Consider the following 55,719-nt stretch of genomic DNA (forward strand, 5'->3'; position numbering starts at 1 on the left):
CGCGCTGGGAGCTCAGATCGCGTTTGCGGTACGGGATGTACTCCAGGACCGCCGGCACCGGAGCGTCGTCCGAGGACGTGGGACGCCAGATGCGGGCCGACAGCCGGATGCCGTCGGACATGGGGATGACGACGTGTTCTTCTTCTTTCGTCGCGTACGGGAGATTGTCCACGTAGCGCATGGGGCCGTGCCGTCCTCTCGGTTGCTTCCCCCGCCGGGCAGGCGGGTCCGTGCCGCAGGTTTCCGTGGTCAGTCGTTGGTGAGGTGGCGTCCGCCGGGCTCGGTGGCGTCGAAGGCGAGTCCGAGGGCGGCGACGCATCGGTCGTACTTGCGGCGCAGGTCCTCTTCGCCGTCGCCGCCGGTGCTGATGTGGGCCAGCTCGAAGCTGTAGCTGTCCTGGTCGGTCGCGTCGGACAGCTTGCGGCCCTCCTCGACGCCGACCTCGATGCGGACGCCCGGGATCTCGCGCTCGATCCGGTCGATCTCGGGGCGCCCGGGCACCTGGTGCGCGACGCCGTCGGCGAACCAGCGGTAGTACCACTTGGCCGCCGCCTCGTACGGACCCTCCCGGTAGGGGAGCGCGGGGTCCTCGCCGAGGGCGAGACTGACCATGCAGTGGTGGTTGGGCACGCCGTCGACGTAGGCGAAGAGCTCCGCGTGCGCCTGGGAGTGCCGGGGGTTGATCTCCAGGAGGTTGATGGCGTCGGTGCTCGGGTCGTAGAAGTACTCGATGCTGAAGGTCGCCGCGTCCATGCCGATCTGCCGTATCACCCGCTTCGACACGTCGTGCAGGCGCTGCTGCACGGGCTCCGGCAGGGCGGAGGGGTACTGGTGGCGCAGGAAGCAGGACGAGTCGGGGTAGTTGATCGAGTCGAGGACGCCGTAGACGGTGACCTCGCCCCCGTGCACGTACCCCTCCACGGCGACCTGGATGCCCGAGAGGGCCTCCTCGGCGAGACAGACCTCGCCGCCGACGCCCTCCATCTCGGGTGGCAGGTCCACCTGCTGGAGTATGTGCTCGAAGGGACGGCCGACCCGGCTGATCCCCTCCTTGATACGGGCGCAGGCCTCGCGGAACTCGTCCTCGTCCTTGACGCCGTAGGCCAGCTCGGAGGAGTACGAGAGCGCGGGCTTGAGCCACATGGGGAACCGCATGCCCTCGGGCGGTTTCGGGTCGTCCGTGTCCAGGTCGACCCGGCCGAAGCGCGGGTGTTCGTCGATGACCTTCTGCTGCTCCAGCCTGCTCCAGTACTTGTGCTCGCACTTGACGATCGACTCGAGGCTGGTGTGGTGCGTGCCGTAGCGGTCGCCCAGGATCGCCACGAGGGTGCTGACGGGGAAGTCCCAGTAGCCGACGATCGCATCGATGGTGCCGTCGAAGGAGTCGAGGATCGCCTGCGCCTTGTCGAGGAGCTCCGGTACCGACACCTCGCCGCCCTGGAGCTCGTCGACGGTGAGCAGGGGGTGGAAGCGGTACTCCGCCGCGCGGGGGATGCTGCCCAGGGCGGGCAGGTTGGCCTCGTCCAGACCGATCACGAAGATGTTCTTGCGATGTGCAGCCACGTTTCTCCTTCAGCTCGTCGTCGCGGCCGAGTACCCGCAGGTCGGACAGGCACACGTCGGCTCGGCGCGGGGAGATCCGGTCCTGCTGGAACGGCACGCCGACCGGCCCGTCCGGCGGGCGTGTCCGGGCCGGGGCGCCGATGCTGGGGCCATGACCCCGGGCCCGGAACGCCGATGACGCGCGCAACACGCCTCGCCGCCTGGTGGACGGGGCTCACGCCCGCGGCCGGTTCCGCCGTCATAGCGACCGGCATCCTCTCCGTCGGCCTGCGCCTCCTCGGCCACGGGACTCTCTCCCGCGCGGCGCTGGTGCTCGCCTGCGTCGCCTGGCTGGGCCTCGCCGCTGACTTCGTGGTCCGGCTGGTGCGTCACCGCGCCCGCTGGGAATCGGAGGCGGACACGCCTGCCGCGCTCACCGCGGTCGCGGCGACCTGCGTCCTGGGCACCCGCCTGTCCGTTCTCGACCGCCAGTTCCCCGCCGTGACCCTGCTGGTGCTCGCGGCCGTCCTCTGGCTGTTCCTGCTGCCCGCCGTGGTCCGCCACTGGGGCCACCGCATGCCGGGCGCGGTCTTCCTGGTCTGTGTCGCGACACAGAGCATCGCGGTCCTGTCCGCCACCCTCGCCGCCGTCCTGCCCGCGCGCCCGCTCACTGCCGTGGCGCTCGCCTTCTTCTGCCTGGGCCTCGCGCTGTACGCGGTGGCCTTCGCCCGCTTCGACCTCGCGAACGTCCGCACGGGGGCGGGCGACCAGTGGGTGGCGGGCGGCGCCCTCGCGATCTCGGCGCTCGCCGGAGCCAAGCTCGTCGCCGCTCCGGCGTTCACCGGGACCGGGCACGACGTGCTGCGCGCCGTGACGCTGCTCGTCCTTGCCCTGGACCTCGCGTGGTACCTCGTCCTGCTCACCGCCGAGGTGCGCTGGCCGCGGCCACGCTACGACGTGCGGCGCTGGGCCACGGTCTTCCCGATGGGGATGACGGCGGTCGCCACTCTCTCGGTGAGCGCCGCGACAGGGGTGAACTGGCTGTTGTGGCCGGGGCGGCTGCTGCTGTGGATCGCGGTGGCGGGCTGGCTGTGCGTGTTCGCGGGGGCGGCCCGGGCGGCGGCGGGCCGCGCGAGGTGACGGCTGGTGCTCGCCCGGGCGTGGTCACACGCGCGGGCGCCGGGGGTGGCGGGCTGTGTCTTTCGGCCGGGGCGGCCGTCCCGGGCCCGCCGTCGTCGCTGATCCAGAACTGGGTTCACAGGGCCGCGAACTCGGACCGGGGTGAGAACAACACGAACGGGTGGCTTCGAACCGGTCCTGGGGAGGGAAGGGGCCGCGATCCCCTCTCCAGGTCGAGCGGTCAGCTCAGTGCCTGCAGGTCGCTCCAGGAACCGGTGTCGACTGTGCGGGCATCGCCCAGGCCCTTCGGGGTGAGCCGGGGGTGGAATCGCAGACCTGCGGCTGGGCCGACGGCGGAGGACCACAGGTCGGGTCGGCCGTCGTTGTCCGCGTCGCTTCCAGAGGTGAGCAGCGGGACGGCGGCCGGGGTCCAGCCAGTGGCCAGGCGAGTCCGCGCTACGTTGTCACCAAACCCTGCGCCGTCGGGCCCTGTTCCCTGGGCGAGGAAGAGTTCGCCGGTGGACTTCTTACGGGCCAAGAGGTCGACACGGCCGTTCCCGGTGACGTCGCCGGGGGCGGCGAGGTCGTAATCCGCCCAGTCGTCTTCGCCGATGAGGACGGGCTCGGCGTACTCGTCCAAGTAGCCGTACGGGTGGCCGTAGTAGAGCCAGAGGTGCTTGCCCTCCTTGACCAGCAGGTCGGGGAAGGAAGGCAGGTCCCACTCGCCGATCTCGCCGTCGCCGTCCAGGTCGGTCGGCCCGTCCACATCGCCGACGGCGAGTATTTGGTCGGCGTTCTTGAAGTGGTCGTCGGCCTCGTCGGAGACGGTGAGGTCCAGACGCTGGTCCTCACAGGCGGCGTCCTGAGCGGCCTCGCCGTGGCTGGTGCAGGCGTATCCGAAGCCGTTGTTGGGATACATGTGCAACTGACGGGAGCCCTTGGCTCCGGTGGTGGCGATGAGGTCCTCATAACCGTCGCCGCTCCAGTCGCCGCGGTGGGTGATGAGGGAGCCGTCGAAGGAATGCTCGCTCGCGGGGGAGGGGGTGGCCGGGCGGCCGTCCCCGATTCCCGGGTAGAGGGCGAGTTCACCGTTCGCGCGCAGGGCGAGGAGGTCCGGGTTGCCATCGCCGTTGAGGTCACCGGGCTCGTCGGGCTGCCCTGGAGAGTCGGCGTAGAAGGAGTAGACGGCCGCGTCCGAGCGGTTGTTCGCCCGGTCGAGTGAGCGGACGATCAGGCGGTGCGGGCCCGCCGAGGGCGGTGTGAGCTTCACCGTGGCGCTGCCGCCCGCCTTGGCCGGGGAGGCGCTGCGGAGTGTGGGGTCCCAGTCGCTGCGGTACTCGTACTTCACCACGTCACCGACACCGCCCGCGGAGAAGGTGAAAGAGCCCTCAGTACGGGCGTTCGCGGTCTTCTCGGGCTTGCCGTCCTTGCCGTCGGGGAACTGCGCGGAGGCCGCCGACGGCGGGTGGGAAGGCCGGTCGGGGTCGAACGCGAAGCGGCAGCCGGGGGCGCCGAGAGTGGGGCGCCAGTCAGAGGCGGCCTTGCCGTCGCGTGCCTGCACCTTCCAGGAGAAGCTGCCCTTCGCCGCGCCGGTGTGCTTGCCCAGCAGACTCTTGGAGACGGTGGTGCGGGCGACGCCCTTGTTGGAGACCTTGATGTCGCGGTTGACGATGAGGCCGGGGTTCGCGTCGTGCTTGCCGGTGGGCCACAGATGGAAGCGGGCGGTGAGCGTGCCGCCGTCCGGGTCGGACACTCTCGCGGTCAGCTGGACGTCGGTGTTGCCGAGCGTGACGTGGGTGCCGTTGTCGCCGCAGCGGCCGCCGACGGCGGTCGAGGGCACGGTGTCGACGGCGGTGGGCAGGTTCGGGATGCTGTTGTAGGTGGTGGAGAGCACCGCGGTCCGTGCGTCGAACTTCTTCCACGCGTTGACGTGCGACTCATCGGCGCGCAGGCCGAGCGCCAGCTTGTTCCACTTGCCCGCGGCGGCCTTGGCGGTGACCTTGGTGGTGTCGAACTCGAGGTTGCCCGCGGGGCAGGAACTCGACCAGCCCTTGGCCCCATTGACGGTCGCGTATCTCTCGTGCCAAGCGGGCTGCTTGTTCCACGTCGTCGTCGAAGAGATCGCCGCGGTCAGCCACAGCTCGACCGGCTTCTTCGTGCACGACCACGAGTGCGTGTTCTTGATCCGCATCGTGGACTTGGTGATCTGCTTGCCGTGCAGTGAGCGCGGGTTGAACTGGATGAAGGACCGCCAGGTGCCCCCGGTCTCCGACTCGTGACCGACCCGCGCGACGTGCGAGGAGTGGTTCCAGTACGAAGTGCCCGGGTGCTTCTTGGAGACCGAGGTCCAGCCGAGGCGCGGGCTGGAGACCGATGGGTCGATGTAGACCGGGTAGACCGTCCCCGGGTGCGTCAGCAGCTCCCGGTCGGGGGTGAGGACCATCTCGTCGCCGTCCACGCGGATCGGCATCCGGGACTCGCCCGCGCCTTCGCGAGGCTCGAAGACGGGCTCGTCGGCGCGCGCCCCCGCCCTGCCGGTGGACCTGGCGAAAGCCTTGCCGCCTCGGGCGGCCCCAGGCGCGTCGGCGGTGTCACCGCCGGAGGAGTCCCACATGGTCGGGGTCGGCGCGGTGAAGACGACCTTCCCCGCGGGGTTGCGTGCGGTGAGGTTGCCTTCCCCGTCGGTTCGCACGTCGACACCGTCGCTCGCCAAGGCGAAGCGCAGCGACTTGAGTGCGGGATCGCGTGCCGCGTCGGCGTTCCTGACGACGAGCACCTGCTGAAAGCCGTTCACCGAAGCCCGCAACTTCAGGTCCACGCCAGGGAGTACGTCGGGGTACGTGGCCGTCCCCCTGTCGACCTGCGGCGTGGGCAGTTCGCCCGGCCAGCCCACGCTCATGGAGCGACCGTCCCGCACGACGGTGGCCAGCGGGTTCTTCTTTCCGCCGCCGGAGAACCGCACGCCCACCGAGGCGGCCCGGGGAGCGAGCGTGCCGTCGGACCGCTTCACCAGGGTCTCGTCGACGTCGACGAGCTTGCCGTCCACCTTCGTCCGGACAGGAACGGTCGAGGTGTCCTGGGTGAAAGTGCCGTCGGGGTTGGCGTGGACCGTGGCGTACTCGGTGCGCCGGGATACGACTTCGACCCGGTCCCCGCTGCGTGCGGCCTGCCGAGACGCGGTGGCCTCCTCGTCCGGTTCAGCGGCCGTCCGCTCACCGCCTTGTGGCCGCGGGTCGGCCACGGCTGCGGGAACGGACGTCCCCCCGAGCCCTGCTGACAGGGCGCCAACAACCAGGGCCGCAAGCCCTATTCGCCATCTGGAGTGCGGACGACAAGGCATGCGTCTTCCTCTTCATTCAATCCTCGGGAATCCGGGCAAGTAAAGCATGCGTCAAGGGGGCTGTGTTTCCGGTGCCGGTCAAGCTGTCTTTTTTCGGTTGGCTACTTGAGGAAGACAGTCCAGGTCAAGAGGCTTCGGTCAGTAACTCTCGCGTCGAAGGTCATGGCAATTGAGTGCGTTGATGTCCGTGTCATGAATGGGTAAAGGGCGTGCTAGGTTCTCCGGCGTCCATCGGTCTTTGATGCGGGAGTCTGAAGAAAATGCGTGTGCCTTCTCGAATAAACTCCGGGCCCAGGCCCGGACGTTCGGACCGAAGAAGGCTCCGCACCCGGCGCGTGGTCACCACGATGACCGCGACGGCCCTGCTGAGTGGACTGCTGACCGCCGAGACGCTGGCGATGACGAGACTGTCCCTGCGTGAACTGCAGAACACAAAGCCGGTACCCGTCACGCCAGTTGAGGGGGGCGAGGCCGCCTCGAAGGACGAAGCAGGCAAGAAGGCTTGGCGGAGCGTGCCCGACGCCGCTTGGCCCGCCCCTGGCTCGGCCAAGGTCGAGATCCCGGCCTCCGGCGCGAAGAACACGAAGAAGCAGTTGACAGCAGGCTCGCTGCCTGTGGATATCGCTCCGGTCAAAAATTCCGTCTCCGGTGAAGTCTCCGTCGAGGTCCTCGACCGCAGGAGCACCGAAAAGGCGGGAGTCTCCGGAGTTCTGCTGTCCGTCGAGTCCGGTGGCGGTGATGCCGAACTCGGCGTCGACTACTCGTCGTTCCGCAACGCCCTGGGAGCCGACTGGGCATCGCGGCTGACGCTGGCGAAGGTCCCTGAGTGCGCGCTGACCGGCTCCCGCCACGGTGACTGCACGGCCGTTCCGGTCGAGTCGGCCCGTAATGACGCGGACAGGCAGATCCTCAGAGCGCGGGTCGACCTGGGGGAGGCTGCCGAAGCCCGTGACGTTCGGAAGCCCAGCGCGCAGGCGTCGGCAGCAGCAAAGTCCGGTGCCCAAGCGCCCGTCCGTCGGGCCCGCTCCTTGTTCGCCGTGCAGGCCGCCCCGTCCGGCGCGAGCGGAGGCGGCGGCGACTTCCGAGCCACGCCCCTGTCCCCGTCCGGATCGTGGGAGGCCGGCGATTCATCCGGCGGCTTCTCCTGGTCGTACGACCTGAACACCCCGGAAGTGCCGGGTGACGTGGGCCCCGAGCTCTCCCTCGGCTACTCCTCGTCCTCGGTCGACGGCCGTACGGCAGCCACCAACAACCAGGCGAACAACGTCGGTGACGGCTGGAGCCTGGAGCCCGGCTTCATCGAGCGCCGCTACAAGTCCTGCAACGCGGACATGAAGGACGGCAACAACAAAGCCAAGAACGGGGACCTCTGCTGGGGCGGCGCCAACGCCGTACTGTCCCTGGGGGGTTCCACCAACGAGCTTGTCCGCGACGACGCCACCGGTGCCTGGAAGCCGCAACACGACGACGGCAGCAAGATCGAGCTCGTCAAGGACGCGGCACGGGGGAACGGAGACAACGACGGGGAGTACTGGAAGGTCACCGACACCGCGGGTGTCCAGTACTTCTTCGGTTACCACAAGCTGCCCGGCTGGAGTGCGGGCAAGACCACCACGAATTCCACCTGGACCGTGCCCGTCCACGGCAACCACGCGGGCGAACCATGCCACAAGGACGCCTTCGCCGACTCCTGGTGTCAGCAGGGCTGGCGCTGGAACCTCGACTACGTCGTCACCCCGCACGGCGACGCGATGGCCTACTACTGGGGCAAGGAGCAGAACCACTACGGGCGCAACGTCAGCCTGGCCGACGGCAAATCGACGGCCACGCCCTACACCCGCGGCGGCTACCTGAAGAAGATCGAGTACGGGCCGCGCAGCGACGACCTGTACACCGGCACCCCCGCCGCGAAAGTCACCTTCACCGCCGCCGAACGCTGCCTTGTCACCTCTTCCTTCGACTGCACGGCGGGCAAGTTTACGGCGGCCAACGCCAAGCACTGGCCCGACGTCCCCTTCGACCAGTACTGCAAGGCCAAGGAGGCGTGCAAGGACCGCTACAGCCCCTCCTTCTGGTCCCGCAAACGCATCCGTGGCATCACCACCGAAATCCGGGCCGGTTCCGGTTACCAGAAGGTCGACTCCTGGAAGCTGACGCACTCCTTCCCCTCCACCGGTGACGGCTCATCACCCGCCCTGTGGCTCAAGAGCGTGCAGCGCACCGGACACACCGGAGGCGTCGCCGAGACGCTGCCCGCCGTCACCTTCCGCGGCACCCAGCTGTCCAACCGCGTCGACAAGACCGGCGACGGCATCCCGCCGCTCATTCGCTACCGCGTCCACGCCATCGACACCGAGTCCGGCGGCACCATCGGCGTCACCTACTCCGCCCCCGAATGCTCGGCCAAGAACCTGCCCGCCGAGCAGACCAACACCAAGCGCTGCTACCCCGTCTACTGGACCTCACCGGACTCACCGGGGGCCGACTACAAGCCGCTCAAGGACTGGTTCCACACCTATGTGGTCACCCAGGTCCGCGAAGAGGACAACGTCGGCGGCGCCCCCGCCAAGCAGACCGACTACACCTACCTCGGCGGCGCCGCCTGGGCGAAGTCGCAGGACGAGTTCACCGAGGCCAAGTACCGAACTCACGCCGACTACCGCGGATACGGCCAGGTCAGGACGGAGACGGGAACGGGCGCCGACGGACCGAAGCTGCGTACCGAGACCCGCTATTTCCGGGGCCTCCCCGGCGCCGGGGTCAAGGACTCCGAAGGCGCCGAGGCCACCGACCATCCCGTGTTCGCGGGGATGACCCGCGACGAGGCCACCTTCGAGGGCGGCAAGGTCGTCGAGGCGTCCGCCTCGGTCCCCTGGAAGTCGGCGGTCACGGCGACCCGCAAACGCGATGGCCTTCCGGCGCTCCAGTCGTTCATGGCCGACGACGGTGGGACAGAGACGGACCGCACGGCAGTCCGGGACGGTTGGCGCCGCACCAAGGTGGAGCGCACCTTCGACGCTCACGGCCGGCTCGCCACCGAGTCCGACCACGGCGACACCGCCAAGTCCGGCGACGAAACCTGCACCACCACGACGTACGCCCGCAACACCGACAAGAACATGGTCGAGTTCGCGGCCTCCGTGAAGACGGTCGCCAAGGCCTGCGGCACCGCGCCGAACCTGCCGAAGGACCTGGTCTCCGAGAAGCGCACCTACTTCGACAACTCCACCACCCTGGGAGCCGCCCCCACCAAGGGCGACGTCACCCGCGCCGACGAACAGAACGCGGCCGGCACCGGGTTCCTCACCGTGGAGCGGAACAAGGCCGACCGGCACGGCAGGACCACGGAGTCCACCGACGCCGCCGGCGCGAAGACCACCACCGAGTACACCCCCGTCACCGGCCACGCGCCGACCAGGACCGCCGTCACCAATGCCCTGGGCCACACCGAAATCACCGAGTCCGACCCCGGCCGGGGCCTGCCCACCGCAAAGGTGGACGCCAACGGTAAGCGCACCGACTCCACTTACGACGGCATGGGGCGGGTGACGAAGGTGTGGGAGCCGGGCTGGACGAAGGCCGACCACCCGGACGCGCCGAGCAAGCAGTTCACGTACACGGTCTCCAGGACGAAGCCGACCGTGGTCACTACCAAGACGCTGCGACACGGCGGCGACTACCGCACCGAGTACGCCTTCCACGACGGCCTGCTGCGCGAGCGCGAGACCCAGACACCCTCCGCCAACGGGGTCGGCCGCGTCATCGGCGAGAAGAAGTACGACTCCCGCGGCCTGGAGTGGAAGACCTACGACGCCTACTACGCCACTGGTGATCCCTCCGACCAGCTGGTGACCGGTGACGACACCAAGGCTCCCGACGCGACCCGCACCGTCTTCGACGGCGCAGGGCGCCCGACCGCGCAGATCAGCGAGAAGTACGGCGACGAGGTCACCCGCACCACCACCCTGTACGGCGGCGACCGCACCACTGTCATTCCGCCCAAGGGCGACACGGCGACCACCACGGTCACCGACGCCCAGGACCGGACCACCGAACTGATCCAGTACACCGACGCCGACCGCACCGCGTCCCAGTCGACGACGTACACCTACACGCCCTCGGGCAAGCAGAAGACGGTCACCGACCCGACCGGCGCGAAGTGGACGTACACCTACGACCACCGCGACCGGACCACGAAGACCGACGACCCCGACAAGGGCGTCACCAGCGCGACCTACGACGCCGCGGACCGCCCGCTCACCACGACCGACGCCCGCGGCACCACGCTGTCCACCACCTACGACGCCCTCGGCCGCAAGACCGCCGTGCAGGAGGGCAAGACGGTCCTGTCCTCGTGGACCTGGGACACGCTCGCCAAGGGGCAGCTCGCCAAGTCCACCCGGCACACTGGCGGCCAGGAGTACGTGACCGAGACCACCGGCCTCGACGACCGCTACCAGCCCACCGCCACCAAAGTGAGCGTCCCCGCCGGGGAAGGCGCCCTCGCGGCCAGTTACCAGTGGACGTACGGCTACAACGCACGCACCGGACTCCTCGACTGGACCCGCCAGCCCGCACTGCCCGGACAGGCTGCCGAACGCGTCACCAACCGCTACGGCAGCAGCCTCCCCTACGACCAGCTCGTCATGACGGGACCCACGGCGCCCGTCCTCGTCAACAACATCACCTACGACCCCTTCGGCCGCCCGCTGCGCACCGAGTACGGCCCCAAGGGGCGTCATGTGTGGGACACGAAGGAATACGACGAGCACACGGGCAACCTGATCCGCACCACCACGGACCGCGAGACCGGGCCCGCCCGCATCGACGACGTCCGCTACGGCTTCGACGTGGCGGGCAACATCAACAGGCTCGTCACTGCGTCCGGCCAGGACGAGCAGCGCTCCGTGGACACCCAGTGCTTCACGACCGACGCCCTGCGTCGCGTCACCAACGCCTGGACGGCGACCGACAGTTGCGCGGCCAAGCCCGACGCCGACGGCAACGAAGGCGGCAAGTCTCCCAAGGTGGGCGGACCGGAAGCGTACTGGCACACCTTCACGTACGACGCCATCGGCAACCGCAGGACGGAGACCCAGCACAAGATCGACGGTGACCCGCTGGCCACCCACGACGTCAAGCGGACCTACTCCTACGGAGAGAAGGGCGCGGCAACCCGCGCGCTGACCTCTGTCACCAACGCCGTGGCGGGCAAGAGCTCCACGGACAGCTACGCCTACGACGCGGCGGGAAACACCACAAGCCGCGACGCGGGGGGCCGTGAGCAGGACCTGTCCTGGGACGCCGAGGGGCACCTGGCAAGAGCGGTCGAGGCGGGCAGGACCACGGAGTACCTCTACAGCGCGGACGGCGACCGAATCCTGTCCAAGACGCCCGACGCCACAACCCTCTACCTGCCGGGCGGCAACGAACTCACCCTCAACAAGGACGGCACCAAGAGCAGCGCCCGCTACTACACCGTGGGCGACGAGACGGTCGCGGTGAAAACCGGCGGTCAGGTCAGCGTCCTGCTCTCCGACCACCTGGGCACGGCCACCACGGCCGTCCTCCTCGGCGCGGGCCAGGCCGTGACCCGCCGCAAGATGCACATCTTCGGTGGGCAGCGCACCGCGCAGTCGGTCAACTGGCCCGGAAGCAAGGGCTTCGTGGGTGGCACCACGGACACCACAGGCCTCACTCACCTCGGTGCCCGCGAGTACGATCCCGCGCTCGGCCGCTTCATCTCGGTCGACCCGATCATGGACACGGCCGACCCGCAGCAGATGCACGGCTACACGTACGGGAACAACAACCCGGTCATCCACGCCGACCCCGACGGCAAGTTCTTCGGCAGCTTCGTCAAGAGGCTCAAGAAGGTGATCAAGACGATGGTCAAGACGGTGGTCAGGGCGGTCAAGCGGTACACGAGCTGGTACGGCCGCCTCAAGCCATACCAGAAGCAGCAGGTACGCATCGCCAACGCGTCGCGGGGCGTCAGCAACAAGTTCTACGACGGAATCGACAAGGCCAGAGCCAAGGCCAAGGCGGATGCCGCCGCGCGGGAGGCACAGAAACGCCAGGACGCCGAACGGCGCCGCAAGGACAGCCTCTGGGGCAACATCAAGAAGGGGCAGTTCGGCGAGGCGTGGAACAAGAGCGGTGGCAAGGTGGTCAGCCATGTGCGCGACCATTGGCGAGGGTACGCGGAAGGCGCAGGCTTCCTGGTCTGCGTGGTGGGTTCCCTCGGAACCTGTGCGGTGGCCGGAGGCGTCGTCGTTGCGGCCAAGTTCGGAGCGGACTACTACACGCACGACCTCAGCTATGCCTGGGATCGGGGCAAGGGAAATACCCGCGGCTATCTGATCGGCATGGGGCTTGGTGCCGCGGGGGGCAAGGCACTGACTCACTTCGGTAAAATGAACGGAGTCGGCCGCTATCTCCCCGCAGGACGTCATGCAGCCGGCGTCCCACAGCACGCCCTGCGCGTGGACCGCTGGTATCAGGGGGCCACATACGGTGCGAACACCGGCCTTGGGCAGGCCGGATGCGGAACGACGATAAACGCACCGGGGTGGTGTTGATCATGGCTGCCGAAGTTGGGCTGCGCAGGAAATGGCGCGTGGCCATGCCGGTCAGAGTCGTCGCCTCCTGCTTGTCCTTGGTGTTTCTCTTCTTCAGTGGAAGCGCCATTTGGCCGTGGTTCACGGGGGCGCCCGCGGCCGAATACATGCTCGCCTGCCCGGTCTTCCTCGGTGGTGCGATCGCCGGATTCCTGTATTCCTTCGGGACGTCCGTCGTGGTAACCGAAGACCGGCTGATCGTTCGCAATTTGGGTCTCGTCGATTCGATTCCGCTTCAGGAGATCCAGTCCGTCGAGGCCGGTTACAGCGGGCTGACGATCACAGCGAGCGGTGGGAGGGTGCTGCGCGGGCGTGCTGTGGAGAAGCCGAACTACGCACGGTGGCTGGGGCGGCGTACGCGCGCGGACCGGGTCGTGCAGGACATCCGGTTCGCGTCCGGCCTGACGGCGGGCAGACCCGGTCGCGGGCGTGCCCCGGGGTGACGAGCACGGGGAAGGCGATTCCGCGCCGCTCCGGAAAGCGATGGGTCCTGCTGTCACCGCCTCTTCCTGCTGGGTCTCATGGTGAGACTCGTGCGCGCGGCCGTGGCGAGTTCGTATGCTGACGTCATGAGGCGTACTTCCTTTGCGAACTGGCCGTGCTCCATCGCCCGCACGATGGACCTGCTCGGCGACTGGTGGACGCCGCTCGTGCTGCGCGAGGCGTTCTACGGCATCAAGCGGTTCGACGCCTTCCAGCGCGAGCTCGGCATCGCCAGGAACACCCTCACCGACCGGCTTCGCCGCCTCGTCGACGAAGGTCTCCTGGAGAAGCGGGCCTACCAGCAGGACCCGGTGCGCCACGACTACGTGCTCACCGAGAAGGGCCGTGACTTCTTCGGCGTGCTCGCCGCCATGAACAGCTGGGGCGATCGCTGGCTCAGCGGCGAGGAGGGCGCACCGGTCGTCTTCCACCACGACCGCTGCGGCCACGACAGCCACGCCGAGGTCGTGTGCGCCGACTGCAAGGAGCCGATGACGGCCGCGAACACGACCCCGCGCATGGGCCCCGGCTATCCGCCCCGCCTCGCCGAACGCCCGGACGTCCAGGCGCGGTTCACCCGCTGACGGCACCGCGACCCCGGTGCGCGCCCCGCCCCGGGCCGGCTCTTGACGAGTGAGTCTATCTACGCAACTCTCAAGGTCAGGTAGCCAGCCAGGACTCCCAAGCTCAGGCGAGCACGACCCGGAGGGTGATCGACAATGGAGTGGACAGGCGCGCGTTACGCGGACGGACCGACGGTCGAGGTGGGCGAGCGGATCGCCGCCTCGCCGGAACAGGTGTGGGAACTGGTCTCGGACATCGGCCTGATGCCCGCGCTGAGCGGCGAATTGGAGTCGGTCGCCTGGCTGGACGGCGTGACGGGCCCCGCGCCCGGCGCGCGGTTCACCGGGCGCAGCCGTCATGAGTCCCTGGGGGAGTGGGAGACCACGTCGCACATCGTGGCGTGCGAGGCGCCGCTCGAGTTCGCCTGGGCGGTGGGCGACCTCGAACGGCCCGGCGCCCTCTGGCGGTTCGGGCTCGCGGCGCAGCAGGACGGCGGCACGCTCCTGACGCAGTGGGTGCGGCTGGGCCCGGGCCGCTCCGGGCTCTCCCTCGCGATCGAGCGGATGCCGGACAAGGAGCAGAAGATCGTGTTCGTACGGCTGAGGGAGTTCGAGCGGGGCATGGCGGCCACGGTCGGCGCGATCAAGGCGCTGGCCGAGGGCGAGCAGACCGTGGCAGGGGTGCGTGCGTGATGCGTACGTCGACGACGGTCGAGGCGTCCGGGGCGAATTGGCGGGAGACCGTCGACTTCGTCACCGAGGCCGAGAAGCTCGGCATGGACATCTGCTGGGTGGCGGAGGCGTGGGGTTCCGAGGCGCCGTCCCCGCTCGGCTACCTGGCGGCCCGCACCGAACGGATGCTGCTGGGCTCCGGCATTATCCAGCTCGCCACCCGCAGCCCCGTCGCCATCGCCCGGGCCGCCCTCACGCTCTCGCAGATCTCCGAAGGACGTTTCCTGCTGGGTCTCGGGCCTTCGGGGCCGCAGGTGATCGAAGGGCTGCACGGCGTACCGTTCGCGCGCCCGCTCTCCCGGATGCGGGAGACCGTGGAGATCGTCCGCCGGGCGGCGTCGGGCGAGAAGATCGTCCATGAAGGACGGGAGTTCACCGTCCCGCTGCCGGGCGGCGAGGCCAGGCCGATGCGCCTGTCGCTGCGCGCCGAGTACGACCTGCCGGTCTATCTCGCCACCCTCTCCCCGAAGATGCTCCGGCTGACGGGCGAGGTCGCGGACGGCTGGCTCGGCACCAGTTTCGTGCCGGAGGGCGCCAAGGAGGCGTACTTCGACCACCTGGACGAGGGGCTCGGCGCGTCCGGGCGCACCCGCGCCGACCTCGACATCTGCCAGGGCGCCGAAGTGGCGTTCGCGGACGACGAGGAGGGGCTGCGCGCGATGGTCGCCGGACGCAAGAAGGAACTCGCCTTCAGCCTCGGCGGGATGGGCTCCGCCACGACCAACTTCTACAACAGCGCCTACAGCAGGCAGGGCTGGGCCGAAGTGGCCGCCGAGGTCCGTGAGCGCTGGCAGGCGGGCGACCGCGACGGCGCGGCCGGCCTCGTCACCGACGAGATGGTCCTCGCGACCACGCTGATCGGCACCGAGGAGATGGTGCGCGAGCGGCTGCGGGTCTGGCGCGCGGCCGGCGTGGACACGGTGCGGTTCTACCCGGCGGGCGACACGCTCGACGCGCGCCTCGACACGCTGGGCCGGGCGATCGGTCTCGTGCGCGAGCTGGATGCCGCGTGATCCAGCTCACCGCAGGTGACAGAGGTAAAGGGGTTACGCTTCTTTCATAGTTCTCGTACTCAAGAGCAGAGGAACCTGCGATGGAGACTGTGGAGACGGCGCGACCCGCTGAGGCGGGCGCCCGGAGCGAAACCTCGCGGGGCCAGGCGTCGCGCGCCGCACGCCTGTTGGGCCGGCCCTTCACCCTCGGCGACCTGACACTGCGCAACCGCATCGCGATGGCGGCCGTGACCCGGCGCTTCTCGCCGGACGGCGTGCCCGGCGAGGACGTCGCCGCGTACTACGCGCGGCGGGCGGCCGGGGGCGCGGGCCTGATCGTCACCGAAGGCACGTACGTACGACGGGACGCGGCCGCCGCGTACGACAGGGTGCCGCACTTCCACGGCGAGCGGGCGCTGACCGGCTGGGCGCGGGTGGCCGAGCGGGTGCACGAGGCGGGCGGGCGGATCATGCCCCAGCTCTGGCACACCGGTGTGCTGCGGACGGACGCCGGGCCGCGGCCCGGCGTCCTCGCGGAAGGCCCTTCCGGTCTCGACCTCGACGGGTGCGAGTACGGCAGAGCCATGACCCTCGACGACATCGACGCGGTCGTCCACGCCTTCGCCGAGGCCGCGGCCGCCGCCGAACGCATTGGCTTCGACGGCGTTGAACTGCACGGCGCCCACGGCTATTTGATCGACAGTTTTCTGTGGCGCACCACCAACGCCCGCACCGATGCCTACGGCGGCGGCCCCGCATCCCGCGCCCGGTTCGCCGCCGAGATCGTCGCCGCCGTGCGGGGCGCGGTCTCGCCCGGATTCCCTGTCCTGTTCCGGCTCTCGCAGTGGAAGACCGACCGCTACGACGCGCGGATCGCCGAACGCCCCCAGGACCTGGAGGCGCTTCTCGCCCCGCTGGCCGAAGCGGGAGCGGACGCCTTCCACGCCTCGACGCGCCGCTACTGGCTCCCGGAGTTCGACGGCAGCGACCTGAACCTCGCGGGCTGGACGAAGAAGCTCACCGGCAAGCCGTCGATCACGGTCGGCTCCATCGGCCTCGACCAGCAGTTCGCGGGCGCGCCGGGGCGGACCCAGCGATCCGGGGTCACCGGCATCGCCCCGCTGCTCGACCGTCTGGAGCGCGACGAGTTCGACCTCGTCGCGGTCGCCCGCGCGCTCATCGCCGACCCAGAATGGCCCGCGAAGGCGCTCACCGGCCGCCTCGACGAAGCCGTGCCCTACGACGCCGCGCTCCTCAGCGACCTGGTGTGAGGACGTGACAGAGTGAAACGCCCTCGTACGAACCCCGGAGAGTGAGCCACGATGACCTGGTCGGCGACCGAGCGCTACCGCCTGGAGGCCGCGCCCGGCGGCCTCGGACTCGTCCAGGACCTGCTCAACACCGTCGCCGCCGGGCCCGAGCACCGGGACCTGCTCGCCGGCGTTGCCGACGCGCAGGCCTGGGCGGACGAGGCGGCGGCCGCGTGGGCGGACGTCACCGGCCGGTCCGCGCCCCGGGTGACCCTGGACGCCGAAGGGCTGCGCGAGCTCCGTGCTGTGCGCGACGGTCTGCGGGAGGTCGCGGCGCGGGGCGCCGGGACCGGGGAGCCGGCGCCGGTCCCGGAGCTCTCCGCCGCGACCGCGCTGCGACTCGGCGAGGACGGTGTCGTACGCCTGGAACCCCGCGGCAGCGGTCGGCACCACCTGGTCGCGGTGATCCTCGCGGAGATGTACGAGGGGCAGCGGGCGGACACCGCACGGCGGCTGAAGTCCTGCCGCAACCCGCTCTGCCGCGTCGCCTTCTACGACCGGTCCCGCAACAACAGCGGCGTCTGGCACGACGTCAAGACGTGCGGCAACACGGCGAATCTGCGGGCCTACCGCGCCCGGCAGCGGGAGCGGTAGGCCCGGGGACGCGGCGGCTGCCGCGCGGGGTCAGGACTCGATCGGGCTCAGGACGAAGAGCGGGATCTCGCGGGACGTCTTCTTCTGGTACTCGGCGTAGTCCGGCCAGACCGCCACCGCGCGCTCCCACCAGAGCTCCCGCTCCTCGCCGGAGGCGACCCGCGCGCGGTAGTCCCGCTTCACCGTGCCGTCCTGCAGCTCCACATGCGGCTGGGAGATCAGGTTGTGGTACCAGGACGGGTTGGCGGGATCACCGCCCTTCGACGCCACCACGGCGTACTCCCCGGCGTGTTCGACGCGCATCAGGGGATTCTTGCGGAGCTTCCCGCTCTTGGCGCCGACCGAGGTCAGCACGACGACCGGCTTTCCCTTCATGGTCGTCCCCTCCGTACCGCCGGAGCGCTCGTACACATCGACCTGCTTGCTCGCCCAGTCCCAGGTACCGGGCTCGTATTCTCCAGTCAGAGGCATACCTTCCACATCGGCCTGCGCCTGCGTGTTGTTACGCCCCGTGACAGCCAGTTCACGCCATCAGTCGCTCAGGGACTACGCGCCCCCTGCCGACGGGTTCCGGTCCCTTGTGCGTTAGAAAGTACCCAAATGATTCAGTCGACAGCGGGAGTGGACGTGGCGGGGCCGGACATACCCGAGGAGTACCTCGACGGCTATGCAGGCATCCTGGCCGCCGCCGCGGCGACCGGGCGCAGGCTGACCCGCGAGGAGTTGGAGTCGCGGCGCGTGCTCGGGGAGCGAGCCGCCGACGCCGGGCTCGGACTGCGGGCGCTGGTGCGTGCGCACCTGGCGGCGACGCGGGCGTACTGGCCGGCCGCCGGGGCGGCCTCGGTGGACAGCGTGCTGGCCGCGGCCGGGCAGGCCGTGGACGCCCTCGCCGAGGGGTACGAACGGGCCCAGCGCCTCGCGGTCCGTCAGGAGGAGGCCGCCCGGCGGGAGTTCATCGACGACCTGCTGCACGGCCGCAGCGACCTGGGCCTGCTCGCCGAGCGCGCGGAACGCTTCGGGCTGCGCCTCTCCTACGAACACGCGGTCGCCGTCGCCCAGGGCGCCAGTGGCTACGAGGAGGGGGACACCGTCGCCCGCGAGGTCGAGCGCGCGCTGATCGGCCGGTTCGGCGGCCGCAGCATCCTGGTCACCACCAAGGACGGCCGGCTCGTCTGCATCGCCCCCGGTGACCAGCGCGAGGTCCTCACGTTCTTCGCCAAGCGCGCGTACGCGGCCACCGACGGCGGGCGCGTCGTCATCGGCCGCCCGCAGCCCGGCCCCGGCGGCGTCGTCCAGTCCTACGAGGAGGCGCTGGGCGGCCTGGACCTGGCCGCACGCCTGGAGCTCGACGGACCGGTGCTGCACGCCGCCGACCTGCTCGTCTACCCCGTGCTGACCCGCGACCGGCAGGCCATGGCCGATCTGGTGGTCCATACGCTCGGACCGCTGCGGCAGGCCCGCGGCGGGGCGCAGCCCCTCATCGACACCCTCGCCGCGTTCTTCGACGCGGGGTGTGTCGCGGCGGAGGCGGCCCGCCGCCTGTCGCTGAGCGTGCGCGCCCTGACCTACCGCCTCGACCGCATCCACAAGCTCACCGGAGCCAGCCCGGCCGATCCCATGCACCGCTACACGCTGCAGACCGCGGTGATCGGTGCACGACTGCTCGACTGGCCCGGCAAGCAGTTCTGATCGCGTCGGTACGCCGGGCGGACGCGGCCTGGCCCAGTTGCTAGTCCAGCTGCGGGATCTCGATGGCGGGGCAGCGGTTCATGACCATCTCCAGGCCCGCCGCGCGGGTCCTGTCGTACGCCGCCTCGTCGACCACGCCGAGCTGGAACCAGACCGCCCGCGCGCCGGCGGCGACCGCCTCGTCGGCGACCGGACCCGCAAGCGCGCTGTTGACGAACACGTCGACCACGTCGACCGGGAACGGCACGGCGGACAGGGACGGATATCCCTGTTCGCCGTGGACCGTCTCGGCCTTGGGATGGACCGGTACGACCCGCTTGCCGAAGCGCTGCAGCACGGCCGCGACCCCGTGCGCGGCCCGGTCCTGGTTGTTGGACAGGCCCACGACGGCCCAGGTGTCGCCGAGCTCCGTCAGGATCTTGCGCACCGTTTCCTGGTCGCCGTACATGACCTGCCTCCTCTGGATCGCGGCCGGATGCCGTTAAGGCCGCGCGCGGGTCAGACGTTCACACCGAAGTCCGACGCGATGCCGCGCAGCCCACTGGCGTAACCCTGGCCGACCGCGCGGAATTTCCACTCCGCCCCGTGCCGGTAGAGCTCGCCGAAGACCATGGCGGTCTCCGTCGAGGCGTCCTCGGACAGGTCGTAGCGGGCGATCTCGACGCCGTCCGCCTGGTTCACCACGCGGATGAACGCGTTGCGGACCTGGCCGAAGCTCTGGCCGCGGTTCTCGGCGTCGTGGATCGAGACCGGGAAGACGATCTTCGAGATGTCCGTGGGCACCTGCGCGAGGTTCACCTTCACGGCCTCGTCGTCGCCCTCGCCCTCACCGGTGAGGTTGTCGCCGGTGTGCTCGACCGAGCCGTCCGGGCTCGTCAGGTTGTTGTAGAAGACGAAGTGCTGGTCGGAGACGACCTTGCCGGAGTCGTCGCAGAGCAGCGCGCTGGCGTCGAGGTCGTAGTCGGTGCCGGTCGTGGTGCGCACGTCCCATCCCAGGCCGACCAGTACTGCGGTGAGGCCCGGGGCCTCCTTGCTGAGCGAGACGTTGCCGCCCTTGGCCAGGGAAACTCCCACGATGTCCTCCTGAGGTCCGTGTTCTGGGTACTGGATGCTGGCTTCCCGAAATCTACAGGAATGTAGAAGTGGGCCGTGCGGCGGTGCCCCGTTACGATAGGGCGCTCCCCGTCCGCCGTGGAGTACGCAGAGGCTGGAGGGTTTCCGGGCATGACGCACCACGACGAGCACGACGAGCGGCCCCCGCGGCTGCGCCGCCGCGCGCAGGGCGAGCTGGAGTCGCAGGTGCTCGCCGCGCTGCACGCCGCACGCGGACCCGTCAGTGCAGCCTGGGTGCAGCAGCGCATCGGAGGCGACCTCGCGTACACGACCGTCATGACCATCCTCACCCGCCTCCTCGCGAAGAACGCGGTCACCCGCGAACGCGCCGGCCGGTCGTTCGCGTGGCTGCCCGCCTCGGACGAGGCGGGGCTCGCGGCCTTCCGCATGCGCAAGGTGCTCGACGGCGAGAGCGACCGCGAGGCCGTGCTCGCCAGCTTCGTCACGACCCTCACGCCCGACGACGAGCAGCTCCTGCGCGGACTGCTCGGCCGGGCGGGCGCCGAGGCCGACGACTGACGCCCGATGGGGGTTCTCCACTGATGGGCGTCTTCGTCTTCCTGCCGCTGGTGCTGCCGCTGACCGCGTGGCCGATCGCCCGCCTCGCCGAGCAGCACCTCCACCCGCGCACCGCGACCCGGCTGCTCACCGCGGTCGCCGGTGTGATGGCCCTGTGCAGCACGCTCTGCCTGGCGCTCCTGATGGTCGTCGGCACCGCCCAACTGCCGGGCAACCCCCTGCCGGACGGCTGGTCCGACCCCGAGGTGCGCGCGGCCGTCCCCTATGACGAGGTCGCGGGGAAGGTCGCGATCCCCGCCCTGCTCGCGGTCTGCGCCGCCTGCGCGCACACCCTGTGGCGGCACGCGCGCGTACGGGTGCGCGGGCGCCGCGTCCTCGACGGGCTGCGCGGCCGCTCCGTCGCCGTGCTCGCCGACGAGGCCTCGTACGCCTACGCCCTGCCGTCGCGCGCCGGCGGCCGCGTCGTCGTCACCACCGGCATGCTCGCCCGGCTCGCGGCCCCGGAGCGCCGCGCGCTGTTCGCCCACGAGCGGGCCCATCTGTCCGCGCGCCACCACCGGCATCTGGTCGTGACGCAGCTGGCGGCCCGCGCCAATCCCTTCCTGCGGCCGCTGCGCACCTCCGTCGCCTACGCCGCGGAGCGCTGGGCCGACGAGGCGGCCGCCCGCGAGGTACGGGACCGCCGGGTCGTCGCCCGCGCGATCGGCAAGGCGGCCCTGGTCTCGCGCGGCGTGCCCGCGCCGACCCTCGCGGGACTCGCGGCCCCGGGGCCCGTGCCGCGCCGGGTCGCCGCGCTTCTCGCCCCGGCGCCGGCGGCGCGCACCCGTCCGTCCGTGTTCACGGCGGTGGGGCTCGCCCTGTGGTCCGCGGCCTTCGGCACCGCCGTTTCCGCGATGTCCTCGGCGAACTCCGCCGTCACGATGGTCCTCATCCTGCGCGCGGCCACGCCGCTGTGAACGCGTGGCCGCGGCGCCGGAACCGGCGTTCCTGAGCCCGGTCGTCAAACTCGCGTCGTTAGCCCGGGGCAGGCGGGAGTTTTTTGACGACAGGACCTAGAGGTCGAACTCGTGCGGCGGCAGGTCGAGCGCGAAGCACGCCTCCCGCACGACGGCCTGCTCGTCCTTGTCGAAGTCGCCGTCGGCGCCGCCGATGACGATGCCGATCTGGATGACCGCGCGGGCCTCCGCGGGCTTCTTCTTCGCCTTGGCGACCTCCTGGAGAACGCTGACCTTGCCGAAGGCGAAGTCGGCGGTCAGCTTGTCGACGTATTCGTCGAAGCGGCGGCGCAGGTCGTCCGCGGGGAAGTTCTGCAGGACCTCGTTCGTGCCGATGAGCTGGGCCACGCGCTGGCGCTCGGACGGGTCCACGGTGCCGTCGGCGGCCGCCACCAGGGCGCACATCGCCATGCTCGCGTCGCGGAAGGCGCCGCTCTTGAGGTCGTTCTTCTTCGCCATCAACTGGGTCTGCATCGTCGATGCGGATTCCTTGACGCGGTCCCACAGGGCCATGGGGAAAACTCCGTAAACGTATCGGTGTATCAGGGGTGTTGGACAAGGGGCCCGGTACGCTGCGCGCAGGTCCGGGTCCTCGCCTATTTCTACAGCAGAGTAGAAACTAGCAGTCGGACCGAGAAGTTCCCGCCCGGTTCCCGCCCAGCGGAAGGTGCGCGCGATGACTCCGACGGCACAAGAGCTCCTGCGGACCACGGCCGCCCGCCTCGCCCCCGATCCCGGCACGAACCCCCTCGTCCCGCGCATCGCCGACGGCTCGGCGCGCGTGCGGACGCTCGCCGTCCTCGCGCTGGAGCAGCGGCACGTCATCCCCGCGGACCGGCGCTCCTTCCAGCACCTGGCGCGGCGCGCGGCCGAGTCCAGGGACCTGGAGTCCGCCGCGTTCTTCGAGACCCTCGCCGACGGCGAGAGCCTCGCCGGGGAACGGCTCACCCCGTTGCTCGACGCCTGCGCGGTGAGCAAGGACGAGGCGGCGACGTACGAACCGCAGGCGGGCTGCCAGGCCTACCCGGCGTACGTGGCCTGGCTCGCCCTGAACGGCGAACCGGCCGACGTCGTCCTCGCCCTCACCGCGAACTTCGCGGTCTGGGGCCGCAGCTGCGCGACCATCGCCCGGGCGCTGCGCGACCACTACGGTTTCGCGGACGAGGCCTGCGGATTCTTCGACCTCTTCGCCGAGCCCGCACCGGACCTCGACCGGCAGGCGCTCGCCGCGGTGCGGGCCGGTCTGGGCCGGGGCCGTGTGACGACGGCGCACCTGCGCTTCGGCACGCTGGTGGGGCGCTACGAAGAGATGTTCTGGGAGACGCTCGCGAGCAGCGAGGCCGAGGGGCAGGTCAAGGGCTGACCTGCCGCGGCCGGGCGAGTGCGAACCGGCGCCGCCGGGCCTAGGCCCTGTCGTCAAGCTCGCGTCGTTCGCCCGGAGGGCGGCCTCGCGGCGTCTGGTGCGTGCGATCGCAAGGCGGAGGGTCATCCCGGTACTGGGCGTACCGGGATGAGCCCGACAACGCGGCGAGCGTGCGTGCCAGGCGTCGCGAGGCAGACGGGAGTTTGACGACAGGGCCCAGGGCGAGGCAGCTCACCCGACCGGCAGCGCCGACGTCACCGGCAGGACGATGGCCGTCGCCGCGATCCCGTCCCGTACGACCCACTGACCGGAGAACCCCGTCAGCTCGACGCCCTCCACCACGGGCCCCTCGACCAGGAGCCGCGCGGTGAACGTCCCGTCCGGGGTCAGCTCCACCCGGGCGTCCTCGAAACCGAGCCAGCGGCCGGTGAGGGGGAACCACGTCTTGTAGACGGACTCCTTGGCGCTGAACAGCAGCCGGTCCCAGGGCGTGGCCGGATACCGGGCGCCGAGTGCGGCGAGCGCGGTGCGCTCCGCCTCGTCGGCCACCAGGTTCAGGACGTCGGGGTCGCGCAGCGGCTCGCCCGGCTCCGCGTCGATGCCGAGCGAGGTCACCTCGCCCGCGCGTGCCACGACCGCCGCGCGGTACCCGGCGCAGTGCGTCATGCTGCCGACGACACCGGCCGGCCAGCCCGGCGCCCCGCGCTGTCCCGGCAGGATCGGCGCGGGCGGCACACCGATGCGGGCCAGTGCCGTACGGGCGCAGTGCCGCACGGTGGTGAACTCGTTGCGCCGCTTGGCCACCGCGTTCGCGACGACCGCCTCCTCCTCGGGGAAGAGAACGGCGTCGGCCGGATCGTGGTGGGTCTCGACGACCGTGACGGGCACGCCGGCGAGCAGGGTTGCCAAGGGCCCGGCGGGGCCCGGGTCTTGGCGTACGGGTATCGAAGGTGACGTCACGAGAGATCACGGTACCGGGCGGTCCCCGCACACGGGCGTCCTGTGGCCCACGCCACCCGGCCGCCCTCCCGGGTGCGGCCGGCCACCGACGAGCGCATACGCTGGCGTGATGCAGGACGAGTACCGCACAGTGGCCCGCGAGGGCGTGCACGAGACCGAGATCAACCGCTCGCGCTTCCTGTGTGCCCTGGCGCCCGCGGCCACCGAACGGGAGGCCCAGGACTTCGTCGCCCGCATCCGCAAGGAACACCCCACCGCCAGCCACAACTGCTTCGCCTACGTCATCGGGGCCGACGCCGCCGTACAGAAGGCGAGCGACGACGGCGAGCCCGGCGGCACCGCGGGCGTCCCCATGCTGCAGATGCTGATGCGCCGCGACATGCGGTACGTCGCCGCCGTCGTGACCCGCTACTACGGAGGCGTGAAACTCGGCGCGGGCGGTCTCATCCGCGCCTATGGAGGAGCGGTCGGCGAGGCGCTCGACACACTCGGCACCGTGACCCGCCGCCGCTTCCGGCTCGCCACCGTCACGGTCGACCACCAGCGTGCGGGCAAGGTGCAGAACGATCTGCGGACGGCCGGCCGCGAGGTACGGGACGTGCGCTACGGCGACGCGGTCACGATCGAGATCGGCCTGCCCGACGCCGACGTGGAGGCCTTCAGGAGCTGGCTGGCCGACGCCACCGCGGGCAGCGCGGCGTTCGAGCTCGGGGGAGAGGCGTACGGGGACGCCTGACGCGCGCGCGACGGTGGCACCCGGACGAGCGTGCACCGGGGGACCCTGAGGGGGAACGGTTGCGGGAGGGGCCGCCCGTGATGTCCGACCCGCCCGTTAGTCTCGTGAATCATGAGGCTGCTGCACACGTCCGACTGGCATCTGGGGCGATCGTTCCACCGCGTGAACATGCTCGACGCCCAGGCCGCGTTCATCGCCCACCTGGTGGCGACCGTGCGCGAGCGCGACGTGGACGCCGTCGTGGTGGCCGGTGACGTGTACGACAGGGCGGTGCCGCCGCTCGCGGCCGTCGAGCTCTTCGACGACGCCCTGCACCGGCTGGCCGACCTAGGCGTGCCGACCGTCATGATCTCCGGGAACCACGACTCGGCACGCCGCCTCGGAGTCGGCGCGGGCCTCATCGACCGGGCCGGCATCCACCTGCGCACCGACCCCGCCGCCTGCGCGGAGCCCGTGATCCTCGCCGACGCCCACGGGGACGTGGCCTTCTACGGCCTGCCCTACCTCGAACCGGCCCTGGTCAAGGACGAGTTCGCGGTCCAGAAGGCGGGGCACGAGGCGGTCATCGGCGCCGCCATGGACCGGGTGCGCGCCGACCTGGCCACCCGCGCGCCCGGCACCCGCTCCGTCGTCCTCGCCCACGCCTTCGTCACCGGCGGCCAGGCCAGCGACAGCGAGCGGGACATCACCGTAGGCGGTGTCGCCGCCGTACCGTCCGCGGTCTTCGACGGCGTCGACTACGCGGCACTGGGCCACCTGCACGGCAGCCAGACCCTTGGCGCCCGCGTGCGCTACTCCGGCTCCCCGCTGCCGTACTCCTTCTCCGAGGCCGACCACCGCAAGAGCATGTGGCTCGTCGACCTCGGCCCCGAGGGGGAGATCGACGCCGAGCGCCTCGACTGCCCCGTGCCGCGCCCGCTGGCCCGCCTCAGGGGCACCCTCGACGACCTCCTCGACGACCCGGACCTCACCTGCCACGAAGAAGCATGGGTCGAGGCCACCCTCACCGACGCGGTGCGCCCGGACGACCCCATGGCACGGCTCTGCGAGCGCTTCCCGCACACCCTCAGCCTCGTCTTCGACCCGGACCGGGCCCCCGACGACCCGGACGTCTCCTATGCCCAGCGGCTCCAGGGCCGCAGCGACCAGCAGATCGCCGTGGACTTCGTGACCCACGTGCGCGGCGCGGGGCCCGATGAGCACGAGCGGGAAGTGCTGCGGTCCGCGTTCGACGCAGTCCGCACCGACGACACCCTGCGCGAGGTCGCCCGATGAGGCTCCACCGGCTCCGCATCACCGCCTTCGGGCCCTTCGGTACCACCCAGGACATCGACTTCGACGACCTCAGCACCGCCGGACTCTTCCTGCTGCACGGCCCGACCGGCGCCGGCAAGACCTCCGTCCTGGACGCCGTGTGCTATGCCCTCTACGGCTCGGTGCCGGGCGCCCGGCAGGGCAGCGGACAGGGCATGACGTTGCGCAGCGACCACGCGCGGCAGGGCACGCGCACGGAGGTCTGCCTCGAACTCACCGTCGCCGGGCGGCGCTTGGAGATCACCCGCCAGCCTCCGTGGGCGCGCCCCAAGAAGCGCGGCACGGGCACCACCACGGAGAAGGCACAGAGCTGGCTGCGCGAGTACGACGCCGGGGCCGCTCGGGACACGGAGTCCGGCGGCACGGGCGGCTGGAAGGACCTCAGCCGGTCCCACCAGGAGATCGGTGAAGAGATCAGCCAACTGCTCGGCATGAGCAAGGAGCAGTTCTGCCAGGTCGTGCTGTTGCCCCAGGGCGACTTCGCCCGGTTCCTGCGGGCGGACGCGGAAGCGCGCGGCAAGCTGCTCGGACGGCTCTTCGACACGCGGCGGTTCGCCGCCGTCGAGCAGCGCCTGGCCGAACAGCGGCGTACCACCGAGGCCGAGGTCAAGGACGGGGACGCGGCGCTCCTCGCCGACGCGCACCGCATGCAGCAGGCCACGGGAGACGACGGCCGGGGCGCCGAACTGGCCCTGCCCGACGCGGCCCCCGGCGACCCGGGTCTCGCCGACGCGGTCCTCACCTGGGCCGCCGTCGCCCGCGCGGGCGCCCGTGAACGCCTCACTGTCGCGCAGTGCGCGCTCTCGGCAGCCGAATCCGCCCAGGCCGCCGCGGAGCGCCGGCTCGGTGACGTACGCGAACTCGACCGGCTGCAGGGCCGGTTCGCCGAAGCGCGGTCCCGGGCCGCGGCGCTCCACGCGCGCGAGGACGAGCAGTGCGAGCTCGCGGAGCGTCTGGAACGGGCCCGCAAGGCCGAGACGGTCGCACCCGCGCTCGGCCTGCGCGACACCGCCGACGCCGAGCACCGCCACGCCACGGAAGCGGAGGCACACGCGCGTGGCCGACTGCCCGGGACGTTCGCGGCCTCCGGCGCGGCCGGCCTCACCGCCGCCGCGCGCACGGCGGCCGAGGAGCTGGGAGGCCTCGCGTCCGCCCGGCGCGCCGAGCGGCGGATCGCCGAGATCACCGCCGAACGCGCGACGCTGGACCGTCAGGAGCGCGCCGACGACGAGCTGCTCCAGGACGCGGCGGGCTGGCTCGACGGCTGGGCGGCGACCCGGGCCACGCTCCAGGAGCGCATCGAGTCCGCCCAGGAGGCCGCGACCCGCGCCGAGCGGTTGGCGGGACGGCTCGAACCGGCCCGGACCCGTCTGACCGCGGCCCGCCGCCGCGACCGCCTCGCCCAGGATGCCGCGGCGGCACAGGAACGCGCACTCGCCGCCCGCGAGGCCGCAACCGCCGCCCACGAACACTGGCTCGCGCTCAAGGAACAGCGCCTCACCGGCATCGCCGCCGAACTGGCCGCGCACCTGGCCGACGGTGAGCCCTGCGCCGTGTGCGGCGCGACGGAGCACCCCGCCCCCACACGCAAGGTCGCCGGGCACGTCGACCGCCGGACGGAAGAGGCGGCGCTCGCCGCCCACCGCGGCGCCGACGAGGCGCGCGAGGCGGCCGAACGCACCCTCGGGGACGTACGCGAATCCCTCGCGGCGGCGACGGCGGCCGCCCGCGGCGGCCCGCTTCCGGACGCGGCCGATGCCGAGGACGCCGACGGCCACCCCGACACGGACCCCACCACCGACGAACTCGCCTGCGCCGTCGACGCGTTGCTGCACGCGCACGCCGAGGCCCGCGACCGCGCCTCCGGGCTGCACGCCGCAAGGGAGGCGCTGGCCCAGGCCGAGGGCGAGTACGAACGACGGCTCGCCGGACAGCAGGAGGCAGCGCGGCGCGCCGCGTCCCGCGCCACCCTGCGCGACGCCCTGGTACGCGAACAGGAAGCACTGGACGCCGAGTTGACCCGGGCCCGGGGTGCCAGCGGCAGTGTCGCGGACCGCGCCGCCCAACTGGAGCAGCAGGCCGCCCTGCTCACCGAGGCCGCGGACGCCGCACGCGCCGCCGCCGACACCGCCGAGCGGCTCAAGGCCGCGGACGCCGGCCTCGCCGACGCGGCCTACCGCGCCGGGTTCGACACGCCGGCGGCCGCGGCCGCCGCCCTCCTCGACGACGCCCGGTACCGCGAGATCCAGCATCGCATCGACGCCTGGCGCAACGAAGAAGCCGCGGTGCGCGCCGTCCTCGCCGAACCGGACACGGCCGCCGCCGCGCAGCAGCCCCCCGCCGATCCGGCCGCCGCACTCGAGGCCGCCGAGGCGGCGGGTCTGCGCCTGCGGAAGGCCGCCTCCGCGCGGGACGCGGCCGACCGGCGCTGCGCCGAACTGGACCGTCTCTCCGCCCGTTCGCTCACCGCGATGCGCAGGCTGGCGCCCTTGCGGGCCGAGCACGACCGAGTGGCACGGCTCGCCGGTCTCGCCGCGGGCACCTCGGCGGACAACGAACGCCGGATGCGCCTGGAGTCGTACGTGCTCGCCGCCCGTCTGGAACAGGTCGCCGCCGCCGCGACCGCCCGGCTGCGGAGCATGTCGTCGGGCCGCTACACCCTCGTGCACTCCGACGACCGCACGGGGCGCGGCCGTTCGGGCCTCGGACTGCACGTGGTGGACGCCTGGACGGGCCGCGAGCGCGACACGTCGACGCTGTCGGGCGGCGAAACGTTCTTCGCCTCCCTCGCCCTCGCCCTTGGCCTCGCCGACGTGGTCACCGATGAGGCGGGCGGCGTCCGCCTGGACACACTCTTCATCGACGAGGGCTTCGGCAGCCTCGATGACCAGACCCTCGACGAGGTCCTGGACGTCCTGGATTCCCTGCGAGAGCGGGACCGCAGCGTCGGCATCGTCAGCCACGTCGCTGACCTGCGACGGCGGGTGCACGCGCAGCTGGAGGTCGTGAAGGGGCGGGAGGGATCGTCCGTGCGGCAGCGGGGCGTGGTCTGAGGACTCAGGCCCTCGGTGCGGAACCGTTCGCTGTCATTCCCTGCTTTTCCGCACCCCGACGCGTGCCCTGGCTCAGCGGGGCTGCTTGTGCGTGGTGCGGTCGCGGCGGCGGCGCGCGGGGAACCGCCCGCGCCCCCCGTTGCGATGGTCGTGCCGATCAGCCGGGGAGACCGGCGGGGGCGGCTGATGCGGCGGCGTGTCCCCGGCCTTTGGTTCGACGGGGGTGTGACTGCCGGGCAGCGTGCGGCTGTAGGTGCGCAAGGCGATCCTTTCGGCGTGCTGCGCGTTGAGGCGGTGAATCACGTACGCGTCGGTGGCGATCAGGAGCAGGAAGGCGGCTGCGGTGAGTGCGGTGTCGACGGTGATCACTGCCCCGTGGCTGTGGGGCCGACGTGGATGGAGGTCACACCGCCCTCGCACTCCCACGCCTCCTGTACGTTCCGCGGGAGCTCGCCGTTCATGGCGTCGTGGTGGCGTGCGATCTCGGTGGCGACGAGAGCGGTGGCGCTCAGCGGAGATCCGTCCGGGTCGCCGGCGGCGGTCATAAGCCGGGCCGCGCTCGCGGAATCCGTCTCGGGCGGAATCACCAGAAGGTCCCAGCGGCCGGTCCCGTACGACAGCAACAGCACTTTGTGAGGGTCCAGTTCGGGGGTGAACCAACCGATCTTGAGCACGTGGTCGCGGAGGGTCACCTTGCGCGGGACGACGGGCCAGAGCATCGGGTTGACGGCGATGCGGGTGATGCGACCCCACAGCGGGTCGAGTACGTCCGCCAGAGCGGGGAGTTCGGCGGTCAGGTCACGCGAACGGGGCCACCAGGCGCCGTCGAGCAGCCCGCGGCCCGTCGGGGACCGCAGCGTCACCCGGGCAGCGGGAGGTGAAGAGGGGCGGGTGGTGAGGGTGATGGTCGCGGTCATGACGCGAACCCGTCTTCGGGGCGACACGGTGGTCGTCCCCGATGCCGTTGTTCACCGAGGACGAGACCCGCGTGGATGCCGGAGTACGAAGTGCCCCTGGTCCATCCACAGTACTCCTGCGCCGGAGGCCGGTGGCTGGTCCGGCGCGACCGTGCTGTCCAGCCCCTCATCGGGGTGCGCTCGGTCGCCATCTGAGCGGTCCTGGTGAGGGCTGAGGAACGGCCAGCAGCCGTCTCCATTCCCCTTTGCAGCCGCATGGTTGAAGGGGCGTCATATCGCATTGAAGGAAATACCGATGCTGCATTGTGAGCTGCTTCACGGTGCGTCCGCTGGGCCGGTGATCAAGTAACTCCAACCGGCATGAAAGCGGCCGCATTCCCGTCAAAGATCACGGCCGCCCCACGTCGTGTGAAAGACACAAGGAGGAGTTACGTGAAGCGCAATACCCTGCGAGTGAGTGCGGCCACCGCAATGGCCGCAGTCGCCTTTGGTGTCGCGGCGCCGGCCGCCTCGGCTGTTGAACATCGCCGCACCACGGACCTCGTCGCCGCCGCGGAGGCCGGGTCCGAGTTCGGGGCCGCCGAAGCCCGGACCCTGCTGACTGTGCCGGAGTTCCGCACCGAACTCGCCCCCGAAGCCGAGGCCGCCCTGCATGCCGTGGCCGACGGCAGCGCTACCCAAGAGGAGCGCATCGCCGCCCGTGCGTCCGTCGCCGGCACGTTCTGGAATCTCATCAAGAAGGCCGGCCCGTCCGTTGTCAAGGCGGCAAAGAAGGCGGCCGGGAAGTACGCGACCTTCCGGAACTGGGTCAACGGCCTGTCCTGGTACAACCCGATCAAGCTGGCCTGGCAGGCCGCGGGTGCCGAAGCTCAGTACCAGATATGGAAGTACGTCCACGACCACATCTGACGCCTGTGCCGTAGGGGCCGAATGTACTTCTCGTACTCGGCCCCTTCGGTCGTCCATCGTCACCGGCTCCGGAAAGACCTCGACCTATGATCTCTTCGCGCCCCCCTCATTCCGGCATGGCGGTCGGCTCGTCACCCGGAAACCGCACCGAGACCGTGATCGGCACCCTTCTCCTCACGGCTTTCGTCGGCTTCCTGTTCCTGTTCGTCGAGGACGCCCGAAACAACGATGCTCTTGCGACGACCGGCCGTGTCCTGCACTGGGCGGCGGGAGCGGGCATCGCTGTCACCATCATCATCACCCGCACCGTGTTGCGGCGCTGGACGTCGGGATTCGACTGGATTTTCGCCGCGATGTGGGCCCTGCTCACGATCCTGACCTGGATGAACGGGGACCTTTGAGCCAGCAGGGCCGACCTTACGAGGAGCTGGCAGGGCGGCACTGTGCCCTTTCCAAGTTGGCGGTGCTGAGCGGGAGTTGGGCTGTCCTGTGCAACGACGAAGCTCCTGGTGGACGGGTTCTCGACCAAGATCACCCGTGTCAGCATGAAGTCCAAGTCCTGCGCATGATGCGGCCCCATAACCGGTCAAACATCTCCGTCAGAGACGGAAAGCGCCCGGCTGAGAAATCTCAACCGGGCGCTTTCCGGGCTTCGGTACTCCGTTGACTGCCTGACAGTGCTCAGCAGGGGAGAGTGGTCTTGCCAGCAGCGCCTGTGGCGCCGGTGGTGCCGTTCGCGAGCGTCGTGGCGGCGGTTCCGTCGCCGCCGGGCTTACCCGGGCACACCGGGCTGGCCGCGCCACCGGCGCCACCCGTGCCGCCCATGTGGCCGCCGCTGACGACGGCGGTGCCGCCGTTGCCGCCCTTGCCACCGTTGATACCAGTACCGGCATCGCCGACGCCGCCCACGCCGCCCTTGCCGCCGGTGCCGCCGAGCTTGGCCTCGCCACCCGAGCCGCCGATGCCGCCGTTGCCGTTGGCGCCGCCGGCCCCGCCGGTGCCGCCGAGTCCGCCGACACTTGCGGCGCCGCTGGCATCGCCTCCGGCCCCTCCGTTGCCTCCGTTGCCGTTGGAACCCGCGGCGCCGCCCGTGCCGCCGAGGCCACCGATACCACCCAGGACCCCAACGCCGTTGGCCCCGTTACTGCCCGGGGCCCCGGCGGCGCTGGCCCGGGCGCTGCCCATACCCGGCTGGGCGGAGGCGAGAGCGGGCGTCACGGTAAGGCCGGCTACGGCGATCGTGGCGATCAGGAAGGTTCTGGCAGTGGTTGTGCGCATGGTGCGCATGGTGTTACTTCCTTCGATTGTTCAGGCGGAGAGACGCTCCGCCTGACAGTTCTCAACATAGGGAAGATGGAACGCGGCACACACCTCAAATGCTGATCAAATGTCTTCAAATAGCCTGAATCAGCAAACTTTGGCCGCAAGTCACCTCCGCACCAGCCCGCGCCAGCCCGCACGTCCCTCGGTGCCGGTTCCGACAGGTCGCCGAGAGGGGTCACCCGAAATCGGCGCGAGGCGAGGAGATAATGACTCTCGACTCTCGGATTGAATTCCACTGAGACCTCCGGATATCTCTTCCCGTTTGCCTTGCGGCCGCACGCCGATCCGCTAGGTCGGTGTGGGCTTCACCTATCCGGCTAAGAGATCGTCTCGATTGGTACGTCTGGCTTGTGGTGATGGCTCTGTGGCCTTGGGCCACCGACCTGCCATGATCATCTCGACGTGTTCCATGGTGGGAGGCAAGAGATGGCGATACCGCTGCCGGATGGGCTGGCTACGCCGGCGCTCGTGGTCGATCTGGAGGTGTTGGACAACAACATCTCGCGGCTGGCTGAGACTTCGCGGTCCCAAGGGTTCGCCCTGCGGCCGCATGCCAAAGCCCACAAGTGCGGGCAGATCGCCGACCGTCAGCTTCGGGCCGGAGCGCGCGGGCTGTCGGTGGCCACGATCAGCGAGGCTGAGGCATTCGCCCGGGCCGGCGTGGATGACCTGTTCATCGCTTACCCCGTCTGGCTTGATGCCGGTAAAGCGCAGCGGCTGCGCCGGTTGGCGGACGACGTTGCCCTGAGAGTCGGCGTCGAGTCGGTCGAAGGCGCGCAGCGGCTGGGGAACGCCGTGCGCGGCAGTGCCCGGCCGGTCGAGGTGCTCGTCGAGGTCGACAGTGGGAGCCACCGGACCGGGGTGCAGCCTCACGCTGCTGGTGAGGTCGGGAAGGCGGCTGCCGACGCGGGACTGGATGTCGTCGGCCTGTTCACGTTCCCGGGACACGGATATGGGCACGACGCGCAGGCACGCGAACGCGCCGCGCGGGACGAGGAACGCACGCTGGGAGAGGCCGCACAGGTGCTGCGGGACCTTGGGCTCGACATCCGCGTGGTCAGCGGCGGATCGACTCCGACGGTGGGGTGGTGGCAGCCGGGCGCGGTCAACGAGTTGCGGCCCGGTGTCTATGTCTTCAACGACGCCACCCAGCTGGCCATCGGCACCTGTGGGATGGAGGATCTGGCGTTGGTCGCCGCGGCGACGGTCATCAGCGTGCCCGCCCCGGACCGTTTTGTGCTGGATATCGGTAGCAAGGTCCTCGGCTCCGACCGGTCGTCCTGGGTCACGGGCCACGGCTACCTTCCCCAGTTTCCGCAGGGAAGCATCACTGGGTTGTGGGAGCACCACGCCGTTGTCCGGATTCCGGAAGGGGTGCGGGGACCGAGCCTCGGGTCGGTGGTTGCCGTCGTCCCCAACCACGTCTGCACGCCGGTGAATCTCGCCGATGAGCTGCTGGTCGTCCGAGATGGCGAGGTGATCGACCGCTGGCAGACAGCGGCGCGAGGTGCCAATACCTGAGAGATTGTTTCAGGGACGCCGGACGGAGACCGGCGACGGGGCGGACAGCAGATGGTCCCGTGCGCGAACTCAGCGTCCGAGTGGGCGGCGCGGCAGAGGAGAGGAGTAGACGACACTTGTCGTCACCGACCCCAGCGCGCCGATCTTTCCGGAGACCTCTTCGAGGTGCTGCATCGAGCGTGCGGTGACCTTGATGACGAAGCAGTCGTCGCCCGTGACATGGTGCGCCTCAAGGATCTCGGGGGTCGCGTCGACCAGGTCGTGGAAGGGTTTGTAGTTGCCGTTGGGGTACCTCAGGCGGACGAAGGCCAGGATGGGCAGGCCGAGCCGTTCCGGGTCGATCACCGCCGCGTACCCCTGGATGACGCCCGCCTCCTCCAGGCGCCGCACGCGCTCGGTGACGGCGCTCGCGGACATCGAGACGGCGCGCGCCAGTTCGGCGTAGCTGGCGCGGCCCTCGCGCTGGAGGACATCGAGTATGCGCCAGTCGGTGGCGTCCGTGGAATAACCGGTCATGACCGAGAGGTAACAGGGAAAACCCCGGCCGATCAAGAGGGGGGCCGGGGAAGAACGCACGAGGCGGCGGGCGATCCCGCCGTCGGCGGCGCGCCGGGAGGTGCGCGTACTCGTCGGTGATGACCTGCTCCGACGAGTACGCGCGGGCAGAGCGGGCTGTCCCGTCCGGACGGCCCGAACGGCCCCGACGCTCCGTCAGACGCCGGCGATGCTCTGGATCCAGGAGCGGTACGCCGTCACGTTCGTGTACGCGGTGGTGGTCTGGCGGTCACTGGTGGAGGCGACGCCGACCTGCGCGCCGTTGCCCATCATCGGGCCGCCCGAGTCGCCGCCCGCGGTGATGCCGTCGCCGCGCCGGGCGCAGATGGCCTGTCCCTGGTAGGCGTCGCGGCAGCCGCCGGTGACGACGACGTTGGCGACCTTGAGGAGCCGGGACTGGCAGTTGATCTCCTGACCGCACTGGGACGTCGCGCCCCAGCCGTATACCTGCACGGTCTGGCCCACCGTCACGGAGCCCGGCGAGCCGAGGCGTGCGTAGGTGCCCGACACGGAGCGGTCGAGACGGACGAGGGAGAGGTCCGCGCTCGGGTGGCTCTGGACGCCGACGCCGTTGGCCACGGTGCCGCCGGACGTCTGGTCGAGGCTGCCGATGCGGAACGAGAGGCCGCCGCCGCTCACGCAGTGCTTCGCGGTGAGGATCCAGGTCGGGGCGATGATCGTGGCGCTGCAGGTCTGCCGGCCGTTGGAGAAGAGCCGGGCCGCCCAGGGTGCGTTGCTGGCGTAGCCACCGCCGATGATCGGCCGGGGGGAGTTGACGGACGCCACCGTGGGTGCGCCCGCGCTCGCCGCGATCTGGGCCGCTGCCGTGGGGGCGAGCCCGAGAACGGCGACTGCGGTGGCCGCGAGCGCGGGGACGAGTCTGGATATTCGCACGTTCGTCTCCATTATGTGGGGAATGGAACGTCCTGGATGAGGACGGAGCTGCATAGGTATGCAGCACTGCCCGAACGGGAGGCGGGTATCTCCTGTCGCGGGCATGCCATCTCTGGCTGGGGTGAATCTGGCAGAGGCGGCAGTGGTGGCGCAAGGGGTCGGCTGCCGAATCCTCCGCCAACTCTGGCCCGTCCGTGGTGGATTCGCTGACCGAATGACGCCGTTCCGGCTGGCGCGTGGGGTGGGCGGGAGGCGGCGCCTCGTAGCGTGAACCGCCGATGCTGGGCCTGCGGGCCACCTGTGTGAGCTTGCTGGTGGCTGCATGATGAAACGGATCTGGTCTGGACCAGTGCCGTCGGGGCGGATGAACGGCAGGCGCAAGATCCTCCCGGCAACCGCCCTACGCGGCTGACGCATGGGGTCACCGCCGATTGCCTGCCCTCTGCCGTCACCCGCCGGGATTTCGACGGTGAGGTCAACGAGACGCCGGGGATCATCCGTTCAGGCTTCAGGCCGCCACCCGTAGATTTCTCGCCATGAACAACATCACCGACGTGAAGAACCTGGATGACGAGAAGAGCATGGATGGGGTGAAGGACGGGAAGAACCTGGATGACGTGAAGAACGCGAACGCGCAGCTGATCGCGAGCCCCGTCCTGAGGGTCCCGCCTGCCTCACCCGCCGCGGCCGCCGCGTACTTCGGGGCGAGCCTCACCTTCCACGCCGACGTCTCCGACGTGGCGTCCGCGCTCGCCGCCGAAGGCGACCCCGGCTTCGTCGTGGTCGACACCCGCTCCACCGCGTCCTGGGACCAGGGCCACATCCCCGGCGCGGTCCACCTGCCCACCGCCCTGATCCCCGAACAGGCCGAAGCGCTGCTGGACAAGGCGGTGCCTGTGGTCACCTATTGCTGGGGCCCAGGCTGCAACGGCGCGACCCGCGCGGCCCTCGCCTTCGCCCAACTCGGCTTCCAGGTAAAGGAGATGCTCGGCGGCTTCGAGTACTGGGCGCGCGAGGGTTTCGAGTTCGAGACGTGGGAGGGCCGCGAACGGCGCACCCCCGACGCCCTCACGGCGCCGGTCGACGCGGAGGACTGCGGATGCTGACGGGGTGCGGTTGAGAGCCTGTCGTTGAACCCCCGCCCCCGCCCCGCCGCCCGGCGCGCACGCTCGGCGCCCGTTCTCTCAGAGCTTCGAGAGCTCGTCCACCAGGTCGTCCAGGCCCAGCGAGCCCTGCGACAGGGCGGCCATGTGCCACGCCTTGGCGTCGAAGTCGGCGCCGTGGCGTCGCCGCGCGTTGTCCCGGCCGAGCAGCCAGGCGCGCTCGCCCAGCTTGTAGCCGATGGCCTGGCCGGGGATGGTCAGATAGCGCGTCATCTCGCTGGCCACGTACTCCGTGGGCCTGCTGCAGTGCGCGTCGTAGAACTCCTGGGCAAGGTCGGGGGTCCAGCGCTCGCCCGGGTGGAAGGGCGAGTCCGCGGGGATCTCCAGTTCCAGGTGCATGCCGATGTCGATGATGACGCGCAGCGCGCGCATCATCTGGGCGTCGAGATAGCCGAGCCTGCGCTCCGGGTCCGTGAGGAAGCCGAGCTCGTCCATGAGCCGCTCCGCGTACAGCGCCCAGCCCTCTACGTTGGCGTTGACGAGGCCGACGGTCGCCTGGTAGCGGGAGAGGTTCTCCGCGACGTGTGCCCACTGGGCGAGCTGCAGGTGATGGCCCGGCACGCCCTCGTGGTACCAGGTGGAGACGAGGTCGTAGACCGGGAAACGGGTGTCGCCCATCGTCGGCAGCCAGGTGCGGCCGGGGCGTGAGAAGTCCTCCGAGGGACCCGTGTAGTAGGGGGCGGCCGCCGTGCCGGGCGGGGCGATGTGCGACTCCACCTTCCGTACCCGGTCGGCGAGTTCGAAGTGCGTCCCGTGCAGCGCGTCGATCGCCTCGTCCATCAGCTCCTGCAGCCAGACGCGGACCTCGTCCACGCCCTCGATGTGGGCCCCGTGCTCGTCCAGGTGCGCGAGCGCCACCCACGGCGTGGCCGCACCGGGCAGGATCTTCTCGGCCTCGTCCTTCATCTCGGCGAGCAGCCGGTGGAACTCCGACCAGCCGTACGCGTACGCCTCGTCCAGGTCCAGATCGGCGCCGTTGCACTCGCGGGAGAGGCGGGCGTAGCGCTCGCGGCCCACGATGTCGGGGGCGCCCTCGATCGCCGGCGCGTAGACGTCCCGCATCCAGTCGCGCAGGGCGACCACGGACGCGGTGGCGCCCAGCGCCGCGGCGTCCAGTTCGGCGCGCAGCGCCTCCGGTCCGGCGGACGCGAAGTCCTCGAACCAGCCGCGCCCGTCCGCCTCGCCCCCTGCCTCGCCCGCCCACTCGTTCAGCTGCCCGATGAACGTGGCAGTCGGACGCGGCGGGCCGAACAGCTTGCGCTCCAGGCCGAGTTCGAGCGATGCGCGGTAGCCCTCCAGCGAGGCCGGCACGGCGCGCAGCCGCTCGGCGATCGCCGCCCAGTCCTCGTCCGTCTCCATTGGGGTCACGTTGAAGACTCCCCGCACCTGATGCGGGATCGTGCGCAGATTACCGACGGCGCGCAGCCCTTCGTCGGCCTCGTGCACGGCGAGGCGCGCGGTGAGCCGTTCCCGCAGCAGCCGCCCGCAGCGACGCTCCATCTCGCTGTCCGCGCCGGGCCTGCGCTCCGCCTCGTCCAGCCGGGCCAGTGTCGTGCGCGCCAGCCGCGCCAGGGCTTCCTGGCCCTCGGGGGAGGCGTCGGGGAGCTTGCTGTGGCTCTCCTTCACGCCGAGGTAGGTGCCCGTGATGGGGTTGAGGGCGACGAGTTCGTCGACGAAGGCGTCGGCGACGTCGCGGGGCAGGGGGCCGGTGTCCGGCTGCGGGTTCTTCGTGGCTGACATGCGGACATCCTCGTACGGGTGAGCGGTCGGCGTCACCAGGATTCTTCGTACGAGTCAGCGGTCGGCGTCACCATGATTCCTCGGATGCGTCCGGCGGCCCCTCGGCGGCCGCGTCGGGCGGCAGCAGCGGACCGCACGCCCACTGTTGGAAGATCAACCGGGTCTCCACGCGCGCCACTTCGCGTCGCGCGGTGAACTCGTCGAGGACGAGCCGCTGAAGATCCGCCGGTCCTGCCACCGCCACGTGCACCAGGAAGTCCTCGGGCCCCGTGAGGTGGAAGAGGGACAGGGACTCGGGAAGCGCCCTGACGCGCTCCACGAAAGGACCCACGAGATCCCGCCGGTGCGGCCGGACCTGTACGGAGAGCAGCGCTTCGAGCCCACGGCCGAGCTTCGCCGGGTCGAGCCGCAGCTGATGTCCGAGAATCACTCCCGAACGCCGCAGCCGCGTCACCCGGTCGAGACACGTCGACGGCGCGACCCCGACCTGCGCCGCGAGGTCGCGGTAGGTGGTCCGGGCGTCGTTCTGCAGCAGCCGCAATATGTGGAGGTCCACCGGGTCCAGAGCGACAGAATCGGCCATCGGCCGAACGTAGCACGGCATTCGGGGACGTCGCCCCGGCGGATGTTCAGCCTGTGGTGCATGGAAGCGAACACCGGAACAGCCCCCCACGAGCCCTCCGTCGGCACCGTGTCACCCCAGCGCGCCCTGGCCACCGAGGCCGTGCACGCGGGGCGGGACGATCTGGCCGAAATGGGCCTGCATGCCCCGCCGATCGACCTCTCCACGACCTACCCCTCCCGCGACAGCCGGGCCGAGGCCGCCCGCATCGACGCCTTCGCCGCTGACGGCGTTGTCGACGAAGGACCGCCGGTCTATGGGCGCCTCGGCAACCCGACCGTCGCACGCTTCGAGACCGCCCTGGCCAAGCTCGAAGGGACCGAGAGCGCGGTCGCGTTCGCGAGCGGCATGGCGGCGCTGACCGCGGTGCTCCTCATGCGGGGCGCGGCCCGCATGCGCCACGTCGTCGCCGTCCGGCCGCTGTACGGCTGCAGCGACCACCTGCTCACCGCAGGGCTTGTCGGCACCGAGGTGACCTGGGTGGATCCGGACGGCATCGCCGGTGCGATCCGTCCGGAGACCGGCCTGGTGATGGTCGAGACGCCCGCCAACCCCACCCTCGCCGAGCTCGACCTGGCCGAGGTGGCCCGCGCCTGCGGTACGGTGCCGCTGCTCGCGGACAACACCTTCGCGACCCCGGTGCTGCAGCGGCCTGCCGAGAGCGGCGCCCGCCTGGTCCTGCACAGCGCCACGAAGTACCTGGGCGGGCACGGGGACGTCCTCGGCGGTGTCGTCGCCTGCGACGAGGAGTTCGCGCGGGGCCTTCGGCAGGTGCGGTTCGCCACTGGTGGCGTGCTGCATCCGCTCGCCGGATATCTGCTGCTGCGCGGCCTGTCGACGCTGCCGGTCCGGGTGCGGGCGGCCTCGGCCACCGCGGCGGAACTGGCGCGCCGCCTCGCCGACGACCCGCGGATCGACCGCGTGCACTACCCGCGCCTGGGCGGTGCCATGGTCGCCTTCGAGGTGCACGGCGACCCGCACGAGGTGATCGCCCGCGTACGCCTCATCACCCCGGCGGTGAGCCTCGGCAGCGTCGACTCCCTCATCCAGCACCCCGCGTCCATCAGCCACCGTGTGGTGGACGCCGAGGACCGGCGCTCGTCCGGAGTCGGCGACCGCTTGCTGCGCATGTCCTGCGGCCTTGAGGACGTCGAGGACCTGTGGCACGACCTGGACCGGGCCCTCGGCCCGGCCCGGGACGCCGCCACCGGCGCCGAGCCCGTCGCGGAAACGCTCAGTGCCCCGCCCGCTGGTGCTCGGCACGGCCGTCGGGGCGCTGCGCGTGGTCGTACGGCAGCCGCGAGCTGACCGGGGTCGCCTCCAGGCGGGCCGTGATCACCAGCGTGCCCTCCTCGATCTGGTAGTCGAGCGGCAGGCCGAGCCCGCGCATCGCGGCCACCATGCCGGTGTTGGACGCCTGCGTCACCGCGTACACGCTCTCGCAGCCCGCCTCGACCGCCATCGACACCAGGCGGCCGAGCAGTTGGCCGCCGATGCCGCGGCGTTGCCACTCGTCCTCGACGAGCAGCGCGATCTCGGTCTCGTCGCCGTCCCAGAGAAGATGGCCGAGGCCGACGATCCGCCCGGACGCGGTCCGTACCGCGAGCGTGCGGCCGAACCGGGGGCTGAGCAGGTGGTTGAGGTAGCGGTCGGCGTCGTGCACCGGGCCGTGGTAGCGCATGTCCAGGGTGCGCGTGGAGCACCGCTCGTGCATGGCCTTGGCGGCCTCGATGTCGGCCGTGCCGGCGCGCCGGACAGTGATGGAGTTGCCCTCCGGGAGGGTCAGGACGTCCTGGCTGCGCGGGATGCGCGGGCCGAGCCGCGTGTCCAGCTCCACCAGGGCCCGTGCGCGGGCGAACTCCGTGGGCGTGAAGGGCAGATAGGGCCGCTCCACGGTGATGACCTCGCCCTCGGGCCCCTCCAGGCGCAGCACCGTCCCTTCGAGTACGCCCTCGACCGGAGCGCCCTGTGCGGCCCCGACCCCGCGGGGCCCGGACCTCGACGGCGCGGGCAGCGAACGGATGGTGCAGCGTCCCAGCAACTGCCGCAATGCCAGCGGGAGTTCGGCTGCGTCGAGGGCGGTGCGGGTGGCCAGGCCGAGGATGCGGGTGGGGGCGTCGACCAGATCGTGGGCGTCGGCGCGCTCGATCCAGGTCCCGGAGCCGCCGGACCGGGCGATCGACCGGCTGATCCCGGCGCCGGCCAGCTCGGTGGGCGCACGCAGCAGGAACTCGTCGACGGTGCCCTCGGCCAGCGGGTGCGCCTGCAGGCTGAGGATGTCCACGCCCTGCTCGGCGAGCGTCACGCACAGCGCGGCGAGCGACCCCGGCTCGTCCCGCACCGTCGTCCGCATCCGCCAGAGCGTGGTCCCGCCCGTCTGCGGTGTGCGGTCGACGGCGACGGCCGCCGCGGGCCCGGCCTGCTCCGCGTCCGCGGATGGCCGGGCGCCGGTATGGTGCGCTGTCGGTGGGGCGTGGTTGTGGCGCCGGGCCCACCACGTGTGGAAGCCGGCCGTGGCGATGAGCGCCACGGCCGACATCGCGAGGAGGACCGGGCCGTCCGGCCCGTGCCCCACCATGTTCGCCACCGCGTCGGCCACCGCCACGGCGGTGAACAGGGCCGCCAGTTCCACCACGTCGCGCCGCCACTGATGAACGGGGCGCCCGTGCTTGGTCCGTGTCACATCAGATGCGTCAGCTCTCATACGGCCACTCTGCTGGACCGGTGTTGCGTGATCGAGAACGCCCTGTGACTGATGGGTAAAGAGGTCATCTGAACCTTTGGCGGCGATTTGCCCGCGCTACTGTCCCACCCGGCCCGGCTGCAGCACCTGGGTGAACAGCACTCCGCCGCCCTCCTGCCGCAGCCGCACCGTCAGCTCACCGCTGCCGCCGTCGATGTCGATCTCGCCGAAGTACTGCGGGGTCTCGGCCGGTGAGGTGTTCGCCCGGCCCGGAGCCTTGAGGAACTTCTGCTCGGGGCCGAAGGTCCCGTCGAGCTTCGTCGCGGGGAAGCCGCCGGCGGCCAGCGGCCCGGACACGAACTCCCAGAACGGCGCGAAGTCCTTGAACGCCGCACGCGAGGGATCGTAGTGCTGCGCCGAGGTGTAGTGGACGTCGGCGGTCAGCCACAGCGTGCCCGTGATCCTGCCGTGCTTGATGTGCCGCAGGAGTTCGGCGATCTGCAGCTCGCGGCCGAGCGGGGCCCCGGGATCGCCCTGCGCGACGGCCTCGAAGTTCACCCTGCCGTCCGGGACCACGATGCCCAGCGGCATGTCGGAGGCGATGACCTTCCACACCGCCCGGGAGCGGGACAGTTCCCGCTTGAGCCAGGCCAGCTGGCGGGCGCCGAGGATGCCGGTGGCGTCGTCGGTCTGTCTGCCCGGCGAGTTGGCGTTGCGGTACGAGCGCATGTCGAGGACGAACACGTCCAGGAGCGGACCGTGCCGCAGCACCCGGTACACCCGGCCGTCCTCGTCGCCCGGCGCCAGCGTGGAGACGGGGAAGTACTCGCTGAACGCGCGCAGCGAGCGGCCCGCGAGGACGTCCGTGTTCTTCTCCGTGTACCGCGCGTCGTCCAGGATCTGCCCCGGGTACCAGTTGTTGTGCACCTCGTGGTCGTCCCACTGCACGATCGACGGGACCTGCGCGTTGAACCGCCGCAGGTTCTCGTCGAGCAGGTTGTAGCGGAAGGCGCCCCGGAACTCCGCCAGGGACTCGGCGACCTTGGACTTCTCCTCGGTCGTCACGTTCCGCCACACCGTGCCGTCGGGGAGTGTGACGCTGGGCAGGATGGGGCCGTCGGCGTAGATGTTGTCGCCGCTGCACAGGAAGAAGTCCGGGTCCCGCCGGCGCATCTCCTCGAAGACGCGGTAGCCGCCGCGGTCGGGGTTGATGCCCCAGCCCTGGCCCGCGATGTCGCCCGACCACAGGAAGCGCACGTCCTGCCTGCGGCCCCGTGGCGTCGTACGGAAGGTCCCGCCGACCGGCTTGCCCGTCCGCCGCGGGTCTTCGGGGTCGGCGAGCAGCACCCGGTAGTGGATCTGCTCACCGGCGGGCAGGCCGCGCAGCCGGGTCGTCCCGGTGAAGTCCGTGTCCGGTCCGAGCAACGGGCCCTGCCAGCGGCGGGGGTTGCGGAACGACTCGGTGGCCGACGTCTCCACGACCATCCGGGCCGGCCGGTCCGACCGGACCCACACGAGCCCCGAGTGCGCGCTCACGTCCCCGGCCTGCACGCCCCACCCGGCCTTCGGGCGTCCCGAAAGGGCGAGCGAAGGAGCCGCCCCGGCCGACGCGGGCACGGCGAGCGCCGCCGGTACGGCGAGCGATCCGCGCAGCACGCTGCGGCGACGGGGGGACGGGCTCGGCTGACGTTGCGACATGAATGCGCCTCCAGTTGACGGGTGCGACCAGTGTGCGGGCGCCCGGCTGGTACCGCGCCACAGCGCCCACGCGAAGCACAAGTGAACAACTCGTGGCGGGCGCAGGGGAACCGCCGCGCGGGGACCGTCACCTACCGCGCCGGGGACGGGGCCCCGGTCCCGGGTCGTACGACTTCGGGACCGATGGCCGGGGTCCTGCGACCGATGGCCGCAAGATCCCCCACTGTCTACGCTTCGGACCAGTGCACGTCACCCGGCGTGCCGCACCGAAGGGGGAGTTCCATGCCGGCCGACGGCCAGAGCCACATCCGCGTAGCCCGTCCGTCCCGCGATCTGGCGGCCGCCGAGCGGTTCTGGGTCGCCGGGCTCGGCCTGAGCGTCCTGTACCGGGCACAGAGCCACGGCGTCCCCGGCGAGCACGACCTGCTCATGGTCGGCTGGACCGACGCGTCCTGGCACCTCGAACTCGTCCAGGAGGCGGGAGCCGCCGTCCGGCCGAGCCCCACCGAGGAGGACCTGCTCGTCGTCTACCTCGACGAAGAGGTGCCCGACGAGCTCGTGGCGCGGCTCGAGGAGCACGGCGGGAAGCGGGTCCTGTCCCCCAACCCCTATTGGAACGAATGGGGTGTGACCGTCGAGGACCCGGACGGCTACCGCCTGGTGCTCTGCAAGCGCGCGTGGTCCAATTCCTGAACCGATCGGGCGAGCAGGCGCACCCCGTCGGAGATCCGGGCCGGCGGCAGATGTGCGTAGCCGAGGACCAGACACACTCCGTCTCCCTCCGCGACACGTCGGTCCGCTGTTGTCCCGGGGTGCCGTGACGCCTCGTAGTCGCTCAGCGGCCGGACCGCGACGCCCGCCGCCGAGGCCCTTGCCAGGAAGACATCCTGCGGTCCCCAGCGGTCGGGCAGCCGGGCGATGACGTGCAGACCGGCCGCGATCCCGGTGACCCGCACGCCGGGGAAACCCTCGTCCAGGGCTGTGACCAGAGCGTCTCTGCGCTCCCGGTAGGCGCGCTGGCAGCGGCGCAGCTGCCGGTCGTAGCCGCCGCGTTCGACGAAGCGGGCCAGGAGCTCCTGGTCCAGGGCCGGATTGCCCAGGTCCATCACGCGCTTGCGTTCGACGACCTCCCCGGCGAGGTCCTCCGGCACAAGGAGCCAGCCCAGGCGCAGCCCCGGAGCGAGCGATTTGCTGACCGAGCCGGTGTACGCGACGTGTTCGGGGTCGAGCCCCTGCAGGGCGCCCACCGGGGCGCGGTCGTAGCGGAAGTCCCCGTCGTAGTCGTCCTCGACGACCAGGCCGCCGACGGACCGTGCCCAGTCCAGGAGTTCGGCGCGCCGCCGCGCCGAGTAGGCGATTCCGGACGGGAATTGGTGAGCGGGCGTGGTGACGACGGCGCGCACGCCCCGGTCCCGCAGCGCACCGGGGTCCGCGCCTTCGTCGTCGACCAGAATGCCCACCGGGGTGATCCCCGCGGCGGCGAGCAGCGTCGCGTGCTCGGGGCTCCCGGGGTCCTCGACCCCGATCGCGGTGTGCCCCCGCGCGCGGAGCACCAGCGCAAGGAGCGTCATCGCCTGGGCCACGCCGGAGCAGACGATCACGCGCTCCGGATCGGCGACCACCCCGCGGCGCCGCGCCAGCAGGTCGGCGAGGACCGTACGCAGCCTCGGCAGCCCGCGCGGGTCCGGGTAGCCCAGCATGTGGTGCGGCAGCTCGGCGAGCACCTGGCGGTGGGCCGCGGCCCACGCCGAGCGGGGGAACAGCGACAGGTCGGGGACGCCGGGAAGGAAGTCCACGCGCGCGTGGCCGTCGCGGGGCGCGAGATCACGCACCGCCGGGACGGCCGCCCGCGCCGCGTCCCCCACCCAGGTCCCCGAGCCCCGGTCGCTGCGCAGATACCCCTCCGCCGTCAGCTGCTCGTACGTCTCCGTGACCAGACCGCGCGAGACGCCGAGGTCGGCGGCGAGTTCGCGGCTGGAGGGCAGGCGGGTGCCCGCCGTGAGCCGCCCCGACCGGACGGCCTCGCGAAGGGCCGACCGCAGGCTGCGGCCACGGCTGCGCGCGGGGGCGGCCGCGGCCGGCAGGAGAAGTTCCCAGGCGGCGGTCCACCGCGCGCGGTCGGCGGCGCTCTGTGACGTCAGCGCGATGCACCTCTTCGGTCGGTTGCGGGCGGTCGGTGGCTCGGGTGCGGGCGGACGGCCGCGTGCCGGGCGGCGGCGGACCAGGTGTGGGCCGTTGGTGAAGTGGTCCCCGAACAGGCCGCGAAAGTGGACCTTAATGGGGGCCGCCCGGCTTCATAGCGTCGGGGCATGAACACGGACTCCTCACGCGGAGCGCTCCTCGCGGGCCTCGCCTGTCTTCTCGTCGGCGGCTCCTTCACCGCCAACAGCCTGCTGGGCGACTACCCGTACACGGGCGGCCAGTTCGTCCGCTACGGATTGGCCTGTCTGCTCCTGCTGCCCTGGCTCGGCAAGGGCGGCACCGCCGCGCTGCGCGGGCTGCGCCCACTCCAGTGGGGACGGCTCGCACTGCTCGCGGCGGTGGGGATGGTCGGCTTCAACATGGCGATCCTCGCCGCGGAACGATCAGCGGAACCTGCCGTACCGGGTGTCTTCGTAGGATGCGCCCCGGTCGTCGTCGCTCTCCTTGTGCCGCTTCTCGAACGGCGCACTCCCCAAAGGGGCGTCCTGCACGGCGCGCTCCTGGTGGCCGCCGGTGCGTTCGTCGTGCAGGGCTGGGGCCGCACGGACGTACCCGGCCTGCTCTACTCGGTGGGCGCGCTCGCGGGCGAGGTCGGCTTCGCGGTGCTCGCCGTGCCCGTGCTGCGCCCCCTCGGCCCCCGGCTGCTCGCGGCCACCGTGTGCGCCGTGGCCGCCGTGGAATCGGCGGTCCTCGGGGTCGCCCTCGACGGCGCCGGTTTCGTGCGGTGGCCCGACCGCTCCGAAAGCGTCGCCCTGTTGTGGCAGACGGTCATCGTCACCGTCGTCGGTTTCGTGCTCTGGTACACGGGGCTGCAGCGCATCGGCGCCGAGCGGGCCACGCTCTTCTCCGGCCTCATCCCGGTCGCGGCGGCCTGTACCGCCCCACTGGCCGGGACGGGTACGTACGGGGCACCCCAGGCCGTCGGCAGCGCGCTCGTCGGTGCCGGGGTGGCGCTGGGGTCCGGCGTCCTCGTCCGGCGCCGGTCAGCGGCAGGTGTCGAGGATGACGCGGGCGACGAGCGCCGGGTCGTCGTTCATCGGGACGTGCCCGCAGCCGGGGAGCCGGACCAGGCGTGCGCCGGGGATGGCGTGCTTGGCGCGGATTCCCTGGCGGCGCAGGAGCAGTCGGTCCCGAGTGCCCCAGGCGACGGTGACCGGCAGATCCGGCACGTCGTCCTGGAAGGTGAGGTAGCGCCCGGCGGCCAGCGTCGCGTCGAAGGCCGTGGCGTTCCGCAGCGCGAGCGTCTCAGCGACGACGGCCTCCGGTGAACGGCGCCACGGGCGGGCGTAGATGGTGCTCGTGAGCGCGAAGCGTCCCGCTGCGCTGCCGGACAGCCGCTCTATCGCGGGCAGCGGCAGCAGACGCGCGCCTTGCCGCATCGCGAGGAGGGTGGCGAACGCGTACCGCTGCTCCGCGGGCGACCAGAAGCCGCCGGGGGACAGCGCGGTGACCGAGCGGACCAGCTTCTCGCGGCCCAGTTCCAGGGCGAGCAGTCCGCCCAGGGAGTTGCCCGCCACGTGCGGGCGCTCCGTCCCCAGCGCTTCGCAGAGCGCACCGAGGGCCGGTACGACCGTGGAGAGGTCGTGCCGCAGTCCGTCCGGCAGCGCGGGCGAGCGGCCGAAGCCCGGCAGGTCGACGGCTATCACATCGTGTTCGGCGGCCAGGATCTCGAGCACCGGGTCCCAGGCCTGCCGGTGGTGGCCGATGCCGTGCAGCAGCAGCAACGGCTCGCCGGACCCCACCCGTTCGTAGGAGATCGTCACGGTGCCGGGGCCGCCGGGCGACGGCACGCTGAAGGACACCTCGGCCATGACTGCTCCTGTCCTGCCGTCGGGAGACGGCCTCTCGCATTCCACGGGGCTCATGCGACGGGGCACATGCGTTAGACGTGCTGTCAGCAACAATTACCGCTCAGTAGGCTTCAGTTCAAGAGGGCGGAGTGACCTGGACACGCGCTGTCCGGGGGGCTGGGATAAGAGAGTGGCTACCGACAGCGTGACCGACGTCTTCGAAGAGCACCGTTCAGTCCTGATGGGGGTCGCCTACCGCATGCTCGGCCGCGTGGCCGACGCGGAGGACGTCGTCCAGGAGGCCTGGCTGCGCTGGTCGGCGTCCGACCACACCCAAGTGCGCGAACCGCGCGCCTACTTGGTGCGCATCACGACCCGGCTCGCCGTCGACCGCCTGCGCCACCTGCAGTCCCGCCGTGAGGCGTACGTGGGGCCATGGCTCCCCGAGCCCTGCGTCACCGAGTTCGGGCCGACCGTCCCTGACACCGCGGAGCGGGCCGTCCTCGCCGAGTCCGTCTCCCTCGCCGTCCTCGTGGTCCTGGAGTCCCTCTCGCCTCTGGAGCGCGCCGTGTTCGTGCTCCGCGAGGCCTTCGGCTTCCCCTACGCCGAGATCGCGCTCACCCTCGACCGGGGCGAGGCCGCCGTGCGTCAGCTCGCCGGGCGGGCCCGCAGGCACGTCGACGCGGGCCGGCCCCGCTACCGGGTGGACCCGGCCGAGCGGCGCGACCTGACCGAGCGGTTCCTTGCCGCGGCGACCGAGGGTGATCTGGACGGGCTGATGTCGCTCCTCGCGCCGGACGTCCGGCTGGTCGGCGACGCCGGCGGCAGGACGAAGGCTCCACTGCGCGTCCTGGAGAGCGCCGACAAGGTGGGCCGCTTCCTGTACAGCACCGCCGCCACCGCGGTCAGGACCGCCGGCGAGGTCGAGATCCGCTACGTCGAACTGAACGGCGCGGATTCCGCGTACATCCTCATCGACGGCAAGCCCGACAGCGTCTTCCAGCTGGACGCCGTCGACGGCCGCGTCCAGCACATCTACATCGTCCGGAATCCGGACAAACTCGCGGCGCTCGCCCGGTAGGGTTCCGGCCTCATCTCGCACGCCGCGGCGCGTTCGCGCGGTGCGGAGCCCCCGTCCGGCAGGGCGGGGGCTCCGTCGTGCGATCTTTGTCGGCCGTTCACGTACGCATGGCCGATTACGCCTGCTTGGCCCCGCGCGAACTCCGCGTGAATGCTCTGTGGCATCGTCCCTGTGCGGGCTGTAACGGAACGAGGATTGGTCTTGACCAAGGTTGAGCGCAGGCCTATGGTCGCAGAGATAGTGCAGGAACCTTTAATAAACAAGGGCGCTTAAACGCCGTCGGTCACGGCGATTGCGGAGGACTAGGGTGGGGACCACGCAGCTCGAAACGGTGCCGGAGCCGAAGTACTGGCATCTGAAGACCGTGCTCAGTGAGGCGCTCGACTCCGAATTCGCGGTGGGGGAGATCCTGCCGAACGAGCGTGATCTCGCCGCCCGGTTCGGTGTCGCCCGCGCCACGCTCCGGCAGGCACTGGAGCAACTCGAACTCGAAGGCAGGCTGCAGCGCCGCCGCGGAGTGGGCACGACGGTCGCCCCGCCGCGGATGGGCGTGGCCGTCGGCTCCGCGCAGGGCACCTGGCCCGGTGAGGCCGGCGACGCCTGGCAGCCCGCGGACTGCGCTCCTGCGGTCCCGCCGGCGGACGTGGCCCGCATGCTGGAGACCCTCGCGGACGAGCAGGTGCACGTGGTGCGCCGCACCCGCGTCTCACAGGGACAGCCCGTCGCCACCGAGCTGCTGTACGTCCCCACCTCGTCGGTCGCCGAGCTGACCGGCATGGACGCGCCCTCCGGCGCGGCCCGCGCGCGCGTGGTCCTGCGCGAGCTGGGCGGCCTCGGCCTCGAAGGCCAGGACCGGGCGGTCGAGCTCGGCTCCGCACGCGCCGACGACGCCAGGGCCCTGGACCGGCTCCCGGGCGCACCCGTACTCGTCGTGACGACCCGTTTCCTCGCCGAGGGCCGCACGGCGGCGGTTTCGGTGGCCACCTACCGCGCCGACACCTGCAGGCTCACCTTCGGCGACGCCGGTGGCGTGGAGATACACCACGAGTCGGAGCGCCGCGCCTCCTGACAGCGATTGACGGTGACCGACAGCGGACCGGCGCCGCCCACGGGCCGGACCACCACGCGCCCGGCACGAGATGTGCCGGGCGCGCCGTGTTTCCGCATCCTGGAGCCGCTGCTCCTCACTGCCGCGCGGTGACGGTCCCCTCGACGGCGAACAACTGCTCCTCGACATGGTCGAGCGCCAGCCGCAGCGCCCCGGTCGACACCGCCGTCTCGCCGAGCACCGACAGCGCGACCCGCGGCGGCCGCAGGCAGTAGCGGGCCAGCTCCCGGTGCAGTGGTTCGAGGACGCCGTCCAGGCCCGCCGCCCAGCCGCCCACGACGACCAGTTCGGGATCGAGGGCGAGGACGAGGGCGGCCACGTCGTGCACGAGCCGCTGGATGAACCGCTCGACGGCTGCCTGCGCCCGTGCGTCGCCCTCCCGGGCGTGGGCGAAGACCTCGGCGACGGCCTGCTCGTCCAGCGGGTGCAGCGGCTGGTCCGTGGTGGAGAGCAACGTCTCCGGAGTGACCTCCCGGCCCAGCAGATGCAGCGCGCCGATCTCACCGGCCGCCCCGCCGTAACCCCGGTGGAGCCGCCCGCCGATCAGCGAGCCGGCCCCCGGGCTCAGCCCCGCTAGGACGAACACCAGGTCGTCGGTGTCGGCCGCCGCACCCTTCCAGTGTTCGGCCACGGCAGCCGCGTTGGCGTCGTTCTCCACCAGGACCGGGCACTTGAACGACCGGCGCAACCGCTCACCCAGCTGAAGCCCCGTCCACTCGGGCAGCGCCGTGCTCAGCCGCACCGTGCCGTCCGCCTCCAGGATGCCGGGGCTGCCCACTCCCACGGCGCGCAGGGAGCTGCGGGCGATCCCGGCGCGGCGCAGCAGATCGGCGACCACGGTGCGCAGGCGCTCAAGCCGGTCGTCCGCGGACGCCTCTTCGGAGACGCCCTTCGACGCCGTGCCGAGCACCTTGCCGTCCAGGTCCGAGAGCATGGCGGCCACCCGGTGCGGACCGATCTCCAGTCCGAGCAGATGACCCGCCTCCGCCCGGAAGCGGAACTTCCGTGCGGGCCGTCCCTGGCGGCGGGCGCCACCGTCCTCGGCCGCGGACTCCACCACGAGCCCGGCCTCTGTGAGCCCCTCGACGACCCCCTCGACGGTGGGCCGGGAGAGCCCGGTCACGCGGGTGATCTCCGTGAGCGTCGCCAAGTCCGCGGCACGGAGCGCGTGCAGCACCACCGCGGAGTTGATACGTCGCAACAGAGAGGGGTCCCCGCCGGTCAGCCGCCCCAACGTCCGTCCTCCCAGCTCGTGCGCATGATGGCCGGATCGTACTCGCCGCACGGTACGGCGGCGAGTGCCGGGCCCTTGTCCGCCCTGCGTACGGCCGTCATCCGGGCGAGACGAAGCCGGACTCGTACGCGACGATGACCGCCTGCGTCCGGTCGCGCGACCCGAGCTTGGCCAGCACGGCGCTCACATGCGACTTGACGGTCTCCGTGCCGACCACCAGATGGGCCGCGATCTCCGCGTTCGACAGACCACGCGCCATCAGCCGCAGCACCTCCGCCTCACGCTCGGTCAGCGCCGCCCGGCCCAGCGCGGCCCGCGCCTCCGCGTTCCCCCGCTCCTTGCCGTGCTCGCCCGCCAGCTGCCGCACCGCGGCGGGAAAGAGGAGCGACTCGCCCTCGGCGACGAGGCGGACGGCGTGCACGATCTCCGCGGGCCTGGCGCGCTTCAGCAGGAAGCCGTCGGCGCCGGCGCGCAGCGCCTCGTACACGTACTCGTCGTTCTCGAAAGTCGTCACCACCAGGATCTTCGGCGGGTCCTGCACCGTGCGCAGCACCGCGCGGGTGGCCTCGATGCCGTCGAGCAGCGGCATCCGGACGTCCATCGCGACGACGTCCGGCCGCAGCTCGCGGACGAGGGGGATCACCGCGGCGCCGTCCGCGGCCTCGCCGACGACCCGGATGTCGGGCTGTGCCTCCAGGACGGCGCGCAGCCCCGCGCGTACGAGGGGCTCGTCGTCGACGAGGAGCACGGTGACCGGCATCCGGCCAGCGTAGATCATCCGAGCGGCAGCTCGACGTGCACCTGCCATTCACCGTCGAGCGGGCCCGTGGTGGCGCGCCCGCCGAGCAGCGTGGCCCGCTCCCTGATGCCGCGCAGGCCGCTGCCGCCGCGCCCGGTGACACCCGCCGACGCCTGGGGCAGCGCGTTGCGCACGCTCATCACGAGCCGGGCGTCGCCGACGGCGATGCGCAACCGCACCGGCACCGGACCCGAGTGGCGCAGCACGTTCGTCAGGGCCTCCTGGAGCATGCGGTAGCCCTCGCGGGAGACCGCGCCGGGCACCTGTTCCACCGGGCCCGTCACGTCGATGTCGACCTTCGCGCCCGAGGCGCGCGCGGAGTCGAGGAGGCGCTCGGCGTCCGCGAGCGTGGGTCGGCCGCTCGTCGGCTGCCCGTCCTCCCGCAGCACGCGCAGGACCCGCTCCAGGTCCTCCAGCGCGGCCCGCCCTGTTTCCTCCACGGCCTCCAGGGCGCGGTCGGTGAACTCCGGGTCGGCGGCGGCGCGTGCGGCACCGGCCTGGACGACGGCGACGGTCAGTGCGTGGCCGATCGAGTCGTGCAGCTCCCGGGCGATGCGGTTGCGCTCCAGGAGCTGCTCGGTGCGCTCCTCCAGGACGGCGAGCCGCTCGGCGGGGGAGGGGCCGAGGAGACGGCGGGCCGCGGCGGCCATCAGATGTCCGGCGCCGACGATCACCGCCAGCTCCGCGAGGACGAGGAGCAGACTCAGCGGCAGGGCGAGCCAGTCGGCGGAGGGGGCGGGCAGGACAAGCCCGTCGCTCTCCGGGGGCGCGTCGGTCGCTCCCAGCAACAGGAAGACCGAACCGATGAGTTGCCCTGTCGCCAGCACCAGGGCGCAGCCGATCTCCAGCCGCAGCACGAGCCAGAGCGCGGTTCTGCCCCGGTCCCGCCACGAGGACGACGGCGCCACGGAGATGACCGCGCTCTCGTCGGCGCCCTCCACGCGCGCGTGGGCACCGGGAAACAGCATCATCCGGGCCTGCAGCCCTTCGGCCCGCCGCATGGCGGGCACCAGGGCGGCCGACACCAACAAGGGGGCGGGGATGACCAGAATGAGGAGCCAGTCGGTGCTCGTCGGACTGGAGAGCCCCGGATAGATGGAGGCGCAGACCCAGGCGATTCCGGAGCCCAGGAGCGCGTGCAGACACCGCGTGTAGGTGACGGCGCGCGTGAGAGGGCTCAGGAAGGCGGGCATGCCGCTCATCGTGCCAGGCACACCGCGGCGCACGGCTCCCCCATGAGGGGGAGAAGCCCTCCCCGGGCGGGGGAAGACCCGAGGTGCGGTCGGCGGCGAGGCTGATGCCCATGACCAGCATCGACGTCCAAGACCTCACCAAGGAGTACGGCACGACACGGGCCGTGGACGCCCTCACCTTCCGCGTCCGCCCCGGCCGGGTCACCGGCTTCCTCGGCCCCAACGGCGCGGGCAAGTCCACCACCATGCGGCTCGTTCTCGGCCTGGACCGCCCCACCTCCGGCACGGCCACACTGGGGGGCCGCCCCTACGCCGCTCTCCAGAACCCCTTGCGCCATGTCGGGGCGCTCCTCGACGCTCAGGCGGCCCACGGTTCGCGCACCGCCCGCAACCACCTCCTCGCTCTCGCGGTCAGCAACCGCCTTCCGGCACGCCGTGTCGTCGAGGTGCTCGACGAGGCCGGGCTCGCCTCGGTCGGGGACAAGCGGATCAAGACGTTCTCGCTCGGCATGCGCCAGCGCCTCGGCATCGCGGCGGCTCTCCTCGGAGACCCCGGGGTCGTGATGCTGGACGAGCCCTCCAACGGCCTCGACCCCGAAGGCATCATCTGGATACGGGAGTTGATGCGACGACTGGCACGGGAGGGCCGTACGGTCCTCGTCTCCAGCCACCTCATGAACGAGACGGCCACCTTCGCCGACCACCTCGTGGTCCTCGGTCGCGGCAGGCTCCTCGCGGACACTCCCATGCGGGAGTTCATCGAGGGGCACAGCCGGGCCCGGGTCCGGGTGCGCACGACGGACCCGGACCGGCTCCGCGGTGTCCTGTCGGGCAAGGGCTACGTCCTCGGTGAGCCGGTGGAAGGCCGGTGGACCGTGGACGGGGCCAAGGCCGAGGAGATCGGGGCCATCGCCGCGGGCGCCGGGATCCCGGTCCTCGAACTCGCCGACGAGCAGGCCTCCCTGGAGCAGGCCTACCTCGCCCTGACGGCCGACGCGACCCAGTTCGCGGCTGCCGCGCCCACGTCCCGCCAGGAGGCCCGACCGTGCTGAACGCCCCCGTGCTGCCCGTCGCCCACTCCGAGTGGATCAAACTGAAGTCGCTTCGCTCGAGCCTGGTCTCGCTGATCGTCGTCTTCACGGCGACCGTCGCCATCACCGCGCTGGTCTTCGCGGCGGTCGGCCGGGCCGAGGCCGACAACGCAGACGCCGAGCCGCTGTTCGACGCCTTCTACGCCCTCAACTTCGGCCAGATCGCCGCGATCAGCTTCGGCACGACCGCGGTCTCTTCCGAGTACACGGGCGGCGCCCTGCGGATCTCCCTCGCCGCCGTTCCGCGCCGCGGCCTCTTCTACGCCGCCAAGATGGCCGTGGTCGGCGGCCTGGCCCTGCTCGTCGGGCTCGCCACCAGCTTCGGCACGTTCCTGACCGGCCAGGCGTTCCTGGGGGAGTACGCCATCGGACTCGGGCACTCCGGGGCCGTGCGGGCCTGCGTCGGAGGCGGCGTCTATCTGGCCCTCATGGCTCTGCTCGCCGCGGGCCTGACGGCGGTGCTGCGCAGCGGAGTCGCCGTCCTGAGCATCCTCATCCCCTTCACCCTGATCGTGTCCTTCGTGGTCGGCGACGTGGCGAGCGGAGTCGCGGGCTTCCTGCCGGACCAGGCGGGTCAGCAGGTGCTGCACGAGGCTCCGAGCGGGACACTCGGCCCGTGGGCCGGACTCGCGGTGTGTGCCGCGTGGGCAGTCGCCGCACTCGTCGCCGGGTGGTGGGCGGTGCGGCGCCGCGACGCGTGACGCTTTGTCAGTGGCGGCCGCTTTACTGGAGACCATGAGCACCGCACAGCATCTCGCCGCGATCGACCTGCTGCGCTTCCGGGAGTTCCCCGCGGAGCACGGCAGGTCGGAGTGCGGCAGTGAGGGCCCCGGCTACCACATGGCCGAGTTACTGACGAGCGACTCGTTCTGGGAGGACGACGGCACGCTCTGGCAGGCCACCGAGGAACAGTACGAGGCGGAGCGCGACGCCCTGGCCGTGCTCCTCGCCGATCGCTGGGGGCCGCCCCAGAGGTTCAGCCTGGCCAGCCTCTTCGAACGCGCCGTACGGGCGGAGGCGGCTGAGGAGGGCGACGAGGGCGAGGAGATACCGGAGCCGTGGGCGCAGCTGAGCTCGGCCGTGCCCGACCTCCACCTGTGGCGTGCGGACGGCCGCTGGATAGCCCTCGGTGTGGCTCAGTGGGACAAGGAACTGCCCTTCCAGCTTCTCGCCGTCGTCACGGAGACTGATCCGCCGTAGGAGCCGCTTCGGCGGCCGACCGGCAGGGTCCGGTGCGGCGAGCGTGCGTGCCGGGCGTCGCGCCCCCGCGGAGACCCGCCAGAAGGGCCCTAGCGGAAGGCGAGACCGCCCCGGCCCGTCGGTTCGAAGAAGCGGGCCACGTCGGCGTCGGTCACCTGTGCCAGCTCCGCGGGCGACCAGCGCGGACTGCGGTCCTTGTCGACCACCTGGGCGCGGACGCCCTCCACCAGGTCGGGGGAGGCGAGTGCGGCGCAGGAGACGCGGTACTCCTGTTCCAGGACGGCCTGAAGGGACGGCAGTTCCCGGGCCCGGCGCAGCGCGGCGAGCGTGACCTTCAGGGAGGTCGGGGACTTCGACAGGATCGTCTCGGCGGCTTCCTTCGCGTGCCGGTCCCCGGACGCCTGCAGCCGGTCCACGATCTCCTCGACGGAGTCCGCGGCGTAGCAGTGGTCGATCCACTCCCGGTGCGCGGCGAGTTCGCCCTCGGGCGCTCCGGTCGCGAACTCCCGTACGACGTCGGCCGCGTCGGCGTCGGCGAGCGCCGCGGTGAACTCCTCAAGCCGCCCGGACGGTACGTGGTGGTCGGCGAGGCCGCACAGCAGCGCGTCGCCCGCGCCCACCGCGGAGCCCGTCAGCGCGAGGTGGGTGCCCAGCTCGCCCGGGGTGCGGGTGAGCAGATAGGTGCCGCCCACGTCGGGCACGAAGCCGATGCCGGTCTCCGGCATCGCCACCCGGGAGCGCTCGGTGACCACCCGCACGCTGCCGTGCGCCGACACGCCCACACCGCCGCCCATCACGATGCCGTCCATGACGGCGACGTACGGCTTGGGACAGCGGGCGATGCGGGCGTTGAGGCAGTACTCGTCGTGCCAGAAGGAGGCTGCCTGCGCCACGCGTCCCGCCCGGACGTCGTCGTGGACCGAGCGGATGTCACCGCCCGCGCAGAGCCCGCGCTCCCC

Annotated in this window: 49 protein-coding genes and 1 pseudogene (2 of these 50 running past the window's edge); 27 read left to right on the forward strand and 23 right to left on the reverse strand. The window is 71.4% G+C overall.

Annotated features, from left to right (window positions below):
• Together ACFVYL_RS27680 and ACFVYL_RS27685 are read right to left on the reverse strand one after the other, a co-directional pair.
• Nucleotides 1-181, reverse strand: the beginning of a protein-coding gene (locus ACFVYL_RS27680; RefSeq protein WP_389720457.1) for a CocE/NonD family hydrolase. Its footprint begins 1,868 nt before the window's first position; the window shows 181 of its 2,049 coding nt (coding positions 1-181); it begins with the start codon at nucleotides 179-181; its stop codon lies beyond the left edge, outside the window.
• 68 nt (nucleotides 182-249) lie between these two features.
• Nucleotides 250-1,563 carry an acetyl-CoA carboxylase biotin carboxylase subunit family protein gene (locus tag ACFVYL_RS27685; RefSeq protein WP_389720460.1) on the reverse strand — a complete coding sequence of 438 codons (1,314 nt, stop codon included), beginning with the start codon at nucleotides 1,561-1,563 and terminating at the stop codon, nucleotides 250-252.
• Nucleotides 1,564-1,737: 174 nt separating this feature from the next.
• On the opposite strand from ACFVYL_RS27685, the gene ACFVYL_RS27690 reads away from it, so the two are divergent.
• Nucleotides 1,738-2,682: a tellurite resistance/C4-dicarboxylate transporter family protein gene (locus ACFVYL_RS27690; RefSeq protein ID WP_389720463.1), complete on the forward strand. Its 945-nt coding sequence runs from the start codon at nucleotides 1,738-1,740 to the stop codon at nucleotides 2,680-2,682.
• Nucleotides 2,683-2,902: 220 nt separating this feature from the next.
• Here the strand turns inward: ACFVYL_RS27690 and ACFVYL_RS27695 are convergent, their stop codons facing one another.
• A complete protein-coding gene (locus tag ACFVYL_RS27695) occupies nucleotides 2,903-5,902 on the reverse strand; it encodes an FG-GAP-like repeat-containing protein (RefSeq protein WP_389720466.1) in 3,000 nt (999 codons plus the stop codon).
• 446 nt (nucleotides 5,903-6,348) lie between these two features.
• Between ACFVYL_RS27695 and ACFVYL_RS27700 the strand changes: the two genes are divergently transcribed.
• From ACFVYL_RS27700 to ACFVYL_RS27730, 7 genes are all read left to right on the forward strand, one after another.
• Nucleotides 6,349-12,582 (forward strand): RHS repeat-associated core domain-containing protein, encoded by a 6,234-nt coding sequence (locus ACFVYL_RS27700; protein WP_389720468.1) that lies wholly within the window; start codon nucleotides 6,349-6,351, stop codon nucleotides 12,580-12,582.
• 2 nt (nucleotides 12,583-12,584) lie between these two features.
• Entirely contained in the window at nucleotides 12,585-13,064 is a 480-nt protein-coding gene (locus tag ACFVYL_RS27705) for a hypothetical protein (RefSeq protein ID WP_389720470.1), read from the forward strand.
• 126 nt (nucleotides 13,065-13,190) lie between these two features.
• Nucleotides 13,191-13,688: a winged helix-turn-helix transcriptional regulator gene (locus ACFVYL_RS27710; protein ID WP_389720473.1), complete on the forward strand. Its 498-nt coding sequence runs from the start codon at nucleotides 13,191-13,193 to the stop codon at nucleotides 13,686-13,688.
• A 135-nt stretch (nucleotides 13,689-13,823) separates the two neighbouring features.
• Nucleotides 13,824-14,360: an SRPBCC family protein gene (locus ACFVYL_RS27715; RefSeq protein ID WP_389720476.1), complete on the forward strand. Its 537-nt coding sequence runs from the start codon at nucleotides 13,824-13,826 to the stop codon at nucleotides 14,358-14,360.
• Entirely contained in the window at nucleotides 14,360-15,412 is a 1,053-nt protein-coding gene (locus ACFVYL_RS27720) for an LLM class flavin-dependent oxidoreductase (RefSeq protein WP_389720479.1), read from the forward strand. Before ACFVYL_RS27715 ends, ACFVYL_RS27720 begins: the two co-directional genes overlap by 1 nt.
• Before the next feature lie 80 nt (nucleotides 15,413-15,492).
• Entirely contained in the window at nucleotides 15,493-16,662 is a 1,170-nt protein-coding gene (locus tag ACFVYL_RS27725) for a 12-oxophytodienoate reductase (RefSeq protein WP_389720482.1), read from the forward strand.
• 51 nt (nucleotides 16,663-16,713) lie between these two features.
• Nucleotides 16,714-17,295, forward strand: a complete 582-nt coding sequence (locus tag ACFVYL_RS27730) for a CGNR zinc finger domain-containing protein (protein WP_389720485.1) — start codon at nucleotides 16,714-16,716, stop codon at nucleotides 17,293-17,295.
• A 30-nt stretch (nucleotides 17,296-17,325) separates the two neighbouring features.
• Here the strand turns inward: ACFVYL_RS27730 and ACFVYL_RS27735 are convergent, their stop codons facing one another.
• Nucleotides 17,326-17,766, reverse strand: coding sequence for a nitroreductase family deazaflavin-dependent oxidoreductase (locus ACFVYL_RS27735; protein WP_389720488.1), 441 nt, complete (start codon nucleotides 17,764-17,766; stop codon nucleotides 17,326-17,328).
• Between the two features lie 129 nt (nucleotides 17,767-17,895).
• On the opposite strand from ACFVYL_RS27735, the gene ACFVYL_RS27740 reads away from it, so the two are divergent.
• Complete coding sequence (locus ACFVYL_RS27740) at nucleotides 17,896-18,984, forward strand: PucR family transcriptional regulator (RefSeq protein ID WP_389720491.1); 1,089 nt, start codon at nucleotides 17,896-17,898, stop codon at nucleotides 18,982-18,984.
• A gap of 40 nt (nucleotides 18,985-19,024) precedes the next feature.
• Here the strand turns inward: ACFVYL_RS27740 and ACFVYL_RS27745 are convergent, their stop codons facing one another.
• Nucleotides 19,025-19,432: a CoA-binding protein gene (locus ACFVYL_RS27745; protein WP_389720494.1), complete on the reverse strand. Its 408-nt coding sequence runs from the start codon at nucleotides 19,430-19,432 to the stop codon at nucleotides 19,025-19,027.
• A 50-nt stretch (nucleotides 19,433-19,482) separates the two neighbouring features.
• Nucleotides 19,483-20,058 (reverse strand): TerD family protein, encoded by a 576-nt coding sequence (locus ACFVYL_RS27750; protein ID WP_389720496.1) that lies wholly within the window; start codon nucleotides 20,056-20,058, stop codon nucleotides 19,483-19,485.
• A 150-nt stretch (nucleotides 20,059-20,208) separates the two neighbouring features.
• Between ACFVYL_RS27750 and ACFVYL_RS27755 the strand changes: the two genes are divergently transcribed.
• Nucleotides 20,209-20,616, forward strand: a complete 408-nt coding sequence (locus ACFVYL_RS27755; protein WP_389720499.1) for a BlaI/MecI/CopY family transcriptional regulator — start codon at nucleotides 20,209-20,211, stop codon at nucleotides 20,614-20,616.
• Nucleotides 20,617-20,639: 23 nt separating this feature from the next.
• Complete coding sequence (locus ACFVYL_RS27760; protein ID WP_389720501.1) at nucleotides 20,640-21,572, forward strand: M56 family metallopeptidase; 933 nt, start codon at nucleotides 20,640-20,642, stop codon at nucleotides 21,570-21,572.
• Nucleotides 21,573-21,668: 96 nt separating this feature from the next.
• Here the strand turns inward: ACFVYL_RS27760 and ACFVYL_RS27765 are convergent, their stop codons facing one another.
• Complete coding sequence (locus tag ACFVYL_RS27765; protein WP_150164242.1) at nucleotides 21,669-22,124, reverse strand: tellurite resistance TerB family protein; 456 nt, start codon at nucleotides 22,122-22,124, stop codon at nucleotides 21,669-21,671.
• Nucleotides 22,125-22,287: 163 nt separating this feature from the next.
• On the opposite strand from ACFVYL_RS27765, the gene ACFVYL_RS27770 reads away from it, so the two are divergent.
• Nucleotides 22,288-22,974, forward strand: coding sequence for a transcriptional regulator (locus ACFVYL_RS27770; protein ID WP_389720503.1), 687 nt, complete (start codon nucleotides 22,288-22,290; stop codon nucleotides 22,972-22,974).
• 231 nt (nucleotides 22,975-23,205) lie between these two features.
• Here ACFVYL_RS27770 and ACFVYL_RS27775 read toward each other — a convergent pair whose 3' ends face one another.
• Entirely contained in the window at nucleotides 23,206-23,883 is a 678-nt protein-coding gene (locus tag ACFVYL_RS27775) for a 4'-phosphopantetheinyl transferase (RefSeq protein ID WP_389720721.1), read from the reverse strand.
• 160 nt (nucleotides 23,884-24,043) lie between these two features.
• Between ACFVYL_RS27775 and ACFVYL_RS27780 the strand changes: the two genes are divergently transcribed.
• From ACFVYL_RS27780 to ACFVYL_RS27790, 3 genes are all read left to right on the forward strand, one after another.
• Entirely contained in the window at nucleotides 24,044-24,670 is a 627-nt protein-coding gene (locus ACFVYL_RS27780; protein WP_389720505.1) for a YigZ family protein, read from the forward strand.
• A 111-nt stretch (nucleotides 24,671-24,781) separates the two neighbouring features.
• Nucleotides 24,782-25,945 (forward strand): exonuclease SbcCD subunit D, encoded by a 1,164-nt coding sequence (locus ACFVYL_RS27785; RefSeq protein ID WP_389720507.1) that lies wholly within the window; start codon nucleotides 24,782-24,784, stop codon nucleotides 25,943-25,945.
• Complete coding sequence (locus ACFVYL_RS27790; protein ID WP_389720510.1) at nucleotides 25,942-29,037, forward strand: AAA family ATPase; 3,096 nt, start codon at nucleotides 25,942-25,944, stop codon at nucleotides 29,035-29,037. The genes ACFVYL_RS27785 and ACFVYL_RS27790 overlap by 4 nt, the downstream gene beginning before the upstream one ends.
• Nucleotides 29,038-29,109: 72 nt before the next feature.
• On the opposite strand, the gene ACFVYL_RS27795 is transcribed toward ACFVYL_RS27790, so the two are convergent.
• The gene (locus tag ACFVYL_RS27795) at nucleotides 29,110-29,406 is read right to left on the reverse strand and encodes a hypothetical protein (protein ID WP_389720513.1); all 297 of its coding nucleotides are present in this window, start codon (nucleotides 29,404-29,406) and stop codon (nucleotides 29,110-29,112) included.
• Nucleotides 29,403-29,954, reverse strand: coding sequence for a DUF5994 family protein (locus ACFVYL_RS27800; protein WP_389720516.1), 552 nt, complete (start codon nucleotides 29,952-29,954; stop codon nucleotides 29,403-29,405). Before ACFVYL_RS27800 ends, ACFVYL_RS27795 begins: the two co-directional genes overlap by 4 nt.
• Before the next feature lie 453 nt (nucleotides 29,955-30,407).
• Here ACFVYL_RS27800 and ACFVYL_RS27805 point away from each other — a divergent pair, with 453 nt between their 5' ends.
• Nucleotides 30,408-30,863, forward strand: coding sequence for a hypothetical protein (locus ACFVYL_RS27805; protein ID WP_389720519.1), 456 nt, complete (start codon nucleotides 30,408-30,410; stop codon nucleotides 30,861-30,863).
• Between the two features lie 116 nt (nucleotides 30,864-30,979).
• The gene (locus ACFVYL_RS27810; protein ID WP_389720522.1) at nucleotides 30,980-31,264 is read left to right on the forward strand and encodes a hypothetical protein; all 285 of its coding nucleotides are present in this window, start codon (nucleotides 30,980-30,982) and stop codon (nucleotides 31,262-31,264) included.
• A gap of 280 nt (nucleotides 31,265-31,544) precedes the next feature.
• On the opposite strand, the gene ACFVYL_RS27815 is transcribed toward ACFVYL_RS27810, so the two are convergent.
• On the reverse strand, nucleotides 31,545-32,141 hold the full coding sequence (locus ACFVYL_RS27815; protein WP_389720525.1) for a hypothetical protein: 597 nt from the start codon (nucleotides 32,139-32,141) through the stop codon (nucleotides 31,545-31,547).
• Between the two features lie 471 nt (nucleotides 32,142-32,612).
• Here ACFVYL_RS27815 and ACFVYL_RS27820 point away from each other — a divergent pair, with 471 nt between their 5' ends.
• The gene (locus ACFVYL_RS27820; RefSeq protein ID WP_389720528.1) at nucleotides 32,613-33,707 is read left to right on the forward strand and encodes an alanine racemase; all 1,095 of its coding nucleotides are present in this window, start codon (nucleotides 32,613-32,615) and stop codon (nucleotides 33,705-33,707) included.
• 69 nt (nucleotides 33,708-33,776) lie between these two features.
• On the opposite strand, the gene ACFVYL_RS27825 is transcribed toward ACFVYL_RS27820, so the two are convergent.
• Nucleotides 33,777-34,223, reverse strand: coding sequence for an Lrp/AsnC family transcriptional regulator (locus ACFVYL_RS27825; protein ID WP_389720531.1), 447 nt, complete (start codon nucleotides 34,221-34,223; stop codon nucleotides 33,777-33,779).
• Between the two features lie 195 nt (nucleotides 34,224-34,418).
• Nucleotides 34,419-35,156: a S1 family peptidase gene (locus tag ACFVYL_RS27830; RefSeq protein WP_389720533.1), complete on the reverse strand. Its 738-nt coding sequence runs from the start codon at nucleotides 35,154-35,156 to the stop codon at nucleotides 34,419-34,421.
• 536 nt (nucleotides 35,157-35,692) lie between these two features.
• Here ACFVYL_RS27830 and ACFVYL_RS27835 point away from each other — a divergent pair.
• Entirely contained in the window at nucleotides 35,693-36,262 is a 570-nt protein-coding gene (locus ACFVYL_RS27835) for a rhodanese-like domain-containing protein (RefSeq protein WP_389720535.1), read from the forward strand.
• 78 nt (nucleotides 36,263-36,340) lie between these two features.
• Here ACFVYL_RS27835 and ACFVYL_RS27840 read toward each other — a convergent pair whose 3' ends face one another.
• Both ACFVYL_RS27840 and ACFVYL_RS27845 read right to left on the reverse strand, forming a co-directional pair.
• The gene (locus ACFVYL_RS27840) at nucleotides 36,341-38,059 is read right to left on the reverse strand and encodes a DUF885 domain-containing protein (RefSeq protein ID WP_389720536.1); all 1,719 of its coding nucleotides are present in this window, start codon (nucleotides 38,057-38,059) and stop codon (nucleotides 36,341-36,343) included.
• A 67-nt stretch (nucleotides 38,060-38,126) separates the two neighbouring features.
• Complete coding sequence (locus tag ACFVYL_RS27845; RefSeq protein WP_389720539.1) at nucleotides 38,127-38,642, reverse strand: Lrp/AsnC family transcriptional regulator; 516 nt, start codon at nucleotides 38,640-38,642, stop codon at nucleotides 38,127-38,129.
• Between the two features lie 60 nt (nucleotides 38,643-38,702).
• On the opposite strand from ACFVYL_RS27845, the gene ACFVYL_RS27850 reads away from it, so the two are divergent.
• The gene (locus tag ACFVYL_RS27850; protein WP_389720541.1) at nucleotides 38,703-39,989 is read left to right on the forward strand and encodes a trans-sulfuration enzyme family protein; all 1,287 of its coding nucleotides are present in this window, start codon (nucleotides 38,703-38,705) and stop codon (nucleotides 39,987-39,989) included.
• Here ACFVYL_RS27850 and ACFVYL_RS27855 read toward each other — a convergent pair.
• Nucleotides 39,916-41,385 (reverse strand): GNAT family N-acetyltransferase, encoded by a 1,470-nt coding sequence (locus ACFVYL_RS27855; RefSeq protein WP_389720543.1) that lies wholly within the window; start codon nucleotides 41,383-41,385, stop codon nucleotides 39,916-39,918. The two genes, ACFVYL_RS27850 and ACFVYL_RS27855, sit on opposite strands and share 74 nt — an antisense overlap.
• 96 nt (nucleotides 41,386-41,481) lie before the next feature.
• Nucleotides 41,482-43,062 (reverse strand): alkaline phosphatase D family protein, encoded by a 1,581-nt coding sequence (locus ACFVYL_RS27860; RefSeq protein WP_389720546.1) that lies wholly within the window; start codon nucleotides 43,060-43,062, stop codon nucleotides 41,482-41,484.
• A gap of 282 nt (nucleotides 43,063-43,344) precedes the next feature.
• Here ACFVYL_RS27860 and ACFVYL_RS27865 point away from each other — a divergent pair, with 282 nt between their 5' ends.
• Complete coding sequence (locus tag ACFVYL_RS27865) at nucleotides 43,345-43,755, forward strand: VOC family protein (RefSeq protein ID WP_389720549.1); 411 nt, start codon at nucleotides 43,345-43,347, stop codon at nucleotides 43,753-43,755.
• Here the strand turns inward: ACFVYL_RS27865 and ACFVYL_RS27870 are convergent.
• The gene (locus tag ACFVYL_RS27870; RefSeq protein ID WP_389720724.1) at nucleotides 43,713-45,203 is read right to left on the reverse strand and encodes a PLP-dependent aminotransferase family protein; all 1,491 of its coding nucleotides are present in this window, start codon (nucleotides 45,201-45,203) and stop codon (nucleotides 43,713-43,715) included. The two genes, ACFVYL_RS27865 and ACFVYL_RS27870, sit on opposite strands and share 43 nt — an antisense overlap.
• Nucleotides 45,204-45,371: 168 nt before the next feature.
• Between ACFVYL_RS27870 and ACFVYL_RS27875 the strand changes: the two are divergent.
• A pseudogene (locus ACFVYL_RS27875) lies at nucleotides 45,372-46,208 on the forward strand (EamA family transporter); the annotation flags it as partial.
• Between the two features lie 39 nt (nucleotides 46,209-46,247).
• On the opposite strand, the gene ACFVYL_RS27880 reads toward ACFVYL_RS27875, so the two are convergent.
• On the reverse strand, nucleotides 46,248-47,075 hold the full coding sequence (locus ACFVYL_RS27880) for an alpha/beta fold hydrolase (protein ID WP_389720551.1): 828 nt from the start codon (nucleotides 47,073-47,075) through the stop codon (nucleotides 46,248-46,250).
• A 169-nt stretch (nucleotides 47,076-47,244) separates the two neighbouring features.
• Between ACFVYL_RS27880 and ACFVYL_RS27885 the strand changes: the two genes are divergently transcribed.
• Both ACFVYL_RS27885 and ACFVYL_RS27890 read left to right on the forward strand, forming a co-directional pair.
• A complete protein-coding gene (locus ACFVYL_RS27885) occupies nucleotides 47,245-48,135 on the forward strand; it encodes an RNA polymerase sigma-70 factor (RefSeq protein WP_389720553.1) in 891 nt (296 codons plus the stop codon).
• A gap of 307 nt (nucleotides 48,136-48,442) precedes the next feature.
• Entirely contained in the window at nucleotides 48,443-49,204 is a 762-nt protein-coding gene (locus tag ACFVYL_RS27890) for a GntR family transcriptional regulator (RefSeq protein WP_389720556.1), read from the forward strand.
• A 115-nt stretch (nucleotides 49,205-49,319) separates the two neighbouring features.
• Here the strand turns inward: ACFVYL_RS27890 and ACFVYL_RS27895 are convergent, their stop codons facing one another.
• The 3 genes from ACFVYL_RS27895 to ACFVYL_RS27905 form a co-directional block, all read right to left on the reverse strand.
• A complete protein-coding gene (locus tag ACFVYL_RS27895) occupies nucleotides 49,320-50,477 on the reverse strand; it encodes an ROK family transcriptional regulator (protein ID WP_389720559.1) in 1,158 nt (385 codons plus the stop codon).
• A 97-nt stretch (nucleotides 50,478-50,574) separates the two neighbouring features.
• Entirely contained in the window at nucleotides 50,575-51,237 is a 663-nt protein-coding gene (locus ACFVYL_RS27900; protein WP_389720562.1) for a response regulator, read from the reverse strand.
• A 14-nt stretch (nucleotides 51,238-51,251) separates the two neighbouring features.
• Entirely contained in the window at nucleotides 51,252-52,469 is a 1,218-nt protein-coding gene (locus tag ACFVYL_RS27905) for a sensor histidine kinase (RefSeq protein ID WP_389720565.1), read from the reverse strand.
• A gap of 110 nt (nucleotides 52,470-52,579) precedes the next feature.
• On the opposite strand from ACFVYL_RS27905, the gene ACFVYL_RS27910 reads away from it, so the two are divergent.
• From ACFVYL_RS27910 to ACFVYL_RS27920, 3 genes are read left to right on the forward strand one after another with little or no spacing between them, the layout of a single operon-like run.
• Nucleotides 52,580-53,521, forward strand: a complete 942-nt coding sequence (locus ACFVYL_RS27910) for an ATP-binding cassette domain-containing protein (RefSeq protein ID WP_389720568.1) — start codon at nucleotides 52,580-52,582, stop codon at nucleotides 53,519-53,521.
• Nucleotides 53,518-54,261: an ABC transporter permease gene (locus ACFVYL_RS27915; protein ID WP_389720727.1), complete on the forward strand. Its 744-nt coding sequence runs from the start codon at nucleotides 53,518-53,520 to the stop codon at nucleotides 54,259-54,261. Before ACFVYL_RS27910 ends, ACFVYL_RS27915 begins: the two co-directional genes overlap by 4 nt.
• A 34-nt stretch (nucleotides 54,262-54,295) precedes the next feature.
• Nucleotides 54,296-54,760, forward strand: a complete 465-nt coding sequence (locus tag ACFVYL_RS27920) for a hypothetical protein (protein WP_389720570.1) — start codon at nucleotides 54,296-54,298, stop codon at nucleotides 54,758-54,760.
• Nucleotides 54,761-54,849: 89 nt separating this feature from the next.
• Here the strand turns inward: ACFVYL_RS27920 and ACFVYL_RS27925 are convergent, their stop codons facing one another.
• On the reverse strand, nucleotides 54,850-55,719 hold the 3' portion of the coding sequence (locus ACFVYL_RS27925) for an enoyl-CoA hydratase/isomerase family protein (RefSeq protein WP_389720573.1). The gene runs 183 nt beyond the window's last position; 870 of the gene's 1,053 nt are visible here — the last part of the coding sequence; its start codon lies off the right edge, out of view; the stop codon is at nucleotides 54,850-54,852.

It is taken from the genome of Streptomyces sp. NPDC058308, assembly GCF_042880275.1.
Classification (GTDB): Bacteria; Actinomycetota; Actinomycetes; order Streptomycetales; family Streptomycetaceae; genus Streptomyces.

Bases quoted from the DNA above. Each gene is read 5' to 3' on its own strand.
- ACFVYL_RS27690 (WP_389720463.1), top strand. From the start codon at position 1,738: ATGACGCGCGCAACACGCCTCGCCGCCTGGTGGACGGGGCTCACGCCC.
- ACFVYL_RS27700 (WP_389720468.1), top strand. From the start codon at position 6,349: ATGACCGCGACGGCCCTGCTGAGTGGACTGCTGACCGCCGAGACGCTG.
- ACFVYL_RS27705 (WP_389720470.1), top strand. From the start codon at position 12,585: ATGGCTGCCGAAGTTGGGCTGCGCAGGAAATGGCGCGTGGCCATGCCG.
- ACFVYL_RS27710 (WP_389720473.1), top strand. From the start codon at position 13,191: ATGAGGCGTACTTCCTTTGCGAACTGGCCGTGCTCCATCGCCCGCACG.
- ACFVYL_RS27715 (WP_389720476.1), top strand. From the start codon at position 13,824: ATGGAGTGGACAGGCGCGCGTTACGCGGACGGACCGACGGTCGAGGTG.
- ACFVYL_RS27720 (WP_389720479.1), top strand. From the start codon at position 14,360: ATGCGTACGTCGACGACGGTCGAGGCGTCCGGGGCGAATTGGCGGGAG.
- ACFVYL_RS27725 (WP_389720482.1), top strand. From the start codon at position 15,493: ATGGAGACTGTGGAGACGGCGCGACCCGCTGAGGCGGGCGCCCGGAGC.
- ACFVYL_RS27730 (WP_389720485.1), top strand. From the start codon at position 16,714: ATGACCTGGTCGGCGACCGAGCGCTACCGCCTGGAGGCCGCGCCCGGC.
- ACFVYL_RS27735 (WP_389720488.1), bottom strand. From the start codon at position 17,766: ATGCCTCTGACTGGAGAATACGAGCCCGGTACCTGGGACTGGGCGAGC.
- ACFVYL_RS27740 (WP_389720491.1), top strand. From the start codon at position 17,896: ATGATTCAGTCGACAGCGGGAGTGGACGTGGCGGGGCCGGACATACCC.
- ACFVYL_RS27745 (WP_389720494.1), bottom strand. From the start codon at position 19,432: ATGTACGGCGACCAGGAAACGGTGCGCAAGATCCTGACGGAGCTCGGC.
- ACFVYL_RS27755 (WP_389720499.1), top strand. From the start codon at position 20,209: ATGACGCACCACGACGAGCACGACGAGCGGCCCCCGCGGCTGCGCCGC.
- ACFVYL_RS27760 (WP_389720501.1), top strand. From the start codon at position 20,640: ATGGGCGTCTTCGTCTTCCTGCCGCTGGTGCTGCCGCTGACCGCGTGG.
- ACFVYL_RS27765 (WP_150164242.1), bottom strand. From the start codon at position 22,124: ATGGCCCTGTGGGACCGCGTCAAGGAATCCGCATCGACGATGCAGACC.
- ACFVYL_RS27770 (WP_389720503.1), top strand. From the start codon at position 22,288: ATGACTCCGACGGCACAAGAGCTCCTGCGGACCACGGCCGCCCGCCTC.
- ACFVYL_RS27780 (WP_389720505.1), top strand. From the start codon at position 24,044: ATGCAGGACGAGTACCGCACAGTGGCCCGCGAGGGCGTGCACGAGACC.
- ACFVYL_RS27785 (WP_389720507.1), top strand. From the start codon at position 24,782: ATGAGGCTGCTGCACACGTCCGACTGGCATCTGGGGCGATCGTTCCAC.
- ACFVYL_RS27790 (WP_389720510.1), top strand. From the start codon at position 25,942: ATGAGGCTCCACCGGCTCCGCATCACCGCCTTCGGGCCCTTCGGTACC.
- ACFVYL_RS27800 (WP_389720516.1), bottom strand. From the start codon at position 29,954: ATGACCGCGACCATCACCCTCACCACCCGCCCCTCTTCACCTCCCGCT.
- ACFVYL_RS27810 (WP_389720522.1), top strand. From the start codon at position 30,980: ATGGCGGTCGGCTCGTCACCCGGAAACCGCACCGAGACCGTGATCGGC.
- ACFVYL_RS27815 (WP_389720525.1), bottom strand. From the start codon at position 32,141: ATGCGCACAACCACTGCCAGAACCTTCCTGATCGCCACGATCGCCGTA.
- ACFVYL_RS27820 (WP_389720528.1), top strand. From the start codon at position 32,613: ATGGCGATACCGCTGCCGGATGGGCTGGCTACGCCGGCGCTCGTGGTC.
- ACFVYL_RS27825 (WP_389720531.1), bottom strand. From the start codon at position 34,223: ATGACCGGTTATTCCACGGACGCCACCGACTGGCGCATACTCGATGTC.
- ACFVYL_RS27835 (WP_389720535.1), top strand. From the start codon at position 35,693: ATGAACAACATCACCGACGTGAAGAACCTGGATGACGAGAAGAGCATG.
- ACFVYL_RS27840 (WP_389720536.1), bottom strand. From the start codon at position 38,059: ATGTCAGCCACGAAGAACCCGCAGCCGGACACCGGCCCCCTGCCCCGC.
- ACFVYL_RS27845 (WP_389720539.1), bottom strand. From the start codon at position 38,642: ATGGCCGATTCTGTCGCTCTGGACCCGGTGGACCTCCACATATTGCGG.
- ACFVYL_RS27850 (WP_389720541.1), top strand. From the start codon at position 38,703: ATGGAAGCGAACACCGGAACAGCCCCCCACGAGCCCTCCGTCGGCACC.
- ACFVYL_RS27855 (WP_389720543.1), bottom strand. From the start codon at position 41,385: ATGAGAGCTGACGCATCTGATGTGACACGGACCAAGCACGGGCGCCCC.
- ACFVYL_RS27860 (WP_389720546.1), bottom strand. From the start codon at position 43,062: ATGTCGCAACGTCAGCCGAGCCCGTCCCCCCGTCGCCGCAGCGTGCTG.
- ACFVYL_RS27865 (WP_389720549.1), top strand. From the start codon at position 43,345: ATGCCGGCCGACGGCCAGAGCCACATCCGCGTAGCCCGTCCGTCCCGC.
- ACFVYL_RS27880 (WP_389720551.1), bottom strand. From the start codon at position 47,075: ATGGCCGAGGTGTCCTTCAGCGTGCCGTCGCCCGGCGGCCCCGGCACC.
- ACFVYL_RS27900 (WP_389720562.1), bottom strand. From the start codon at position 51,237: ATGCCGGTCACCGTGCTCCTCGTCGACGACGAGCCCCTCGTACGCGCG.
- ACFVYL_RS27905 (WP_389720565.1), bottom strand. From the start codon at position 52,469: ATGCCCGCCTTCCTGAGCCCTCTCACGCGCGCCGTCACCTACACGCGG.
- ACFVYL_RS27910 (WP_389720568.1), top strand. From the start codon at position 52,580: ATGACCAGCATCGACGTCCAAGACCTCACCAAGGAGTACGGCACGACA.
- ACFVYL_RS27920 (WP_389720570.1), top strand. From the start codon at position 54,296: ATGAGCACCGCACAGCATCTCGCCGCGATCGACCTGCTGCGCTTCCGG.